Genomic DNA, 54,070 nt, shown 5'->3' with positions numbered 1-54,070 from the left:
GCGACATAGGCGTTGGCCTCGTCCCGTGTCTGCGCCAGCGTGGCGTGCTTCTGCAGAAGGCTCAGAGCCTGCTCCAGATCGCCGTCGCGCTGGTCGCCTTTGCCGATGGTCCGCGCCCAGAAGGCCCGCTCCTCGCCGTCGCCCGCGGCAATCGCGCGGATCACCGGCAGGGTCATCTTCCGCTCGCGGAAATCGTCACCAATGTTCTTGCCGATCGCCCCGGCCTCGCCGTCGACGCCGCCCCAGTCGAGCAGGTCGTCGGCCATCTGGAAGGCCACACCGAGACCGTCACCATAGGTCGCCAGCGCCTCGATCACCGTATCATCACGCTCGGCGATCACGCCGCCGACCTTGCAGGCGGCCTCGAAAAGCGCGGCGGTCTTGCCGCGGATCACTTGCAGGTAGGTCTCTTCCGGCGTGTCGATGTCAGAGGCGACGGTCAGTTGCAGCACCTCACCCTCGGCGATGGTTGCCGCCGCGTTGGAGAGGATGTCGAGCACCCGAAGGCTGCCGGGCTCCACCATCAACTGAAACGCGCGGGCGAAGAGGTAATCGCCCACCAGCACGCTGGACTGGTTGTCCCACAAAAGGTTCGCCGTCGGCCGCCCGCGCCGCTGCTCGGATTCGTCGACCACGTCGTCGTGCAGCAGCGTGGCGGTGTGGATGAACTCCACCGTCGCGGCCAGCTTCACGTGATCCGTGCCGCCGTAGCCGCAGAGCCGCGCGCAGGCCAGCGTCAGCATCGGGCGGATACGCTTGCCGCCAGCCTCGACGAGATGCGCCGTCACCTCGGGGATGCGGGGCGCATGCTTTGAGGCCATGCGATCGCGGATCAGCGCGTTGACGGCGGCAAGGTCCTCCGACAGCGCCGCGCTCAGGCGGTCGTAGGGCTTCTGCGTTGGCGTGTCCAGGCTCATCGGAAGCTCCCCATCTCGACACTCAGCCCGCGCGGGCTTACCTGTCTTGCATGCTTGAAATTCTCCGCAGCAACGACCCGACGATCATCGCCTTCGCCACCGCGCTTCTCAGAGGCGAGGATATAGAGGTGTTCGAGATCGACGTCCATATGAGCGGGATGGAGGGCAGCATCGGCATATTGCCGCGCCGCCTGATGGTGCGCCGCGATGATGCCGCCGCCGCCGAGGTGGTGCTGCGCGACAACGATCTGCCGGTGTCGCCTTGGAACTGACGCAAGACGGCTTTCTGGGCGGCCGCGTGCAGGCATGGCAACCGCGCGTGGGGTACCGGGCCGCGACTGACCCCGTCTTCCTCGCGGCGGCCTGCCCAGCCAAGCCGGGGGACACGGTGCTCGAGTTGGGTTGCGGCGTCGGCGTTGCGGCCCTCTGCCTTATGGCGCGGGTTGAGAACCTCTCCGTGACGGGGGTGGAGCGGCAGGCGAATTATGCCGACCTCGCGCGGCGCAATGGGCTGGACGTGGTGACGGCCGACTTGACCGCGCTTCCGTCCGACCTTCGCCAGAAAAGCTATGATCAGATCATCGCCAATCCCCCCTATTACGGGCCGGGTACGGGCTCTGACGACGCCGGACGCGATGCAGCCCTGCGTGAAGAGACACCCCTGACCAACTGGATTGCCGTCGCGCGCGCACGTCTGAAGCCCGGCGGCTGGCTCACGATGATCCATCTGGCCGAGCGGCTGCCAGACATCCTCCGCGGATTGGACGGTTTCGGAGACGTCGCCGTTTTGCCTCTGGTGGCGAGAGAAGGCCGCGCTGCGGGGCGGGTACTGGTGCGCGCCCGAAAAGGTGCCCGCGCGCCGTTCCGGCTTTTGGCACCTCTCGTGATCCACGCCGGCGCCTCGCATGAGGCCGACGGCGATGACTATTCTGCAACAGCCCGTGCAATCCTGCGCGACGGAGCGGCAGTGCCCTTCGGCTAACCAGCTAAATACCGAGCATTTTAGCCGTTAACACAGTTGTTCGTGACAGACGCATGACAATGTGCTGGACTGATCCCTGTAGATCCAACTCAACAGAGGAGACTCATATGTCGTTAGGCGCCCATCTTCAGGAGCTCAAGAAGAAGCACGCCCATCTCTCTGCCACGGTTGAAGAACAGCAACGAAGTCCTGCCGTGGATGAACTTACGCTACGCAACATGAAAAAGGAAAAGCTGCGGCTGAAGGAAGAGATCACCCGTCTCGACAGCTAAAGCGACGCGTCCGGCGCGGCATGGATCGCCTGAACGGCGATCCTGCGACTGCGCCTGACTTTTGCCGTCGGGGCTTGATCAGATCTGGACCTCGGCGGCATCCACGAACTTCATCTCATCGCCATATTCCTTGAGGGTCACGATTTCGGCCTCGATCCATTCGCGGAACGCGCGCACCTGAGGGCGCGCCTCCGGCCCTTCAGGACAGACGAAGCTGTATTCTGCTTCGGTCGTGAGCCCAAGTTTGTAGGGCATCACCAGACGCCCCTCACGCAGGTCCTTCTCGGCCAGCGAGATGCGCCCCAGAACCACACCCGCCCCGGCCAGAGCTGCGTCGATCGCATGGTCGGCCTGACTGAACCGCGCCCCGGCCGCGAAGCGCGGCGGCAGGTCTGCCGCGCGGAACCACGCGGGCCAATCGACTGCCGGCTTGAGGAAGTGAATGTCGTCCTGATGAAGCAGGGGCGCGCGCGAGAGGTCTGCCGGCTCAGGATACTGCGCCGCAAGCTCGGGCGTCATCATTGGCGCGACCCATTCACGGATGATCGGCTTCGTGTAGAGACCCGGCTCCTCCTTCGCGAGGCCGAACCGGATGGCGACATCCACGTCGTCCCGCGAAAAATCGACCAAACGCAGCGTGGCGCTGAAGCGCAATTCGATCTCGGGGTGAAGCGTGGCGAACTTGAAGAGCCGGGGCGCCAGCCATTTGGCGGTGAAGGCAGGACCCGCAGTCACGATGAGGCTCTTCTGCTCCACCGTGCGCTTCGCTGCGCGCCACGCGCTTGTCAGGGCAGCAAAGCCATCCGCCGCGCCGGGGCAGAGCGCGCGGCCCGCGTCCGTCAGCTCAACCGCGCGGTTCAGGCGCCGGAAAAGAGGGGCCTCCAAATGCTGCTCAAGCGACTTGATCTGGAACGAAAGCGCGGCGGGCGTGACGTTCAGTTCCGCTGCCGCCTTGGCAAACGACAGGTGCCGCGCGGCGGCGTCAAAGGCCCGAAGAGCCGTGAGCGGAGGAAGTCTGTCTGACATGGATAGTTAAACTATTCTTGTGTGAGGGGGTTAAAAGTCCCGTTTGTCGGACGTCCTATGTCGCCCCATGTTGAATGGCAAGTCGCTTCGCCTCGAAAGGAGAACTGCCATGCATTTCGATAATACCACGATCCCCGCCACGCGGGCCGCCATCGCCCGTGCCCACCAGGAACGCGGCAAGGTCCTGAGTGAAATCTGGAATTTTCTGACGGGCCGCCTGTAAGGCGCGGGACGCAGGGTTGCAGTTTTTGCAATGGTAGCTGGTTTGGCCACGCCTATATAGAGCGGTGAAACGATCAATCACTCATTCGCAAGGTGTCCAAATGTTCCACGATCTCGCAGAACCCGAAATGCAGAAAATCATCAACCAGGCCCGCGCCGATCGCAGCCGTGAAATGGCCCGCCTGATCGCCGCCGCGTTCCGCCGCCTTGCACACCGCAAGTCGAGCGTTGCAGTAGCCGGTTAACAGGCATTCGCAATTAGCATTGGGGTTTTTCAGTTAGCTTGCTTATTTAATGAGCAGACTGAAAACCCCCTCCTGCATGAAGGTCACTTAAGATGTTCTTTTCTGAATTCCGTGCGCTCGTGCGCCAAACCGTTTTCCAGATCCAGGTTCAAGACGCTCAGAACCGGGCACGCGTAAGCGGCTACCTCAGCGCGCTGCGCTAATCAGCTATCGCGGGCCTCAGCGGCCCGCGTTGCCTGCGGCCAAGGCCGCATCGGCATCGGCGTTGTGTTAACGGCGCTCGGATTGCCCCACTCCTGACAGTTCAACGTCTGCCACCGTCGCATGCTGCTTGGGCACGCGGCGGTTGAAGTCGTTGGCGTCGCGCGTATGGCCCATGTGGGATTGAGTTGTATTTGCCAAGATGAAGGAGCGGTTGCAGGTCGAACCGCATGAAAAAGGCCCCCGGCGCATGTGGCGGGGGCCTTCTTTGTGGGTGCTGAAATGTTCAGACGAAGAACTGGGCGCCGTTCGCGGAGATCGTGGAGCCGTTGATGAAGCCGCTGTCATCGGAGGCAAGGAAGCAGACACAGCGCGCGATTTCTTCCGGCTCACCGAGGCGACCGGCAGGAATGCCCGAGATGATGCTGTCGCGGACTTTCTCGGGGATCGCCATGACCATCTCGGTCGCGATGTAGCCGGGGCAGATCGCGTTGGCGGTAATGCCGGCACGGGCGCCTTCCTGTGCGAGGGATTTGACGATTCCGAGGTCGCCCGCCTTGGTGGCGGCATAGTTGACCTGGGCGAACTGACCCTTCTGCCCGTTGATCGAAGAGATCACGATGACGCGGCCGAACTTGCGTTCGCGCATGCCGGGCCAGACCGGGTGGATGGTGTTGAAGACGCCGGTTAGGTTGGTGTCGACGACCTCGGACCATTGTTCGGGGGTCATCTTGTGGAAGGGAGCGTCGCGGGTGATGCCGGCATTGGCGACGACGATCTCGATGGGGCCGAGCTCGGCTTCGACCTTCTCGATGCCGGCCTTGGAACTGTCGTAGTCGGCCACGTTCCACTTGTAGGTCTTGATCCCCGTGGATTCGGTAAATTTCGCGGCGGCCTCGTCATTGCCGGCGTAGGTGGCGGCGACCGTGTAGCCCTCTGCGGCGAGCGCCTTCGAAATGGCTTCCCCGATGCCGCGGCTTCCGCCGGTGACCAATGCGACTCGTCCCATGTTGTCTCTCCCTTATGGTTGTAAAACTTTGTTACAAATAAAAAAGCCGCACGCAACTTTCTTGCGCGCGGCTGAAGGTGTTTGGTGAAATCAGTCGCGCTCGACGCAGAGGGCAACACCCATGCCGCCGCCGATGCAGAGCGTCGCAAGACCCTTCTTGGCGTCGCGGCGCTGCATCTCGAACAGCAGCGTGTTGAGCACGCGGCAGCCGGAGGCGCCAATCGGGTGGCCGATGGCGATGGCGCCGCCGTTCACGTTCACGATCTCCGGATCCCATCCCATGTCCTTGTTCACGGCGCAGGCCTGGGCGGCGAAGGCCTCGTTTGCTTCCACGAGGTCGAGGTCGTCCACGGACCAGCCGGCTTTCTCCAGCGCCTTGCGCGACGCATAGATCGGGCCGACGCCCATGATCGACGGGTCGAGGCCTGCGGTAGCGTAGGACGCGATGCGTGCAAGGGGCTGGATGCCACGCTTCTGGGCGTCATCGGCGGACATCAGCAGGGTGGCAGCAGCACCGTCGTTCAGGCCGGACGCATTGGCAGCCGTCACGGAGCCGTCCTTGGTGAAGGCGGGGCGCAGTTTCTGCATCGCTTCCATCGTGGCACCGTGGCGGATGTATTCGTCCTGATCGACGACGGTGTCGCCCTTGCGGCCCTTGATCGTGTAGCTGACGATTTCGTCCTCGAACTTGCCGGCCTTTTGGGCGGCTTCCGCTTTGTTCTGCGAGGCGACCGCGAATTCATCCTGCTGGTCGCGGGAGATTTGCCATTTCTCGGCGACGTTTTCGGCGGTCTGGCCCATGTGGTAGCCGTTGAAAGCATCCCAGAGGCCGTCGCGGATCATCGTGTCGATGTACTTCATGTCGCCCATCTTCTGCCCCTGACGCAGGTTGGCCGCATGGGGGGACATGGACATGTTTTCCTGACCGCCGGCGATCACGACGGAGGCATCGCCCAACATGATGTGCTGTGCGCCGAGCGCCACGGCGCGCAGGCCGGAACCACAAACCTGGTTGATGCCCCAAGCGGCGGATTCCTGCGGCAGGCCTGCATTGATGTGGGCCTGACGGGCGGGGTTCTGGCCCTGTGCAGCGGTCAGGACCTGGCCGAGGATGGTCTCGGAAACCTCTGCCTTGTCGATGCCGGCACGCTCCACAACGGCTTCGATCACGGCGCGGCCGAGGTCATGGGCCGGGGTGTTGGCGAAGGAGCCGAGGAAGCTGCCAACCGGCGTACGAGCGGCGGAAGCGATGACGACATTGGTCATGGGAAGTCCTTTCCTGAGCGCAGCGGTCCCCCCGAATGGTGGGCGCGATGCAGCGTGAGTGTCGGCCGCGTGATAGAGCGTTGCGGCGGCTCAGATCAACGGACACGGTGTCTCAGGCGGTGTAAAGGGGCTTTGAACAGAGCCGCGAAAATGACAAGCCTCGCCTCAGGCGCTGCGCATCACGCGGGCGGTGTCGATCTCCGGCAGGGTCATGGTGGGGGCGCCGTAGTAGTAGCCCTGCAGGCAGTCGGCACCGGCGGCCGCGAGCCATCGCGCCTCTTCCATCGTTTCGACGGATTCCGACACGACGAGCATGTCGAAATGCCGGGCGAGACCGATCATGGCTTCGGAGAGCACCTGATTGTCGGCATCCTCGGCGATGTTGCGGGTGAACTGGCCGTCTATCTTGAGAATGTCGAAGTAGAAGGACTTGAAGTGACGGAAGGCGGTGTACCCTGCTCCGAAGTCGTCGAGCGCAAAGGTAATGCCCTTGTCCTGCAGGTCTTCCATGAAGATCGCGACGATCTCGGGCATGATCATGACGGAGCTTTCCGTGATCTCGAGGATCAGGCGTTCGACGACAGTGGGATTGTCCCGCAGGAAGGTGCGGAGGGTCTGCATCCAGCGTGGATAGCCGACGGACCTTGCGGACATGTTGATCGACAGGCGAAGTCCGGGGTTTCGTTGGAGCGTGGCAAGACCGAGCCGCAAGGCGGCGCAATCAATCTGCCGCCCGATGTCCGAGTCCTCGACCGCCCCCATGAAATCGCGCGCCGGAATGACCCGGCCCGTTTCGTCCAGGATGCGGATGAGCCCTTCGTAGAAGGCAATTCCCTGGCCGTCGGCGCGGACGATAGGCTGATAGGCCAGCCGTGCGTCGCCGCGTGCAAGGGCCTGTTGCACCATGGCGAGCGTGCCGCGGTCACGTTGCGAGATGGCAGCATCGAGAGGACTTCCCATCCCCGGCTCGATCACCTCACCGCCGTTCTCGCCCATGGGTCTGCTCCTGTCGCGCCTGCGTTAGGGGGTTGATGCCCTGAGTCTCTTTAAAGAAGGATGAAATTCGGGATTTGCATCAAATGCTGAGGGAGTTCTGCGATGTCAGGCCAAGGCGACGAGAAGGCCAATGGACGCTGCGATTGGTGTGGCACGGACCCGCTCTACGTGGCCTATCACGACACTGAATGGGGCGTGCCGGAGTACGACAGCCGTGCCCTCTGGGAGAAACTGGTGCTGGACGGGTTTCAGGCCGGCCTCGCGTGGATCACGATCCTGCGCAAACGCGACGCCTTTCGCGAAGCCTTCGAAGGGTTTGACCCCGAAGTGATCGCGAAATGGGGAGAGGCGGACGTGCAGCGCCTCTTAGGCAACGCCGGGATCGTGCGTCATCGCGGCAAGATCGAAGCCGCAATCACCAATGCGCAGGCCTGGATCGCGATGGAGGAAAAGGGCGGTTTCGACCGTTTCATCTGGGACTACGTCGACGGAACGCCCCTGCGAAACCGCTTCGACACCATGGCAGAGGTGCCGCCGTCGACGCCGATGAGCCTGCAGATGTCGAAGGATCTGAAGAAGGCCGGGTTCAAGTTCTGTGGCCCGACGATTGTCTACGCATGGCTTGAGGCGACGGGCGTGGTGAACGATCACCTGACCTGTTGCTTCCGCCATGACGAGGTCGCCGCATTGGCACGGTAGCTTACCCGTCGGATGCGATGATCGCTTGCAACATGGCGATGGCCTCGTCCGACGCCCAATCCGCATCACCCCGCAGGCGCGCGACCTCTTGTCCGTTCTCGTCCAGTACCACCGTGATGGGCAGGCCGAAGATACCCATCTCGCGGGCGATCTGCTGGTTGATGTCGCGATGCTGCGGCAGGGTGGTCACCCCGACCTCGTCAAAGAACCGGGCGATGGCCTGCGGCGGGTTGCGGCCGGTGGCGAGGGTCACGACCTGGAAATCGTCGCCGCCCAGGGTTTCCTGCAGGGTTTGGAGCGATGGCATCTCCTCGCGGCACGGCGCACACCACGTCGCCCAGAAGTTGAGCAGCACATGCTGGCCCGCGTAATCCGACAGCTGCGCTTCGCTGCCGTCCTGTTGGACAAATGGCAGCTCCGAGGCGGCCGCAGGCGCGTCATGGATTACCAGCCCGCGCATGTCGCCGACCTGCAGCGGCGACAGATCCTCGGCCATAGCGGCATTTGCGCAAAGGCCTGCGGCGATGTATGCGGCGGTAACTAGGATTTTGCGGACCATTTCGGTTCCTCTGAAGACAGGGCAGACAGATATGAGCGACACGGGTTCCTCCAACGACGCGACCAAAGCCAACACCATGTGGGGTGGCCGATTTGCGGCGGGTCCGGATGCGATCATGGAGGCGATCAACGCCTCGATCTCGTATGACCAGCGCATGGCGCGTCAGGATATCGAAGGGTCCCGTGCCCATGCCGCCATGCTGGCAGCGACGGGCATTGTCGAGAGTAGCGATGTCGAGGTGATCCGGGAAGGGCTGCTCACGGTCTTGTCAGAGATCGAGGGAGGCAGCTTCGCCTATTCCGCCGCGCTCGAAGACATTCACATGAATGTGGAATCCCGCCTGACTGAGATTGTCGGCCCCGCCGCCGGGCGTCTGCACACGGCGCGGTCGCGCAATGATCAGGTCGCCACGGACTTCAAGCTTTGGGTTCGCGACCAGATGGACGCCGCGATCACCGGGATCGAAGCGTTGCAAAAGGCGCTTCTGGGGCAAGCGGAGCAGGGGGCCGAATGGGTCATGCCGGGCTTCACCCACCTGCAGACGGCGCAGCCGGTGACCTGGGGGCATCACATGATGGCCTATGTCGAGATGTTGGGCCGCGATGCCTCGCGTTTCCGCGATGCACGCGCGCGGATGAACGAGTCGCCTCTGGGCTCCGCCGCGCTCGCCGGCACCTCGTTCCCCATCGACCGCGAGATGACCGCGAAGGCGCTTGGCTTCGACCGCCCCACGGCCAACTCGCTCGATGCCGTGGCAGATCGCGATTTTGCGCTGGAGTTCCTTTCGGCCGCCTCGATCTGCGCCATGCATCTGTCGCGCTTCGCGGAGGAGCTGGTGATCTGGTCGTCCGCCCAGTTCCGCTTCGTGGCGCTGTCGGACCGCTTCTCCACCGGCTCCTCGATCATGCCGCAGAAGAAGAACCCTGACGCGGCAGAGCTGATCCGCGCCAAGATCGGGCGGATCTTCGGGGCCAATGTCGCGCTGATGACGGTGATGAAGGGGCTGCCGCTGGCCTATTCCAAGGATATGCAGGAGGACAAGGAGCAGACCTTCGACGCCGCCGACAACCTGATGCTGGCGCTGGCCGCCATGGAAGGGATGGTGCGCGACATGCAAGCCAATGTGCCCTCGCTCGAAGCCGCTGCCTCCTCCGGGTTCTCCACCGCGACAGACCTTGCCGACTGGCTGGTCCGCGCGCTGGATATGCCCTTCCGTGAGGCGCATCACGTCACCGGTAGCCTCGTCAAGCTGGCCGAGGACAAGGGCTGCGACCTGCCGGATCTGACGCTGGAGGACATGCAATCCGTCCACGATGAAATCACAGCCGCCGTCTTCGACGTGCTCGGCGTGCACAACTCCGTGGCCTCCCGCGTGTCCTACGGCGGCACCGCGCCCGAGCGGGTGCGCGAGCAAGTGGCGCGCTGGCGTGACCGTTTGGGGTAGCATGGATCGGATGGCAGCTGCCCGCCGATGGTTGCCTCGGCTCTGGACAGAGGCGGGGATGCGGCGGACACTGACGCAACCGTAGGAGAGTACCGATGCGATATCTTGCCATTCTGTCCGTCCTTGCCGTCGCTGCTTGCGGCGTCGATGGCGAACCCGAGCGCCCTGACCGCGCCAATGTCGAGCCCGGGCTCCATATCTCGGGATCGGCGGAAGTCGGCGTCGGCGGCTGAGGCTTAGCCTTTATCTCGGCAATCCGAGTTGATCCGCCGTTCATTCACCCCTAACGTCTTGCTATTCCCGGCTTGTCGCTTTCCGCGATTGGCCGGGTTTCGTTTGCCACTATTCGATTAAGGCACTGAACCGATGGAAAAGATCCCGATGACACCGAAAGGCCTTGAGGCCATGAACGGTGAATTGAAACAGCTCAAGAGCATTGAGCGTCCTGCAATCATCAAGGCAATCGCCGAGGCGCGGGAGCATGGGGACCTGTCGGAGAACGCGGAATATCATTCCGCGAAAGAAAAGCAGTCATTCATCGAGGGCCGTATCAAGGAGCTTGAAGGCTCCATCTCTCTGGCGCAGGTCATTGATCCCAAGACGCTTTCCGGCCCGATCAAGTTCGGCGCCACGGTCGATCTGGTTGATGAAGAGACCGAGGAAGAGAAGACCTACATGATCGTGGGTGAGGCCGAGGCCGACATCGAAAACGGGCTTCTCAACATCAAATCGCCGCTCGCCCGCGCCTTGATCGGCAAAGAGGAGGGCGATAGCGTCGAAGTGCGCACGCCCGGTGGGGCGAAAAGCTTCGAGATCGTCAAGATCTCCTATGTCTGACATCCGGGCAATCGCGCCCGTGATGACCGCCCTATTACCGGAGTAAAAGAGACGATGTCGTCTTCTTCTTCCGACCCGACAGATGAACAGACCATCGAGCCGAGGCCCTCGCCCACGCCCACGGCGCTGGACCTCGGGCTCTACGCCCGCGCCGACGCCGGACCCCGGATCACCGGGATCGAGATCGCGGCAATCATCGTCTCGCTTCTGTGGATCGTGGCCGTGGTGGTTCTGGGGCTCAGCGGCGGCGGCGAGGAAGAGGCCGAGGCCGCCCCTACCGGCCTGTCGCAGCTCCTCTCGATCCTGGCAGTGATCGTGCCGCTGGCGCTGATCTGGGTTGCCGCGATGGCCGCCCGGACGGCGCGGGCGTTGCGGCAGGAGGCCGCGCGGCTGCAAGCCTCCATCGATGCGATGCGGGCGGCCTATGTGGAACAGCAGCAACGCCAATCGATGGAGATGAAGCCGGATCTTGTACAGAAGCTCGATGACCTCGTTGCCGCGCAGCAGGCCGCAGACACCAAGCTTGCCACCTTCACGTCGCTCCGGTCCGTGGCACCTGCCGAAGTGCGCGCCGCGGTGTCGCCATCCGCAAGCGAGGCAGAGGCGGCACAACCGCAACCGGCCCTCGGTCTGGTTCAGGAAATCGAAGCCGAGCCGATCTCGGTCGCCGATTTCATCAAGGCACTCAATTTCCCAGAGAACGAGCACGACAAGGAAGGTTTCCGTACGCTGCGCCGTGCCTTGGAAGACCGCGCGACAGAGCGGCTGATCCGCGCCTCGCAAGATGTGCTCACGTTGCTCTCGCAAGACGGCATCTACATGGATGATCTGCGCCCCGACCGCTCGAAATCCGAGGTCTGGCGGCGCTTTGCGAAGGGGGAGCGCGGACGGCCCATCGCCGCGCTTGGGGGCATCCACGACCGCTCGTCGCTGGTTCTGGCGGCCGGACGGATGCGGAAAGACCCGGTGTTTCGCGACGCGGTTCACCATTTCCTGCGCCACTTCGACCGCACCTTCATGGAGTTCGAGAAGAACGCCAGCGACGAGGAAATCTCGCATCTTGCCGACACCCGCACCGCGCGCGCCTTCATGCTTCTAGGCCGCGTGACAGGCACCTTCGACTGACGCCCGCGCGGCCGAAGGCTTTTGCAAAAGCCTTCTGCAAATCCTTGCAAGGATTTGACCTGTCAGGCGCGCGGGGGGCGCCCCTTGTAGACAGGCAGGCTCCACCCGAACAGGAGCGAGCCTGCGCGCAGACCGAAGGTGACAAAGATGCAGATCACCGTTGGCCATGCCGCTTCCGGCGAGAGGAACCGCGCTCCCAGAAGGGATGCGGCCGCACCGGCGAAGGCGGCGGTGACGTAGAGCTCCCCCTGTTTCAGGACCAGCGGCACCTCATTGGCGACCACGTCGCGCATCAGGCCGCCGAAGGTCCCGGTGGCGACGCCCATGACAAGGACCACACCCGTGCTCACCCCGGCTTCCCGTGCGACGGCGACCCCTGCCGCGACCGCGATGGCAAAGGCGCCCGCGTCGAGCCAGATCAGCCACTTCAGGCGCGATTCCATCAAATGCGCAGTGAAGAAAACCACCACGGCCGCGGCCATCGCAACGGCGAGCGGTGTTGCGTCGGCGATCCAGAACACCGGGTCCCGGTCCAGCAACAAATCGCGCAGGGTGCCGCCCCCCACCGCCGTGAGGCAGGCGAAAAAGATGAACCCCACGATATCAAGCTGAGCCCGCGACGCGGCCAGCGCCCCTGTCAGCGCGAAGACCAGCACCGAGGCGTAGTCCAGTGTCAGCGTGATACCCATTCAGCCACGCTTCGATTTCTTGAACGGCGCCATGCCCGCGCGTGCCAATTCGTCGGCGCGCTCGTTGCCCTCGTGACCGGCATGGCCCTTGATCCATTCCCAGGTCACGTTGTGCCGCGCCTGCGCCTCGTCCAGCCGCTGCCAGAGGTCTACGTTCTTCACCGGCTTCTTGGTCGAGGTCTTCCAGCCGTTCCGCTTCCAACCATGCATCCAGCCGGTGATGCCGTTCTTCACGTAGGCGCTGTCGGTCACGATGGTCAGGGTCGAGGGACGCTCCAAGGCCTCCAGAGCCGAGATCGCGGCCAGAAGTTCCATGCGGTTGTTGGTGGTGTCGGCCTCGCCGCCCTTCAACTCGCGCTCCTTGATGATCGTCTCGCCATCCTTGGCGCGCATCAGGGCGCCCCACCCTCCGGGGCCGGGATTTCCGGAGCAGGCTCCGTCGGTGTAGGCAATCAGGTCAGGCATCGTCGGGAGCTTTCGCGTGGAGCAGGGTGAAAGGATCATGGGTGCCGGCTAGGCCGGGCTCCGCGCCGTCTACACGGTGGGTGAGGGTGAGGCCAAGCCCGGTCAGCATCGCGATAAGCTCCTCTGCCGTGAAATAGCTGTAATGCCGACCGAGGCCGTCGCGTGCTTCACCCTCTCCGGTCTTCATGCCGAGAAACAGCACGCCCCCGGGTCGCAAGGCATGGGCGAGCGCGCGCAGATGGCGCGGCACCTCTGCACGCGGCGCGTGGAGCAGGCTGAAGCTGGCCCAAATGCCGTCGTAGGCGTCATGCGCCGTGATGTCGTCAAACGTCCCGAGTTGGGCGGAGACGCCCCGGGACACAGCCGCATCCACGAAAGCCGGGGTCGCGTCGATGCCGTCCACCCTGTGGCCAAGCTCCATCATCGCGCGGGCATGCAGGCCCGGGCCACAACCAAGATCGAGAATATCGGCCGCGGCAGGCAAGGCGGCGGTGAAAACCTCCAGCGCTTCTGCCTGCGTCGGGGTGATCCCCATGCCGGCGTAGGACTCCGCGCGGGTTTCATAGACGGAGATGGTTTTATCGTCGCTCATCGGGCAGGGGCCTCTACGTGCTGAGGGGGGACGGACGCCTCACGCACGCTCCAACGCGAGCCGCCCTGCCAAGAGGGCGAATATCGCCGCGAAGGAGCGGTTCATCCACGCCATGATCCGTGCGGAGCCGAGGATGTATCGGCGCGCCGTCGCGGCGAAGAGGCCATAGAGCACGAAGACAGCGAAGGTCATGGCCATGAATATGGCGCCAAGGATCAGCGTTTCCTGCGTCACGGTGGCCGGGTTGCCGGACAGGAACGGGGTCAGCAGGGACAGGAAGAAGATCGACAGCTTCGGGTTGAGGATATTGATCAACGCGCCGCGTCTGGCGATGGCCGGCCCCGGCTCGACGCGGGTCGAGGGCTCGACGTTCAGTGCGCCGCCCGAGCGCAACGCCGACCATGCGAGGTACAGAAGATAGCCCACGCCGAGGAATTTCACCACGTTGAAGAGGAGCGCCGAGGCATGGAGGACGGCGGCCAGGCCGAGCGTCGCAGCCAGCAGATGCGGGACGATGCCAAGCGTGCAGCCCAAGGCCGCCCAGAGCGCCGCGCGACGACCGCGCCCCAATCCGAGCGCGAGGGTATAGAGCACGCCGGTTCCCGGTGCGATCACCACGACAAGCGCGGTCAGAAGAAACTGGGTGGAAATCATTCGGCGGGCTTTCGGCTATCGGATCAGGACAGCGTGTCGAAGCGCGGCGAAGCTGTCAATCTGGCTCGGAGCGTGCCGGCTGTGCCAGGTCGGGACCGGTCCGAAAGAAACTGACGTCGTTGGTGAAGATACTGTCCGGGACGAGGCGGATCAGGCGCCCGTTCGGATCGTCGATGCGGGCGACATTCTGGACAAACCACGGGTTCTGCGCCTCCTCTGGCCCGAGATACCGGCGCAGGAGCCTCCGGAAGAGCGCGGTGTCCATCGGCTCCACCGTTGCTGTGCCGCGCAGGCCGAGATGGCGCAGCAGGCCCGCTTCGTTGTCGTAATCCACGATCTCGACCGCGACCTGGGGATTGGCCTCCACCCGCGCTGCACTGCTGGCGCCCGCGTCCGACAGCATCCACAGAGCCTCCGCCTCCCACGCGAACCAGACCGGCGCGTTGCGCGGCGCGCCCTTGTCCGAGACGGTGGAGAGAATGGCGATGAGAGGGCGAGACAGGACGATCTGCGGATCAAACGGGTGGGGCAAGGTCGGCTCGTTTCCGTCGCGAGAAAGGGTTCATGGCGCAGGGCAGGAGTTTGGTCGAAAGACGTTTCGTATTGGGAAAGGTCAGGACTCGCGCCGCGAACCGGGTGCGAGTTCTTTTACAAAAATAATTAGACCGGTGCGAATCCCTCGGATAGCGTGACGTTAGGCAACCTGCGGGAATGTACGCAGAAAGGGCCCGGATGTTGCCTGTAAAAAATTGCTTTTGAGCAATAAAACATGGGGACAAATTATGAAGTTAGTGATCGGACTTGATGGTCAGAGTTCAGGCGAAAAGGCCTTGGACTTTGCCAAGAACGTCGCGGCGAGCAGTGAGAATTGTGAGCTGATCGTCGTTTATGTGATCGAATGGTCACCGTTTTCTTTCCAGACCGCAGAGGAAAATGCGCAGCGCCACAAGCGTCGCGAAGAAGAGATTTCCATCGCGAGAGAACGGGTCGTGGACCCCGCTGTCGCCTCGCTTCAGGCGGCGGGCTTGAACGCCCGCGCGGTTGTGCGCCACGGAGATGTGGCCGACACGATCGACAAGGTCGCTCACTCCGAGGGCGCCACCCAGATCGTCGTCGCCCGCTCCAGCGCGGGTGGGATCTCGCGGCTGTTCGGCAGCTCTACCGCCAACCTTGTCATGAACGCGCGCGTTCCTGTCACTGTCGTCGCATAAGGAGCAGTACCAATGAAAAAAATGTATTCCATCATATTGGCCGTTGCGACCTACATGGCCCTCATCACGCCCACCTGGGCTCAAGACGCGGCGGTCTCGCTGGACGAGCGGGTGAACCAGGCTTTCGCCAACTCGACGGGCTGGTTCGTCAACTTCATCTTCATGTCGATCCCGGGCACCAACTTTCCGTGGATCGTGCTGTGGCTGGTGATCGGCGCGACCGTTTTCACCATCTACTTCGCCTTCGTTCAATTCCGCTTCTTCGGCCATGCGATCAGCCTGGTGAAAGGCGACTACTCGGACCCCAATGATGCGGGCGAAGTCAGCCACTTTCAGGCGCTGGCAACGGCGCTTTCGGGCACTGTCGGCCTCGGAAATATCGCGGGCGTCGCGGTCGCCGTGGGCATCGGCGGGCCGGGGGCGACGTTCTGGATGATCCTTGCGGGTCTTCTGGGCATGGCCTCGAAATTCACCGAATGTACGCTCGGCGTGAAGTACCGCAACGAGTATCCGGACGGCACCGTTTCAGGTGGCCCGATGTACTACATCTCCAAGGGTTTCGGAGAGCTGGGGCTGCCCGGTGGCAAGATCCTCGCGGTCTTGTTCTCGGTCTTCTGTATCCTCGGCGCGCTTGGGGGCGGCAACATGTTTCAGGCCAACCAGGCCCATGTGCAGATCACCCAGATTACCGGTGAGTTCCCGGGCTGGATCACCGGCCTGCTGTTCGCAGCCGTGGTCTTCGCGGTCATCGTGGGTGGCATCAAGTCCATCGCGCGCGTGACCGAGAAGATCGTACCCTTCATGGGCCTGCTTTACGTGGGCGCCGCGATCATCGTCCTTGCGGTGAACTACGACATGATCGGCTGGGCCTTTGGCCAGATCTTCGCCGGAGCCTTCACCGGGTTGGGCGTTGCGGGCGGTTTCGTCGGCGCGTTGATCCAGGGCTTCAAGCGGGCCGCCTTCTCGAACGAGGCGGGCGTGGGTTCTGCGGCCATCGCCCACTCGGCCGTGCGGACCAACGAGCCGATTACCGAAGGATTCGTATCCCTGCTCGAGCCGCTGATCGACACGGTCGTGATCTGCACGATGACGGCTTTGGTCATCATCATTTCGCAGCAGTTGGTCATCGATCAGGCGACCGGCAATTACATGCTGAACGAGACCGGCACGGCGATCGAGACCGTGGGCGGGACCGGCGGTGTGGCCCTCACGTCGGCAGCCTTCGGATCGGCCATCGGTTGGTTCCCCTACGTTCTGGCCATCGCCGTGGTCCTCTTTGCCTTCTCCACCATGATCTCGTGGTCCTACTACGGCCTGAAGGCCTGGACCTACCTGTTCGGTGAGGGCAAGACGACCGAACTGGTCTTCAAGCTCATCTTCTGCGCGTTCATCGTGATCGGTGCAGCCGCGAGCCTTGGTCCGGTCATCGACTTCTCTGACGCGGCGATCTTCGCGATGGCGGTGGTCAACATCTTCTGCCTCTACTTCCTGATGAAGATCGTGCGGGCAGAACTGCAGTCCTACGCCGCACGCCTGAAGTCGGGCGAGATCAAGAAATACACCCACTAAGGCGGGATTGAATAAGGGGAGGGGCCGCGGCGGAAGCTGCGGCCCTTTCGCGTTGTCCGAGGGTCAGGCAGGCTCGCGCAGCACGCGCGGCACCTTGAATTCGACGTTTTCGACCGCCGTTTCGACCAATTCGCGGGTGACGTCGAAGCGATCCTCGAAAGCCTGAATGACCTCTTCGATCAATACCTCGGGGGCAGAGGCCCCGGCGGTGATGCCGAGTGTCTTGATGTCACCCAAGGCGCGCCAGTCGATGTCCGAGGCGCGTTGCACCAATTGGCTGTACGCGCAACCGGCGCGCGAGCCGACCTCGACCAATCTCCGCGAGTTCGAAGAGTTCGGCGCCCCGACAACCAGCATCGCTTCGGCTTTCGGTGCCATCGCCTTTACCGCCTCCTGACGGTTGGTTGTGGCGTAGCAGATGTCTTCCTTGTGCGGGCCGACGATGGCCGGGAAGCGGGCTTGCAGCGCCGCCACGATGTCGGTCGTGTCATCGACCGAGAGGGTGGTTTGCGTTACGAAAGCTAGCTTCGACGGGTCACGCACCTCGACCTTTGCCACGTCCTCGACGGTTTCGACCAACAAAACCTCACCCTCGGGCAGTTGGCCCATGGTGCCAATCGTCTCGGGGTGGCCCGCATGACCGATCATGATCATCTGCAGGCCGTTCTCGGCGTGGCGCTGCGCTTCGATATGAACCTTGGAGACCAGCGGGCAGGTGGCATCGACGAAAATCATCTCGCGCGCCTGCGCGGCCTGCGGCACCGATTTCGGCACCCCATGGGCCGAGAAAATGACCGGGCGGTCGTCGGGGCAATCGGAGAGCTCTTCGACGAAGATCGCGCCCTTGGCCTTCAAGTCGTCGACCACGTATTTGTTGTGTACGATCTCGTGGCGCACGTAGACCGGCGCGCCCCACTTCGACAGCGCCATCTCGACGATCTTGATTGCCCGGTCCACACCCGCGCAGAAACCACGGGGGGCGGCGAGGTAGATCGTAAGGGGGGGCTTGGTCATGGTGCGGGTCTCCTGTCGGGCTCTAGGTAAGGTGTGGCTCTGGCCTCGTAAAGAGATGGAACCTCCGGCCTCGCCGTGCTTGGTTGCGTCGACAGCCAAAAGGAGAACCGAAACATGCTGATGCCACGCCAACCCGTTCCTTCCCTCTCGCTCCCGCTTGTCGGTGGGGGAGCCTTTGATCTGGCTGAGGAATCTTCGCCGCGCGGCACGGCCATCTGCTTCTATAGGGGCCTGCATTGCCCGATCTGCGCGAAGTATCTCGAAGAGTTTGAAAAGCTGGCAGATGATTTCGCCGAGCGCGGCGTCGGGACCATCGCGATCTCCAGCGACGGCGAGGAGCGCGCCGCCGAGATGAAATCCAAGATCAATGCCGAGAAACTGCGCTTCGGATATGACCTGCCCTTGGCCAAGGCCCGTGAATGGGGGCTCTATATCTCGACCTCCAAGGGAAAGACCTCCATCGGCATCGAGGAACCCGCCTTGTTCTCGGAGCCGGGTCTGTTCCTGATCAACCCGGACAACACGCTGTATTACATGTCGGTGCAGACGATGCCCTTCGTTCGTCCGCATTTCCGCGAGCTTCTGGGGGCGGTCGATTTCGCCATCGAGAAGAACTACCCCGCGCGCGGTGAATATACCGGCGAAGTCTGAGCCCGATGGCGGAGGCCCGACTGACCCGCTCTGACCTCGCGGCCATCTGCGCCGCGGGGGAACCTATGACGCTTGACGGCAAGGATCTGTCAGGGGCCGACCTCTCCGACCTCGATCTGTCGGGCTGGCGGTTCGAAAGGTGCACGCTGTCACGCACCTCCTTCAACGGTGCCGTGCTGGAGAGCGCCGTCTTCGCCGGCTGCCGTGCGGCGGGGGCGACGTTTCTGAGCGCGGATCTGCAGGAGGCGGAGCTAACCGGCGGCGACTTCAGCAACGCGGACTTTCGGGGCGCAACGCTGACGTCCGCGCGACTTGCCGGCTGCAAGATGACGGGCGCAAACCTGTCGGACGTCCGGGCCATCGGGTGGGAATTGGAGGAAGTGCTGCTGAACCTCTCCGTCATCGCCAATGTCTCGTTTCGGAAGATGACCCTGACCCGCATCGACCTGAGCGAGGCGGACCTGACACGCTGTGACTTCCGCGAAACGGGCTTCACGGAGTGCTCCTTGCGCGGGGCAGGCTTGACCGAGTGCGGGTTCGAGAAGGCAGATCTTCGGGGCGCCGACCTTGGCGGTGTCCCATTGACCGACGCGCGCAGGATGAGGGGCGCGGTGATCTCCAAGGCACAGGCGGCGGACCTGCTGGGGCAACTGGGCTTGCAGGTTATCTGAGCCAGAGCGGCTGACGCGGCGCGGCGGCTGGCCGTGAAGCTTCAACCGCCGCGCTGCGTCTCTTGTCCGATGTTCAGTCGACCGTCTCGGCCGCATCCTCATCGTTGTCCTGCGAATAGGAATCGGCACGCGGTTCACGCGGAGGGCGGCCAATGGCGTCCTTCAGGTCCATCAGTTCGATGAAGTTGTCGCACTGGCGACGCAGGTCGTCGGCGATCATCGGCGGCTGGCTGCGGATCGTGGAGACCACAGACACGCGGCACCCCTTGCGCTGAAGCGCCTCGACCAGCGGGCGGAAATCGCCGTCGCCCGAGAAGATCACGATGTGATCGACGTGCTCGGCCGCCTCCATCGCATCGACGGCAAGCTCGATGTCCATATTGCCCTTCACCTTGCGACGGCCCTGGCTGTCGGTGAATTCCTTGGCGGGCTTCGTGATCATGTTGAAGCCGTTATAGTGCAGCCAATCCACCAGCGGGCGGATCGGCGAGTAGTCATCATTCTCCAGCAAGGCTGTGTAGTAGTTCGCGCGCAGCAGTTTCCCGCGCTGCATGAACTCTGACCGCAGCAGCTTGTAGTCGATGTCAAAGCCTAGCGACTTCGCGGCCGCATAGAGGTTCGAGCCATCGATAAACAGCGCAAGGCGTTCGTCCCGGTAAAACATATTGTGTCCAATGACCGTGAGTGAGTGTATGGAACCGATTGCTTCAAAAGTCCGGGGGATGGCCGGGGCAATCAACTAGTAGCTCGCCTATATGTAATGGCAAAATGACAGGATCAAGAATGTTATCTGAAAGTGACGCTAGGACAGGTCTTGTCGCGCTGGGGGCAAACTTGCCGATCGGCGGAGTGTCGCCCGAGGTCAGCGTGCCGAAAGCCATGGCGCGGCTCGTCGCTCGCGTGGGCGGAAAAGCGTCATGCAGCGGCCTTTATCACACGCCGGCTTTTCCCGCCGGATCGGGGCCGCAATTCGTCAACGCGGCGGTGCGGATCACGTGGCGCGAGAGTGCCGAAGCCCTGCTTGCGCTGCTGCACGAGATCGAGGCCGAGTTCGGTCGAACCCGCGCCCACAGGTGGGAAGCCCGCGTCATGGACCTTGATTTGATTGGATTGGACGACGCGATCCTGCCCGATGCCGCAACCCGCGCCGAATGGGCAACGCTGCCGCCCGAGAAGGCTGCGGAGGTTGTGCCCGACCAGTTGATCCTGCCGCACCCGCGACTGGCGGAGCGGGGCTTCGTTCTGGTCCCGCTGGCCGATGTGGCGCCCGATTGGGTTGACCCTGCCACCGGCCTCTCGGTATCGGAAATGCTCGCGGCGCGCCCCGCCGAGGAACTGGCGCAGATCACCCCGGTACCCGCTTCGGCCGCCTAGAGGCGCTGACGTGGGCGAATCTGGTTGCGAATAAGCCTCTGCGTGCTTATGTAGCGCCTTTAACCCCTAATGGTTTCTAGTCTCTGGAGTGCCCCATGGCCCGCGTCACGGTTGAAGATTGCGTCGATAAGGTCCCGAACCGGTTTGAGTTGGTGATGCTTGCGTCCCACCGTGCCCGTGAGATCGCCGCCGGCGATCCGCTGACCATCGACCGCGACAACGACAAGAACCCCGTTGTTTCCCTGCGCGAAATCGCGGACGAGACCCAAAGCGCCGATGACCTGCGCGAGCGTCTGATCGAGTCGCACCAGACCCAGATCGAAGTCGATGAGCCGGAAGAAGACGCCATGGCGCTTCTGCAGGGCGTCGAGCAGGATCGTCCGGCAACCGATGACATGAGCGAAGAGCAGATGCTCCGCGCCCTCATGGAAGCGCAAGGCCAGAAGTGAAGGCCGAAAGCGGGCTTTCCCCGGCCTCGGCCGGTGGCCCCTCGGGCGCAGACGATGCCATCGATGTCGATGACCTGCTGAGCCTGATTCGCGCGTACAACCCGAAAACCAAGGAGGCGTTGATCCGCGACGCCTTCGCCTATGGCGCGCAGATGCACGAGGGGCAGACGCGCCATTCCGGTGAGCCCTACTTCACCCACCCCGTTGCCGTCGCGGCGCTCCTGACCGAGCAACAGCTCGACGACGCAACCATCGTCACCGCTCTTCTGCACGACACGATCGAGGACACCCGCTCCACCTATGGCGAGGTGGCCGAGCGTTTCGGCCCCGAGATCGCCGAGCTGATCGACGGTGTGACCAAGCTGACGAACCTGCAGCTCAGCAACCGCGAGAGCAAGCAGGCCGAGAATTTCCGCAAGCTGTTCATGGCCATGTCCAAGGACCTGCGGGTGATCCTCGTGAAGCTGGCCGACCGCCTGCATAACATGCGCACGATCCGCCACATGCGCCCCGACAAGCAGCGCCAGAAGGCACAGGAGACGATGGATATCTACGCGCCGCTCGCCGGCCGGATGGGTATGCATTGGATGCGCGAAGAGCTGGAAGACCTCTCGTTCCGGGTGATGAACCCCGAGGCGCGCTCTTCCATCCTGCGCCGCTTCATCACGCTGCAACGCGAATCGGGCGACGTGATCCCGAAGATCACCGACGACATCGAGGCCGTGCTGGAAAAACACGGCGTCCGCGCGCAGGTCTATGGGCGGGCGAAGAAGCCCTACTCGATCTGGCGTAAGATGCAGGACAAGAAGCTCGCCTTCTCGCGCCTGTCGGACATCTACGGCTTCCGCGTGATCACCACGACCGAGGACGAATGCTACCGCATCCTCGGCGCGATCCACCAACGCTGGAAGTCGGTGCCCGGGCGCTTCAAGGATTACATCAGCCAGCCGAAGTCGAACGGCTACCGCTCGATCCACACCACGGTCTCAGGCCGCGACGGCAAACGGGTGGAGGTGCAGATCCGCACCCGCCAAATGCATGAAGTGGCCGAGGCCGGCGTCGCCGCCCATTGGGCCTACCGCGACGGCGTGCGCGCCAAGAACCCCTTCGCAGTCGATCCGGCCAAGTGGCTCGAGGCGCTGAACGAACGCTTCGAGAATGCCGAGGATCACGACGAGTTCCTCGAGCATGTGAAGCTCGAGATGTATTCCGACCAGGTGTTCTGCTTCACGCCCAAGGGCGACGTGGTGAAGCTGCCCCGCGGGGCCACGCCGATCGACTTCGCCTATTCGATTCACACCCGGATCGGTCATTCCTGCGTCGGGGCCAAGGTCGACGGGCTGCGCGTCCCGCTCTGGACCCGGCTGAAGAACGGTCAGTCGATCGACATCATCACCGCCGAGGGTCAGACCCCGCAGGCGACCTGGATCGACATCGCCACCACCGGCCGCGCCAAGGCGGCGATCCGCAAGTCCCTGCGCGAGGTGGATCGCGACCGCTACATCAAGCTCGGGCGCGAATTGGCGCGCGTGGCTTTCGAGCATGTTGGCAAGAAGGCGACCGACAAGGCGTTGGCGACGGCCGCCAAGGCGCTGATGCTGGAAGACGAGAACGAGGTTCTGGCCCGGATCGGTTCGGCCGAGTTGAGCGCGCGCCAGGTGGTGACGGAGCTCTACCCCGAGCTTGCCGCGACGGAAGACGAGGCCGCCGTCGAGGGCGCCCGCGCCGTCATCGGCTTGCCCCCCGGCGCACGAACCCTGCGCGCGCAATGCTGCCAGCCGGTCCCCGGGGAGCGGATCGTCGGCATCGCCTATCATGGCAAGGGCCCCATCGTGCATGCCATCGATTGCCCCGCGCTGGAGGCTCTGGAAGACCAGTCCGACCGTTGGATCGACCTGCATTGGACCGAGGGTCGCCACGCGCCCGTGCACAACGTCACGGTCGAGGTAACACTCTCCAACGGGATCGGCGTTCTGGGCCGGATCTGCACCCTGATCGGCGAGCAGAATGCCAATATTTCCGACCTCCACTTCATCGACCGGAAGCCGGATTTTTTCCGTCTTCTCATTGATATGGACGTGCGTGACGCCGAGCATCTGCACGCCGTGATGATGGCGGTCGAGGCCGATTCCGACGTGGCCGCCCTAGATCGGTTTCGTGATCTGGACCGTAGACCCTAAGAGGTCCATATCTAGGGCAGACGTGGCCTATGGACGGGCTGCGCGAGGAGGCGCTCCGCGTGTTCAGACGCCGCGACTACAGACCGTGGTATCAATTCATCCTCGAGGCTCTCTGGCCGCGGGGAGGGTGGCTGCGTGCGGCGCAATATGTGAAGCATCGGATGCGGCGTCTTCCGGGAACGCCTGAACAGATTGCCCGCGGTGTCTTCGCCGGGGCGGTGACGGTCTTCACCCCTTATTTTGGTCTGCATTTCGCTATCGCGGCCTTGCTGGCGCGCGTCATGCGCGGCTCGATCTTCGCCGCGCTGCTGGCGACATTCATCGGCAACCCCCTCACCTACGTGCCGATCGCGGCCCTGTCGCTGAACCTTGGTCATTTCCTGCTTGGGACGCGGCCTACGATCGGGGTCAATGACAGCCTGTTCAGCCGCTTCGCCGGCGCCTCGCGCGACCTTTGGCACAATTTCATTGCGCTTTTCACCGATGAACGCTCCCACTGGGATGAGTTGCAGTTCTTCTGGGATACGGTGATCTGGCCCTGGACCGTCGGCGGTATCATCCCCGGCCTGATCTGTGGCATCATTTGTTATTACCTGACGGTGCCGGTCATCCGGGCCTATCAAAAAAACCGCGCGGCGCGGCTGCGCAAGAAGATGGACAAGCTCCGCCGGCAAGCGGAAGCGGCAGAGTGAGGCGCTATGGATAAGCTGCGATTGGGCGTTAACATCGATCACGTGGCGACCCTGCGGAATGCACGGGGCGGCGCGACGCCCGACCCGGTGCGCGCCGCGCTGCTGGCCGAGAAGGCAGGCGCCGACGGCATCACCGCGCATCTGCGCGAGGACCGGCGCCACATCCGCGATGCGGATATCGCGGCGATCATGGAGGCGATCTCGATCCCGCTGAATTTCGAGATGGCGGCCACCGACGAGATGCAACGGATCGTCCTCTCGCACCGCCCCCACGCCGCCTGCATCGTGCCGGAGCGCCGGGAGGAGCGGACCACCGAGGGCGGGTTGGAAGTTGCAGGCGACGACAATCGCCTGGCAGAGTACATCGCGCCGTTGCGCGACGCCGGCATCCGGGTCTCGCTCTTCATCGCCGCCGACTGCGCCCAGATCGAAGCCGCCGCACGGATCGGCGCGCCCGTGATCGAGTTGCACACCGGCGCCTATTGCGACTTCGCCGCGGAGGGCGACACTTCCGCCCGCGACGCAGAGCTTCAACGGCTGATCGACGGGGCGAAACTCGGCGTCGACTTGGGGCTCGAGGTGCACATGGGCCATGGTTTGAACTATGAAACCGTCGCACCAATCGCGGCCCTGCCGGAGGTGGCAGAGTTGAACATCGGCCATTTCCTGATCGGAGAGGCGGTCTTCGTCGGCCTCGAAGCCGCCATGGCAGAAATGCGCGCGCGCATGGACACCGCGCGCGGATGAACCGGAGGATGCCGATGCGAATTACATCACTTGCCACTGCCGCCCTGCTGGCATTCGGGGCCCCCGCCCAGGCCTTCATGGTCGCGCCCTGCGGGCCGGAATTCACCCCTTTGACGATCACCGAGCCCTGGGAGGAGATGTCCCGCACCTTCGCCAACGGCGCGATCCGCGTGTTCGAGATCTTCATCGATCCCAACGTGGCCTCCGGCGCGGCCCTCGGCATCCTGCATCCGATCCCCGCCTCGGAGGGTGGCCCCTACAGGACATGCACCGCTATCTACGCAGGCCACGACCACCGCTATTTCGGACAAGCCTATGTGAGCGAGGCCACGGCTGTGTATGATGCTTCCCTTGGCCTGATCGTGACGATCCCGGTCTCTTTCACCGACGGCAGCCGGCGGATGCTCCGCTTTGCCGTCAATCAGGCCACCGGCGTTGTGAGCCTCCTGTGATCCTCGGCATCGGCACTGACATTGCGAACATCGAACGGATCGAGCGCACGCTGGAACGATTTGGCGATCGTTTCCGAAACCGGGTGTTCACCGACCTCGAGCAGGCCCGCGCCGAGCGGATGCCCGAGCCCGCGGCGGTTTACGCCAAGCGATGGGCGGCGAAAGAGGCCTGCTCCAAGGCGCTCGGGACCGGGCTGCGCATGGGGATCGCGTGGAAGGACATGGCCGTGCGGAACCTCCCCTCCGGGCAACCCGTGGTCGAAGTGACGGGCTGGGCGCGCGAACGGCTCGACCAGATGACACCCGAGGGCTACGGGGCGACGATCCATGTGACGTTGACGGACGATCATCCCTGGGCCCAGGCCATGGTGGTGATTGAGGCGCTCCATCCTGAAGAGGAAGAGCTGCGGCCGCATCTGGGACGCAGGGAGCGTCGCAAGTTGAGTTGACCTGGTATTTCGGGGGGCCAGCCCCCCGACCCCCCCGCCGTATTTCCGAAAAGATGAAGGAGGGGCGGAGACACCGTGCCGGTGCTGTCGCTTGACTTGTTCGGGGTGACGCGGGCAAATGCGCCCCGAGGTAACAGAGTAGCAAGGAAAGGCGGCCCCATGGCAGAATCTGAGGGCGGCGTCATGGAGACGGTCAAGACCGTCGTTTGGGCGTTGGTGATCGCGGGCATTTTCCGCACGCTGTTTTTTCAGCCGTTCTGGATTCCCTCCGGCTCGATGAAGGATACGCTGCTGATCGGAGATTTCCTCTTCGTGAACAAGATGGCCTACGGCTATTCGCGCCATTCCTGCCCGTTCTCCATGTGCCCGTTCGAGGGGCGGATTTTCGGCTCGGATCCGGAACGCGGCGATGTGGTCGTGTTTCGCCATCCGACGAATGGCACGGACTTCATCAAGCGTGTGATCGGCCTGCCCGGTGATCGGGTGCAGGTCATTGACGGCGTCTTGCACCTGAATGGAGAGCCCGTGCGCCTGACGCCGGAAGCACCGTTCGAGGAGATTGCCGAGGCCCAGGGCCCACAGGGGCACATGCCGCGCTGCGCCAACGCGCCGGTGGGGGCCGGTGGCATCTGTGCGAAGGAACGCGCGACGGAAGAACTGCCGAATGGCGTGACCCATTCGATCCTCAACATCCAGGACGGCTCGCGCGGTGACAACACGCCCGAGTTCGTCGTGCCCGATGGACATTTCTTCGTCATGGGCGACAACCGCGACAACTCGATCGACTCGCGCTTCCCGCAGTCGATCGGGGGCGTGGGTTTCGTCCCGTCCGAGAACCTTCTGGGCCGCGCCGACCGGGTGATCTTCTCTTCTGCCGGTCAGCGGATGATCTACTTCTGGACATGGCGCTCGGACCGCTTCTTCCGGGCCATCGAGTAATCGCAATGAAACCCTCGCGGGAGCTTTTGGCCTTCATGGACCGGCTGGGTTACGTCTTTGACGACCCCTCCCTGCTCGCGCGCGCGCTGACGCATTCATCGCTTTCGTCGCCCACCCGTGGCGACAACCAGCGCCTTGAGTTCCTGGGCGACCGGGTTCTGGGGCTCGTCATGGCCGAAGCGGTTCTCGCCGCCGACGAAAACGCCAAAGAGGGCACGCTCGCCCCGCGCTTCAACGCACTCGTCCGCAAGGAAACCTGCGCTGACGTTGCCCGACAGATCGACCTCGGCGCCGCCATGCGCCTTGGCAAATCAGAGATGTCCGCCGGCGGCCGCCGCCGCATGGCACTTCTGGGCGACGCGATGGAGGCGGTCATAGCGGCCGTCTATCTCGACGGAGGGTTCGTCGCCGCGCGTGATCTCATCAACCGGCTCTGGGCGCAGCGCGTCGATAGCGTCGAGGAAGATGCCCGCGACGCCAAGACCGCGCTGCAGGAATGGGCTCAAGCCCGCCGCATGCCGCCCCCCGCCTATACCGAAGTGGCGCGCTCCGGCCCCGACCACGCGCCCGTGTTCCGGGTGCGGGTCGAGCTCTCCTCCGGACAGCATGCCGAAGCCGAAGCCAAGGCGAAGCGACAGGCCGAACAGATGGCGGCCAAGGCCCTTCTCGCCCAAGTCGAGCGCCCTGCCTGACGCTCTGGGCACGACGCTCCTGCTTCATCTTGGCCAATACAACTCAATCCCACCCTCTCCCCACGCGCCAACCGTGCCGTTGAAGCGCCCCTTTGCGTCGCGCGCCGTTTCCGGCTATGGCCGTGTCAGCCCATCCTGAGGATCGCCCCATGACGACACGCGCCGGTTTCATCGCCCTGATCGGAGAGCCCAACGCGGGTAAATCCACCTTGCTCAACAGGATGGTGGGCGCGAAGGTCTCGATCGTCACGCACAAGGTGCAGACGACGCGCGCGCGCATTCGGGGGGTCGCGATCGAGGGTGACAGCCAGTTGGTTTTCGTGGATACGCCGGGCCTCTTCCGCCCGCGTCGCAGGCTCGACCGCGCCATGGTCGCCGCGGCTTGGTCCGGCGCGGCAGATGCAGACGTTGTGGTTCTGCTGATCGAGGCGCACCGTGGCTTGACCGAGGGCGTGCAGGCCATTCTCGACGGTCTCAAGGAGCGCACCGACGACCGGAAGGTGGCGCTGGCGATCAACAAGATCGACAGGGTCGAGGCGCCGGTGCTCCTGAAGCTGACCGAGGACCTCAACGCTGCCTATCCCTTCGACGAGACCTACATGATCTCGGCTGAAAAGGGCCACGGCGTCGAGCAGCTGCGCGCGTGGTTGGCGCAGGAGGTGCCCGAAGGCCCTTGGCTTTACCCCGAGGATCAGATCGCCGATCTGCCCCTGCGCATGATCGCCGCCGAGATGACGCGCGAGAAGCTGACTCTGCGCCTGCATCAGGAATTGCCCTACCAGCTGACGGTAGAGACCGAGGCTTGGGAGAACCGCAAGGACGGGTCTGCGAAGATCGATCAGGTCATCTATGTCGCCCGGGACGGCCACAAGGGCATCCTGCTCGGCAAGAAGGGCGAAACGATCAAGGCCGTCTCCAAGGCCGCTCGCGAGGAGATCGCGGAGTTCGTCGGCCACCCCGTGCACCTCTTCCTGCAGGTGAAGGTGCGTCCCGGTTGGCTTGAGGAATCCGAGCGTTATTCCGAGATGGGCCTCAACTTCAAAGACGGGAACACGTGAGCGGCCCGCGGCTGACAGCCGATTTCTGGGTCGCCGCCTATCTGGCGCGGCTACGCGGGGCGGATATCCCGGTATTCATCGTGGCGCGCGGTGACGCGACGGCTGGCGCGGTGCTGGTCAAGCAATCCCCGCTCGACGGCACTGCGACGCTCTACCAGCGCAGCTTCGACCCGATGACCGGTGCCCGCGAATGGATGGTGTTGACGGAAGGCGCAGAGGCCGAGGTCGACGCCGCAATCACGCGCCAGCGCAGCTTCGATCCGGATCTTTGGGTGATCGAAGTGGAAGATCGCGCCGGGCGTCATTTGCTCGATGAGCCGGGCCTCGATTGATCAGCGGTCCGCGAAGCGGGCAAACAGGACGAAGATGATCCCGCCGATCACAAGAACGACCATCAGCCCTGCGAGATTGATCGCGACCTCTGTCGGGGTCTTTTCCGCCAGATCCATGAACGGATAGGGATAGATGCCGTCCGCATCGCCGCGTGCCAGTGCGTAGGCAATGTAGACGCAGGGCCAGACGATGAAGGTCGGGAGATCGCGGAAGCTCAACTGACGCTTCGGCGCAAAGACGATCCACCAGAGCAGGCAGGCAAGCGGCACGACGGTGTGCAGCCCCTGATTGGCCCAGATGCCTACGCCCTCGAAGACGGTGATCCCCGCCAGAAGCGTGTGATAGACCGCGCCCACCAGAAGGATCGCGAGGGTCAGCGCGGCGACCCAGGCTGAACTGATGCCGTTTCGTCGAACGGCCGCCATGGTGAAGGTCACCGCGATCAGGCAATTCGTGAGGATCGTGAAGAAGCGGGCGAGGCCCCAGATCGTCTCGAGCTCGTCGCCGTATCGGCCGCTCTCGAGGTTGTAGAAAAACATGACCACTACGGAAACCGCCGCGACGAGGGCGATGGCCATGGCCGTCCATCTTGCCTGGAAGGGGAGTGCCGGAAACATATTCGAATCATTGGCACGGCTTCTTTCGATTTTCTACCGGGGCTGCCCGATTTCTGCGCGTCTTCGGGCGTTTTTCTCGTGCGCTGTGTGCTGCGAGCCGCGATACTGCCCCCATGGACTGGCGCGCAGATGGGATCCTTTTGGCCGTGCGACGGCACGGCGAGGCATCGGCGATCCTCGAGCTGTTTACCGAGGAACACGGCCGTCACGCGGGCGTTGTACGCGGTGGCGCGTCGCGGAAGATGGCACCTCTGCTGCAGGTCGGCGCACAGTTGGACGCCACCTGGCGCGCGCGCTTGTCGGACCATCTGGGCAGCTACACCGTCGAGTTGAAGCACGGCCGCGCGGCGGATGTGATGGAGGACCGAGTGGCCTTGGCCGGTCTCTCCTCGGTCTGTGCCCTGCTGGCGTTCACCCTGCCCGAGCGGGCCGCCTATCCCGGCCTCTATGCGCGCACCATCGCCGTTCTCGACGGGCTCGGTGCGGACCGGTGGGCAGAGGCTTATCTGGGATGGGAAATGGCGCTTCTGACCGAGATGGGCTTCGGCCTCGACCTCAGCCAATGCGCCGTCAGCGGGGTCACCCAGGACCTGGCCTATATCTCGCCGCGCACCGGTCGCGCGGTGTCGCGGGCGGCAGCGGGGGAATGGGCCGAGAGGTTGCTGCCACTGTCGCCCGCGATGGAAGGCATGTCCCGAGGGTTACCGGACGTGATCGAGGGGCTGGAAGTCACCGGCCATTTCCTCGCAGCACATCTCGCGCCGAGCCTCGGAGACAGAAAGCTGCCTGCGGCGCGCAAACGATTGCTGGACGCATTGGCACGCAAGGCCACGGAAGACAGCCCTAGCTGAGCGGATAGGACGCCAGCACCTCGTGGCGCGCGCCGGTTGGGCCGAGGTGCGACTCGTAAAGATTCACTGACAAGGCGGTGAAACCCGGCACCTCGATCCTTTGCGAGATTGCCGCCGCAAGCCGGTCTCTTGCCGGGCCTTTCGGCTGCCGGTTGGCCCGCGTCAGCGTGACGTGGGGCCGGAACCGGCGGCGCGGTAGATCGGCCCCGGCTTGACGGGCGAATTGGGCAACCTTTGCCTGCAGCGCCACGAGGCTCTCTGACGAAGCGACGGAGGCGAATGTCAGCCCCCGCTCCATCTCGGCGAAGGTATCCAACCCATCGAAGCTGACTTCAGCCGCAGGCAGGCGCGCCGCGTCGAGCAGATCGTGGAGCGTTTCCAGCACGTCCCCAGACGTCTCGCCCAGATAGGCGAGGGTCAGGTGCAGGTTGTCCTCGGGCACGGGCCTGCCGGTCGGCAAGGTCGATTGCACGCTCAAAAGAGCCTCGATCGCCGGCTCGGCCAGCGGCAGCGCAAGGAACGCGCGCATTCAGGACAGGAGGCGCCGCGCGATGACCTGTGCCTGGATCTCGGCGGCGCCTTCGAAGATGTTGAGAATCCGCGCGTCGCAGAGGATGCGGCTGATCGTGTATTCCAACGCGAAACCATTGCCGCCATGGATCTGCAACGCGTTGTCCGCCGCCGCCCAAGCCACGCGGGCTCCGAGCAGCTTGGCCATGCCGGCCTCCAGATCACAGCGCCGATCATTGTCCTTCTCGCGGGCGGAAAAATAGCTGAGCTGGCGCGCAATCATGATCTCCACGGCCATCATGGCCAGCTTGCCCGACACGCGCGGAAACTCGATGAGGCTGCGGCCGAACTGTTTGCGGTCGGTGGCGTATTTCATTCCTTCGTCCAATGCGGACTGAGCGACACCAATGGCGCGGGCGGCGGTCTGGATGCGGGCGCTCTCGAAGGTCTGCATCAACTGCTTGAACCCTTCGCCCTCCTTGCCGCCCAGAAGGTTGTCTCCGGCGACTTTGAAATCGTCGAAGTTGACCGTGTATTCCTTCATGCCGCGGTAGCCCAGAACCTCAATCTCGCCGCCGCTGATGCCCGCATCCTGCCACGGGGCCTCGTCGGTGCCGGGGGTCTTTTCCGCGAGGAACATGGACAGGCCCTTGTAGTCATCGGTGTCGGGGACCGAGCGGGCGAGGACCGTCATCACATGGGTGCGCGCGGCGTGGGTGATCCACGTCTTGTTGCCGTTCAGCACCCAATCGTCGCCGTCCCGCGTGGCTTTCGTGCGCAGGGAGCCGAGGTCGGACCCGGTGTTGGGTTCGGTGAAGACGGCAGTGGGCAGGATCTCTCCCGAGGCAAGGCCGGGCAGCCACTTCTCCTTCTGGGCGTCAGTGCCCCCCGCGAGGATCAACTCGGCCGCAATCTCCGAGCGGGTGCCGAGGGAGCCGACACCGATATAGCCGCGCGACAGCTCCTCCGAGACGACGCACATGGACGCCTTCGACAGGCCGAGGCCGCCGTGATTCTCCGGGATGGTCAGGCCGAAAACACCCATTTCCGAGAGCTCTTCGATGATCTCCATCGGGATCAACTCGTCATTCAAGTGCCACTCGTGGGCGTTGGGGATCACCCGGTCGACAGCGTAACGGCGGAACTGCTCGCGGATCATGTCGAGTTCGTCGTCCAGCCCGCAATGGCCCACGGTGATCTCGGCCGAGCGTTCCTGCATCAGAGCCACCAGCCGCGTGCGCGCGGCTTGGGTATTGCCGGATGCTGTCAGCGTGTTCACCGCGTCAGTGCGCAGCGCGTCCTGGTCCTCTTGCGACAAGCCGATATCCGAGAGCCGCAGGATCTCTCCCTGGCTCATCGGGATGCCGCCCTGCATCTGCGCAAGGTATTCCCCGAAAGCGATCTGCAGAATCAGCTGCTCCACCTCGCCGAATTTGCCCTCCACATCCAGCCGCGCGGCCCAACCGTGCATCTGGCGCAGGGCCTCGACATATGTGGCGAGCCAAGCGAGGCCGTGGGCGGCCGTCTGTTCCTGTTCGACGAGCTTGGCGGAAACCCGTCCCTCGACCGAGAGCCGGTCGCGCAGATACGCCTTCGCGGTTTCAAGGAGAGCTTCAGCGGGAGCAACGGCGCGCTCGGTAAGGTGGAGAAGGTCGGAAAGGATGACGGATGTCTCGTTTTGCTGATGGGCGTCGCGGGGCATGATAGCGGTCTCCTGAACTCGAGTCCCGAGAGAGGTAAGGTGTTTGCAACTGCAGCGCAACAAAAATGCTGCAGCGCACAAATTTCCGCACGAAAATGTCGCAGACGATTCCGGGTGCGGCGCCGGAGTTCCCGGCTTAGAACGGACCCATGTTTGAAGATTTCGCAAACCTGATGCCGCTTTGGGCCTTTCTGGCAGCCATCGGGGTCACGTTGTTTGCGGGCGTCGTCAAGGGGGCGATCGGGTTCGGTGTCCCGCTAATCATCACCTCGGGGTTGTCGCTGTTCCTCGACCCTCTCATCGCCGTTGCAGGCGTTGTTTTCCCTGCATTGGTGTCGAATTTCCTGCAAGTCGCGCGTCACCCACTCGCGGAAATCATCGACGCCGTCAAAGAGCATCGGCGCTACATCCTGACTGTCTGCGTCCTGATCCTGATCGTGACGCAGTTTGTTGTCCTGCTGCCGGAGAGGGTATTTTACCTCATCCTTGGCGTACCCGTCGTCGCGCTCTCGGTCGTGCAATTGGCGGGCGTCAGGTTCACGATCCCGGAAGCGCGTCGCCGCGTTGCAGAATGGGTGATCGGCGCGATGACCGGGGTTCTCGGCGGTTTCACCGGATCATGGGGGCCGCTGACGGTGCTGTATCTGCTCGCGTTGGAGACGCCGAAGATGCGGCAGCTCCTGGTGCAAGGCGTCGTCTACAGCCTTGGCGCGACCGCGCTGCTGGCCGGGCATTTGCAGTCTGGCGTCCTGAACGCTGCCACCACGCCCTTTTCGATGCTGTTGCTTGTGCCCGTGTTCGTGGGGATGCTGGCGGGCTTCAAGGTCGGAGAGAAGCTGGACCCGGAGCTCTTTCGCAAGCTCACGCTGACATTGCTTGTGATTGCGGGGGCCAATCTTGTGCGTCGTGGATTGATTGGTTGAACTCGGCGCGCGTGACCTCGGCCAAGGCGTCGGCGGCCCATTCGATTTCCTGCCAATGTGTCGGCACGTCTCTGATTTTCAGCGCCGGGTAAGACACGCCGAAATGGCGGAACAGCCAATCCTGCTCGATTCGTGAGTGCGCCTGCACCCGGCGAGCGGCGTCCGGTGGCAGCACGAAAGGGCGCCCCTTCATGGCGTAGAGCTCTGCTTCGTGGTGCTTGAACAGAGGCCGCTCGGGGCCCTCGCCCACGTCGGCCGCGTTGATGGCATCCAGGAGATACACGGCATCGTGGCAGAGCGGTGGCGGGCCGGGAAGGTCCCGGACCGTGCCGGGCACGGGAGAGAGGCCTGCGACACGCAGCAGGTTTGCCGTCAGCCAGCCTGTCTGCAGATCCTCCGCACGGCGCAGGTGCACGCGCTTGCGGCCCAAAGCGCGGAGTGCAGCCTCGCAGTGTTCACGCGCGAGGGGAGGATAGGGGCGATCAAGCATCTGGGAAATTCGGGCGGAGTTCTGCCTCACGCCCTGGGTGATCCGATTGGCGGTATGGGTCAGCGGCGCGCGGAGGAAGCAGAGCGTTTCCAGTTGATAGCCCAGGCCGGAAACCTGCTGGTCGAGCCGCATGAGATCCTCGGCGCCGAGAGATTGGAAATACCCGCTCGACAGGATGATCACCGATGCGCCGGTGGCGACCCCGGCCCGGATCGCAGACAATTGTTTCTCGGCCAATTGTTGCGCGGCTTCTGGCGAGAGCCCTCGCCGCCGATACCAGCCGTGGCGCGGGCCCTTGGGGTGGGTCACGCCGATCAGGTCGTTATGGGCGTCACCTTCGCCGGGATAGACCGCGCCGATGCGGGCGAGGGCCGGCCTGTGCGCGGCCAGCGTGCGCTGGATCGTCCGGGTGTCGGTCCGACCGAGGCCCACATGCAACAATACCCGTTTCACCATCACATGCCTCTTCCATTCACCGACTCGGATTTGCGGTGAGTGTGGCCAATGAGTGTTACGAAATGGTTTTCACCCTTGAAGGGGTCACGACATGAACGCGCCAAAGCAGGCGCTGACGACCTGCGGCATGGCCTCTGGCGCGACGACCTCGAAGGCAATGTGATAGAGCTCTTCCCCGTCCAGCGTCGTGGCCGAGAAGGTCCACTCCCCCAGAACCAATTCGAATTCGTGGTCAAAGCTGAACCCCATCAGGTTGCGCCCGTCATCGACGTCCGTGACCCATTGCTCCACCGTGATGTTCTCGCGCGAATAGGGCGGGTGGGTGACGGTAACCGTGACCGGCTCGTAAAGCGCGCCAAGGGGGGCCGAGACGAGAACGCCGAAGCCAATGCCGATCTCGGCCGGAACGATGCGCTGGTTGAAGGCAAAATTCGGGATCGCGGGCACGATGTTGATCTCGCCCGAAGCCGTGGCCGGGGCGGGGTCCCGACGCTCTGGTTCCTGCGCGCAGTAGATCCCGTAGTCGAAGGCCGCGAGGCGCGGGCTGACGCGGGCCGCGCGGTCGCTCTGGCCGGCGACGGGTAGTGTCAGGCAAAGGCACAGTAGCGAGGCAATGACAGGAAGGCGCATGGGTCTCTCCGGCTGAAAGCCCGGTCAGATTACCTCGGTAGCGCCGCAATTCCCAAGCCCGGATATCCGGCCCAAACGGAAACGGCCACCGATGAAGGTGGCCGCCCGTTCCTTGCAAATTGGCGCTGCGCTCAGATTGCGGCGGCTTTTACGTCGTCGTCGATATGGTCCACGTATTGCGCGAAGTTGTCGGCGAACATGTCGACGAGGCGCTGTGCCTGACGATCGTAGCTTTCGGGATTGTCCCATGTCCGGCGCGGGTCCAGCAGAAGATCGGCCACGTCCCGGCAATGGATTGGTACGTCGAAGCCGAAGTTGGGGTCCTTGCGGAATTCGCCCTCGTTCAGCGATCCGTCCAGCGCAGCTGTCAGAAGCGAACGGGTGGCATGGATCGGCATCCGCGAGCCGGTGCCGAAGGCGCCGCCGGTCCAGCCGGTGTTGACCAGCCAGCAGGTCGCGCCATGCTCGGCGATCTTCTGGCGCAGCAGGTCGCCGTAGACCTCGGGCCGGCGCGGCATGAAGGGGGCGCCGAAGCAGGTCGAGAAGGTCGGCGTTGGCTCGGTCACGCCGCGTTCGGTGCCCGCCACCTTGGCGGTGAAGCCGGAGAGGAAGTGATACATCGCCTGCGCCGGTGTCAGCCGCGCGATTGGAGGCAGGACGCCGAAGGCGTCGCAGGTCAGCATGACGATATTCTTGGGCGCGCCCCCCTTGCCGGTGGAAGAGGCGTTCGAGATCATCTCGATCGGGTAGGCGCAGCGCATGTTCGCGGTGAGGCTGTCATCGTCGAAGTCCAGCTCCAACGTATCCTCGTCGTAGACCATGTTCTCGATCACGGTAGAGAACTTCTGCGTCGTGGCGTAGATCTCGGGCTCCGCCTCTTCACGCAGGTTGATGGTCTTGGCGTAGCAGCCCCCCTCGAAGTTGAAGATGCCATTGTCGGACCAGCCATGCTCGTCATCGCCGATCAGGGTGCGGCTCGGATCGGCAGAGAGCGTTGTCTTGCCGGTGCCCGACAGGCCGAAGAACACCGCGCTGTCGTCGGGGTCGCCGATGGCATGGTTGGCCGAGCAATGCATCGCCATGACGCCTTTGCCGGGGAGGATGTAATTGAGCAGGGTGAACACCGATTTCTTGTTCTCGCCCGCGTATTCCGTGTTGCCGATCAGGATCAGCTTCTTCTCGAAATTCAACGCGATCACTGTCTCCGAGGCGCAACCGTGGCGCGCCGGGTCCGCCTTGAAGCTGGGGCAGTTGATGATGGTGAATTCCGGAACGAAGGAGGACAGTTCTTCGGCGTCCGGGCGACGCAGCAGATGGCGGATGAAGAGGTTGTGCCATGCCAGTTCCGACACCACGCGAACGTCGAGGCGATGCTCCTCATCGGCGCCGCCAAACAGGTCCTGGACGTAGTAATCGCCGCCCTTCATATGCTCCAGCATGTCGGCGTACAGCCGGTCGAACGCGTCGGGCGCCATGGGGGCGTTATTGTCCCACCAGATGTGGTCCTCGACCTCGGGTGTGCGCACGACGAATTTGTCGTTGGGAGAGCGACCGGTGAACTGACCGGTCGAGACGAGGAACGTGCCGCCCTTGCCGATGCGACCCTCGCCGCGCTCCACGGCGGCCTGCATCAGGGCGGGTTCCAACAAGTTGTAATAGACCGAGCCGAGCCCCGAGATACCTTGTTGATCAAGTGTATGTGCGGGATTCACGCGTCCATGGGTCATGGCTCATTAGCTCCTGTCGGGCGGTCGGGCGCCCTGATCTGATGTGACAGCACAGCCTGAGTGCTATGCCGTGACCCCGCTATAACATGACGTTTTCAAGACTGAACAGGACGCGTGCGCACAGTTAGCGCAACCAAAACGAAATATTCTTGCGCGCGCTGCCACGGAGGCTATCAATCTGAATTATGGCACATCTGCCCTATTTTAGCCACAATGCTTCACCGACCATTAACGCAATTTGGCCACAGTCCTGCGCAACCGGTGGTCTAATGGCGTGATTTTCATTGATTCTCTGGTTTTAAAACTGGACACTGCTCGAAAATATAAAAGTACCGAGCAGTAATCTAAGGACAGACCCGATGGCGCGTATCGCACTTGTCGATGACGACAGGAATATCCTGACGTCTGTTTCCATGACCCTTGAGGCAGAGGGTTTTGACGTGGAAACTTACAACGATGGACAGTCCGCACTGGACGCCTTCAACCGCAAATTGCCCGATCTGGGTGTCTTCGACATCAAGATGCCCCGGATGGACGGGATGGATCTTCTGCAGCGCTTGCGCACCAAGTCGCAGATGCCGGTGATCTTCCTGACCTCCAAAGATGATGAAATCGATGAGCTGATGGGCCTGCGGATGGGCGCGGACGATTACGTGCGCAAGCCGTTCTCGCAGCGTCTGTTGGTGGAACGTATCCGCTCGATCCTGCGCCGCCAGGACGCGATCGCCTCCGATGCCGCTGGCGCCCCCGAGGAAACCACCGTGCTGGATCGCGGCGATCTGCAGATGGACCCGCTGCGCCACGCGGTGACCTGGAAAGGGCGCGACGTGACCCTGACGGTGACCGAGTTCCTGCTGCTGCAGGCACTGGCGCAACGCCCCGGCTTCGTGAAGTCGCGCGATCAGCTGATGGATGTCGCCTATGACGAGCAGGTCTACGTCGACGACCGCACCATCGACAGCCACATCAAGCGACTGCGCAAGAAGATGCGCTCGGTCGACGACGAGTTCTCCGCGATCGAGACGCTCTACGGTATCGGCTACCGCTACAACGAAGAATAGGGGCCGGCCGTGCCTGCAGACGTCTCCATGACCAACCGCCGCGCCGCCGAGCGGGCTGATATCGTGTTGGGCGAAGATTGGGACCGCCCCCAATCGGGTGTCGAATCGGAATTGCGCGCGGCCCGGTCGCGTCGCTCTCTCATTGCGCTCAATTCCTCGCCACTGGCGCGCAAGATCATTCTGTTCAACCTCATGGCCATCATGGCCCTTGGCATCCTGTTCTTCTGGCTCAACCCGGTCAGAGACAGCCTCGTCGTGCAGCGCGAACGGGCGCTGGCGAGTGAAGCGCAACTGATGTCCGACATATTCGAGGCGAACCTGCCGGCCTCGGCGCCGGCAAATCTGGTGACGCGCGACGGCATCGATCCCGAGAATGTCCTGTCGCGCATTGGCGTGCCCGACGGGATGGAGGTGTTTGTCTACGCCGCCGACGGTGTGCCGGTGACCTCGACGCAGGATATCGCCCGTGGAGGCGCGCGCCCGGTGCGCGGGTTGGGCCCGCAGCAACAGGAAACCCTGTTGATCACGGATGCGCTCGTGTCGATCTACTCCGCCTTCTCGAACGTGCTCGGCAATAACGTCGCGATCGAACCGACGGAGAATGAGCCCGAAGCCCACGCGACCCTCGTGGCGGCGGCAATGGAAGGCGCGACCGTCCTGCGCAGCGGTGCCAATACGTCGGGTCAGTTCTACGCGGCCGCAACGCCAATCGAAGGTGCGGGCGGTATTGTCGGTGCGATCGTGGTGACGACGGCGGCCGGTGAGATTGATCAGCTCGTCCGGGTTGAGCTGGAGCAATTGTTGCAGATGTTCGTTGTGGCGCTTCTGGTGTCCATCGTCCTGTCGCTGGTGCTGGCCTCGACCATCGCCAACCCCTTGGCCGACCTCTCTGCCGCCGCCGAACTTGGCCGCGACAAGAACGCGCGCAAGATGTCTCCAAACCGTGTGCGCATTCCGGATCTCACCGGGCGCCCGGACGAGATCGGCCGCCTCTCCGGCGCGCTCCGCGGCATGGTCGCCGCGCTTTACGACCGGATCGACAGCAACGAGCAATTCGCGGCTGACGTGAGCCACGAGATCAAGAACCCCCTCGCGTCACTGCGCTCGGCCGTGGGGACCCTGGAATTCGCCAAGACCGATGAGCAGCGCAAGCGTCTGATCGATGTGATCGAACATGACGTGCACCGTCTCGACCGGTTGGTGAGCGACATCTCCAACGCCTCGCGGCTCGACAGTGAGCTGGTGAAAGAGGAAGAGGAAGAGTTCAACCTCGTCACCACCCTCGACAACCTCTCGCAATATCACGCCGAAGAGGCTGCCAAGCAGGGGATCGAGTTCATCACCGACCTGCCTGACGACCCGATCATGATCGCCGGGTTGGAGGGCCGCCTGGCGCAGGTCTTTGTGAACCTGCTCAGCAACGCGATCTCGTTCTGTGAAGAAGGCGACGCCGTACGGCTCTGGACCCGCCGCCGAGAAAACCGCGTGCTGGTCGTGGTGGAAGACACCGGACCCGGCATCCCGGAAGAGGCTCTGACGAAGGTATTCAACCGGTTCTATTCCGAGCGTCCTGCCAACCAGTTCGGCAACAATTCCGGCCTCGGTCTCGCGATTTCCAAGCAGATCGTAGAGGCGCACGGTGGCGTCATCTGGGCCGAGAACATCCGCCCGACGGAGGCTGACGTTGCCTCCGAGCCCCTTGGCGCGCGGTTCGTCGTCGGCCTGCCGATCTGAGCCATGGCGCAAGGGTCGGAAGATCTGGCGGCGCGCGCAAGTTCACAAGACGGCGAGCGGTTGTACTTCCACGCGTCGGCGGTGTCGGTTGAAGGCAAGGGCGCTCTGATCCTTGGGCCTTCAGGCAGCGGCAAGTCTTCTCTCGCGCTTGCCCTCATGTCTCTCGGCGCCAGATTGATTGCCGACGATGGCGTGTGGGTCGAGGCCGCACGGCTCCAACGGCCCGAGGCGGCTCCTACCTTGATCGAGGCACGGGGCATCGGCTTGCTGCACGCCGGTCCCCTCTGCCAAAGCGCGCCTTTGGCGCTGGTCGTGGACCTTTCGCGCCCTGAACCTGCGCGGTTGCCAGAACGGCGATGGGGCACCATACATGGCCGAAAGGTCGAGTTGATCCTCGCTGCCGGACGGACCACCTTGGCGCCTGCGCTCTGCCAGCTGCTACGATACGGGCGGGCGGACGTTTAACCCGGTCATCACAGGAACCCTTGCCCCCATGTCCACGCCGTCGTCACAGCCTGCTCACGTGGTCTTCGTCACCGGCCCGTCGGGCGCGGGACGCAGCACTGCGATCCATGCGCTGGAGGACCTCGGGTTCGAGGCGATCGACAATCTGCCACTGAGCCTGCTGCCGCGCCTGTTGGAGGGCGCGCCGCCGGATCGGCCGATGGCGCTCTGCATCGACCCACGAACCCGTAATTTCGACGCCCGCGACCTGATTGCCGCTCACCAGAAGCTGGAAGCGGACCCGGCCTATGCGGTCGATCTCGTGTTCATCAACTGCGCCGCTGACACCCTTGAACGACGCTACTCCGAAACCCGCCGCAGGCACCCTCTCGCGCCCGACGCCGACCCTGCGGAGGGCATCCTGCTGGAAAAGGAGATGCTGGCCCCGCTGAAGAAACACGCGGACGTGTTGATCGACACCACCCACCTGACACCGCATCGAACCCGTGACGAGGTGGGGCGCTTCTTCGGCTCGGAAGGGGGCGCGGAGCTTGCGGTTCAGGTGATGTCGTTCTCCTACAAGAGAGCACTTCCGACCGGCGCTGATCTGGTCTTCGACTGCCGCTTCCTGCGCAATCCCCACTGGGATCTGGACTTGCGCCCGAAGGACGGCCGCGCGCCTGTCGTGCAAGGTTATATCGCCGAGGATGCGCGGTTCGAGCCTTTCAAGGCGCAGGTTTTCGCGATGCTCGACCTCCTGTTGCCCGCCTTCAAGGAAGAGGGCAAAAGCCATCTGACCGTCGCGTTCGGATGTACCGGGGGCCGTCATCGCTCGGTCGCCCTGACCGAGCTTGCCGCGACGCGGCTTGCAGAACAGGGCTGGCAGGTGTCAAAAAGGCACAGGGACGTGGACCGAAGCGCGACCAGTAACACCGACCGACATCGCGGACCCATCAAGTGGTCCGCCGTATCCGGCGGAGACGGAGAGGCAATGCAAACGTGATCGGCATCGTGATTGTCGCCCATGGCGGCTTGGCGAAAGAGCTGAAGCGCGCCACGGAACACGTGGTGGGTGCGCAGCCGACGATGGTGGCAATCTCGATCGGGCCGGAGGACGACCGCTCGTCCCGCACGCGTGAAATCTGCGATGCGGCGGACGAGGTGGACGTCGGCGACGGCGTCGTCGTGGTCACCGACATGTACGGCGGCTCGCCGTCGAACCTGTCGCTGCGCGCCTGTCGTCCGGCCAATCGCAGGATCCTCACGGGCGTGAATTTGCCGATGTTGGTCAAACTGGCGAAGTCACGCCAGTTGACCGTGGAAGAAGCCGTGTCCCGCGCGGCTGAGGCCGGACGGCGCTATATCAATAGTTTCGACGGGGCTCCGGAATGACCGATGGGAGACGGGCATGAGTGATGCAAATACGATCCGACAGCTGAAGATCGTCAACGTAAAGGGTCTGCACGCCCGCGCTTCGGCCCGCTTCGTCGAGGTGGTTGAAGGTTTTGACGCTACGGCGACAGTCCGCAAGGATGGGCTGAGCGCCGCCGGGGACAGCATCATGGGCCTTTTGATGTTGGCAGCTTCCATGGGAACCTTTATTGAGGTTGAAACCAGTGGAGCTGAGGCAGACCGCCTTGCGGATGCGCTGGAAGCTCTGGTCGCCGACCGGTTCGGCGAAGACACCTGAAGGGCCGGAGGCACGGTCGTGACGGATGGAGGAAGACGAGGGCATATGACGGACCTGAGTACCCGAAATGTTTCGGCGCCCGCGCCGACTCGCGGCACAGGTCCCGATGGTACCTATGACCGACGCTCACTGACCTACGCCAACTCGTTCCCGAACCCCTTGGTGCGCTACACGATCAAGGCAATCGAGTGGATGACAGGCAAGATCACGGTGATCCGCCGCATTCGTCAGTTCGAGAGCCTGGGCGAATTCAAGGGACAGGCGTTCTGGCCCGCCACGATGCGGGTCATGGGGATTGATCTGCAAACCCCACAGCACCAGTTGGACCGCATTCCCGCCGAGGGCCCGGTCGTATTCGTGGCCAATCATCCCCACGGATTGGTCGATGGCATGATCCTGGCCGATCTGATCGGACGCCGTCGGGACGATTACCGTATCCTGACCCGTGCGTTGCTAACCGGCATTGACGAAGCCGCTTCGGGCTACATGATCTCGGTGCCGTTCCCCCACGAGCCGGATGCGCAGCAGAAAATGCTCGACATGCGCGCCGCTGCGATGGCGCATCTGAAGGCGGGCGGCTTGATCTCCCTGTTTCCGTCGGGCGCTGTTGCCGCCTCGGACCGGATGTGGGGCCAGCCGATCGAGGGTGAATGGAACGTTTTCACCGCCAAGATGATCCGTAACTCCGGCGCCACCATCGTGCCGTGTTTCTTCACCGGCCAGAACAGCCGCGCCTACCAGATTGCGAACCGGATCAGTCCGGTCATCCGTCAGGGCCTGCTGATCCACGAGGTGGTGAAGAGCTTCGACAAGCCGCAGGCGCCCATCATCGGCAAGCCGATCACACCGGACGAGTGGCAGGAACGCATCGGCAAGCCGCGCGAATTCATGGCGTGGTTACGTGCGCGGACCCTGTCGCTCGGTGAGAATCCCGACCAATAGGCCTTGGTTGGCCGGGCCTTGCGCCGTGTCGGCCGTCAGCGCGTGTGGTGCGGGCGGGATTGAGTTGTATTTACCAAGATGAAGGAGCGGTTCAGCGCGTCGGCACCGGATCGCCTTCACCGCGATAGTCGTAGAAGCCCCGTTGCGTCTTGCGTCCGAGCCAGCCTGCTTCGACGTACTTGGTGAGCAGGGGGCAGGGGCGGTATTTGGTGTCCGCCAGCCCGTCGTGCAGCACGTTCATGATGGCAAGACAGGTATCGAGGCCGATGAAATCGGCAAGTTCGAGCGGGCCCATCGGGTGGTTGGTGCCGAGCTTCATCGCCATGTCGATGGAGGTAACGTTTCCGACGCCCTCGTAGAGCGTGTAGACCGCCTCGTTGATCATCGGCATCAGGATGCGGTTGACGATGAAGGCGGGGAAGTCCTCGGCGGTAGCGGCGGTCTTTCCGAGGCGGTCGACGACCGACTTGCAGGCCTTGAAGGTCGGCTCGTCGGTGGCGATGCCGCGGATCAATTCCACCAGCTGCATGACGGGGACCGGGTTCATGAAGTGGAAACCCATGAACTTCTCGGGCCGGTCGGTGCGCGAGGCGAGGCGGGTGATCGAGATCGACGAGGTGTTCGACGTCAGGATCGTATTGGGCTTCAGGTGCGGCAACAGGTCTTCGAAGATCGCCTGCTTCACGGTCTCCCGCTCGGTCGCGGCTTCGATTATCAGGTCCGAGGGGCCGATGTCGGAGAGCTTCAGCGTCGTGCTGATCCGGCCCATCGCCGTATCCTTGTCGGCCTGGCTGATCTTCTCGCGGCTCACCTGGCGCACCAGATTGCGGTCGATCAGGGCGACGGCGTTATCCAGCGCCTCCTGGCTGACGTCTGACATGATGACGTCGTAACCGGCCAAGGCGCAGACATGGGCGATGCCATTGCCCATCTGACCCGCGCCAACGATCCCAATGCTTTTGATTTCCATAAGCTGTCCCCTCGGCGCGTTTGATCGGGCACACAATAGGCCTTGGCCGTGGGGGGATACAAGCCGAAGGCGCGCGGCCGCAGCGGTGAGTGAAATTTACGCAAGTTTTAGTGAAATCATAGGGTTAGCTGTTGGGTAACTTTTCGCGGCGATGGTGAGGGCGGGTGAGTCTCTTCGTGACTGGAGCGAGAAAATGAGTTTTGAACTACGTGGGCGTATGCCCTTGGACTATCAGCCGTCGGCGCTGCCGGGATCTGCCCTGCGCTTTCGGGGGCCGATCAAGGCGGATCAAGGGCCGGCGGTTGTCTGTCTTGGATCGTCCGAGACGTTCGGACGGTTCATCGATGCCCCCTTCGCCACGCAATTGGACGAGGCGCTGGATCTGCCCGTGCTCAACCTCGGGGTGATCAACGCCGGGCTGGATGTCATGACGACCGATCCGGCCATCGCCAGCGCCGTGGCGGAGGCGGAGGCCGTGGTGATGCAGATCACCAGTGCGCATAATATCACGAACCGGTTCTATTCGGTGCATCCGCGCCGCAACGATAGGTTTCTGAGCGCGAGCGCCATGTTGCGGACGATCTATCCGCAGGTGGATTTCACCGAGTTTCACTTCACGCGGCATCTGCTGAACCATCTGCGCAAGGTCTCGGAGGATCGGTTCCAGATCGTTCGGACAGAGCTTGAGACCGCATGGGTCGCGCGGATGCGGCGGTACCTGAGCAGCCTTGCGGTGCCGGTACATCTTCTGTGGCTGTCGCATCGGTTGCCGACCACGCCGGTAGAGTTGACCAGCGCCCACAATCCTCTGTTCGTCACGGGTGACATGTTGGCAGCCGTTGCTCAGGATGCAGCCTCGGTCACGATTGCGGCGCCGGAGGAGGGCGTGGATGCGGAGGGCGTGGCCGGCAAGTTCTACGGCCCGAGAGAGGAGGCAGCGGCCCGCCTGCTGCCGGGACCGGAGTTGCATGCGCGGGCGGCCGAGTTGCTGCTGCGCGAGCTTGCGCCGTGACTGCTCAGAAGAAAGCCCCGCGCGGATTGCTCCGGCGGGGCTTTCAAAAGCACGCTGAGGTGTGATCAGAGCTTGCTGGTCAGCTCAGGCACTGCGTCGAAAAGGTCAGCCACGAGGCCGTAGTCCGCGACCTGGAAGATCGGTGCTTCCTCGTCCTTGTTGATCGCCACGATGACCTTGGAGTCCTTCATCCCGGCGAGGTGCTGGATCGCACCCGAGATGCCGACGGCGACGTAGAGATCCGGTGCCACGACCTTGCCGGTCTGGCCGACCTGCCAGTCGTTCGGCGCGTAGCCGGAGTCCACAGCGGCGCGCGAGGCGCCGACGGCGGCGCCGAGCTTGTCGGCCAACTGCTCGATCAGGGCGAACTGCTCTTCCGAGCCGACGCCGCGACCGCCGGAGACGACGATCCCCGCGGAAGTCAGTTCGGGGCGATCGCTGGCTGCAACCTTGTCCTCGACCCAAGACGACAGGCCGGGGTTCTCGACGGCGTCGATCATCTCGACCGAGGCAGAGCCACCGGTCGGAGCCGCGTCGAAGGTCGAGGTCCGGAAGGTCACGACCTTGGTGGCGTCCGAGGATTTCACCGTCTGGATCGCGTTGCCGGCGTAGATCGGACGCTCGAAGGTGTCGGCGTCGACGACGCCCGAAGCGTCCGAGATCACCATGACATCCAGCAGCGCCGCGACGCGGGGCATGACGTTCTTCGCATCCGTCGTGGCGGGCGCCACGATGTGCGAATAGTCGCCCGCGAGCGAGACGATCAGCGCGGCGGTAGGCTCTGCCAGGCGGTGGCCCAGGCTGTCATCCTCGGCGCAGAGCACCTTGGACACGCCCTCGATCGTCGCCGCTTCATCGGCAGCCGCCTTGGCGGAGGCCCCGGCGCAGAGCACGGTCACGTCGCCCAATTTCGCGGCCGCGGTGACGGCTTTCGCGGTGGCGTCCATCGCCAATTCGCCCGAGTTCACCTCGGCAAGAAGAAGTACAGCCATTTAAAGGACCCCCGCTTCGTCTTTGAGTTTCGTGATCAGCTCGTCCACCGAAGCAACCTTGACGCCGGCGGCGCGGGCCTCGGGCTCGGACGTGGTGACGACTTGCAGGCGCGGGGTGACGTCGACGCCGTAATCCTCGGCAGTCTTCTCATCCAGCGGCTTCTTTTTCGCCTTCATGATGTTCGGCAGCGAGGCGTAGCGCGGCTCGTTCAGGCGCAGGTCGACGGTGATGATGGCGGGCATCTTCACCTCGATGGTCTGCAGGCCGCCGTCCACTTCGCGGGTGACTTTGGCGGTGTCGCCCTCGATCTCCAGCTCGGAGGCAAAGGTGCCTTGGGACCAGCCCAGAAGCGCCGAGAGCATCTGGCCCGTGGCGTTCATGTCGTTGTCGATCGCCTGCTTGCCCGCCAGCACGATGCCGGGCTGCTCTTCGTCGATCACGGCCTTGAGGATCTTGGCAACGGCCAGAGGCTCGATGTCGGTGTGAACGTCGTCGGCGGCAACCACGAGGATGGCGCGGTCGGCGCCCATGGCGAGCGCCGTACGCAGGGTTTCCTGGCTCTGCTTCACACCGATGGAAACGGCGACGACCTCGTCGGCCTTGCCGGCCTCTTTCAGGCGGATCGCCTCTTCGACGGCAATCTCGTCAAAGGGGTTCATCGACATCTTCACGTTGGCAAGATCAACCCCGGAGCCATCCGCTTTGACGCGGACCTTCACGTTGTAGTCGATCACGCGTTTTACGGGCACTAAGACCTTCATGGCGTTCTCCTAAACCTCTTTGTCCAATCCAAAGATTCAGACCGGACCCAAGCAACAATCTTGCGTGAAGGAATAGCGCCAACTCGAACGGGAAAACAGGCCAAAATCGACATCGTTCGACACCAAGACGCCGCGTTAGGCGATATAGGAGCCGTGAAGGATTTCCGCGACGATGGCGGCGTAGCAGATCGATGTGCCTGCAAGGACGAAAACGTGCCAGATCGTGTTGTGGAACGGCAGCTTGCTCCACATCAGGAAGATGATTCCGAAGGAATAGAGCAATCCGGCTACCGTCAGCAGGGTCACGGCGGCGGGGGAGATGCCGGACAACAGCGGCCCACCCGCCACGGCGCCGGCCCATCCGAGGCTGAGATAGAGGATGATCGCCAGCCAGATGTAGGATCGGCTGGAAAAGAGGATCACCGACGCGCCGGTGAGCGCCACGGCCCAGATGCCCGCGAAGAACCCCAGAGAGCCGGAAGCAAGCGCGATGAATGGCGTGTAGGTGCCGGCGATCTTGAAGTAGATCGCGGATTGATCGAAGCGCCGGAAGCGCGGCGTCAGGTCTTCGCGCAGCACGAAGTTGTAGAGCGCCGAGCAGACCCACATCGCCAGCAGCGTGACCGTATAGATCGCGAGCGCGCCGATCAGGGTCGGGTCGCCGATCCAGACGGCTGCGAGGGTGATGAGGACCGGCCCCGCGATCAGGGCGCCGCTGATGCCGATCCCATGAACCACCGCATCCGAGAGATACTCGGCCCGGCTGTATGCTCGATTGGATCGAAGATGGGGCATGAAATCAGTCTACCCTGAAAAAGGTTAACATTACCGGAATCTTTAGCAAACAAACTGTTACCAGGGCGGGACCGACACGGCTCATGGCGCGGTGCCGCGTAGACGACGACACCCTGCGCCGGATTTCATCCGCATCTTGGTCAACGGTTGGCGCCCGGGACCCACAGGACATCGTCCGCGCCGTTGTTGTTTGCGATCCGCCCGGCCACGAAGAACCAATCCGACAGGCGGTTGAGGTATTTCACACCGACGGGGTTGACCGCCTCGTCACCGCTCAACTCCACCGACAGACGCTCGGCTCGGCGGCAGACGGTACGGCAGATATGCAGATGGGCGGCCAGAGCAGAGCCTCCGGGGAGGATGAATGAGCGCAACGGCTCGAGCTTGGGGTTCATCTCGTCGATCTCGGCCTCCAGCCGGTCCACCTGCGCTTGCGCAATGCGCAGTGGCGGGTATTCGCGCTCGGCGTCCTGATCCATGTTCGGCGTGCAGAGATCGGCACCCAGGTCGAACAGATCGTTCTGGATCATCGCAATCCGCTCGGCCATTTCGCCTTCCGCGTGAAGCCGTGCGACGCCAAGGGTCGCGTTCAGCTCGTCCACCGTGCCGTAGGCCGACACCCGCGCAGAGTATTTCGTGACCCGGCTGCCGTCACCCAGTGCCGTCTCACCCGCATCGCCGGTCCGCGTATAGATCTTGTTCAGGACGACCATCGTTCACCCTCCCGATTGTTGGCGGAAGAAGACGAAAGCCAGCAGAAGCAGGACCGCGATGAACTGTGCCGCAATGCGCAACTGCATGTACTTGTTGGATCTCTTCGAGCCTTCAAGCCCTCCCTTGCGGAAGGAATTCACGCCCAAGAGCAGGATGACCAGAACGGCGACGCAAGCCACCAGTCCGGCGATGAGTAGAGGATCGTTTAACATGTCGGCTCCGGATCGGGGGTAGAGTGAGAGAGGTAGCGTGGATCGAGAGAAAGGCTACAGCCGTGCCGCGATTGCGTCGACCACCCTTTGAGGGAACAGGCGGCGCAAAGCCTCGGCGATGTGGACAGCCGGGGTGATGTGGTAGCGCGGGCGCGGATTCGGCGCTTCGATGGCATGGATCAGGCGACGCACGACGGCGTCGGGTTCGCGCTGGAACGGCGCCGGGCCACGATCCTCGTAGAGGTGTTTCAGCAACCCGCGCCGGTAACGGTCGGGATCGACGGAATTCTCCCAATCGATCCAACGCTCGAACGGCCCGATGGAGTTGAGCCTGAACTTCGAGGTGACCGGTCCGGTATTGAGCGTCGAAATGTGGATGCCCGAGCCGCGCATCTCCAGTCTCAGCGTGTCGGTGAGCCCCTCCAGCGCGTGTTTCGACGCATTGTAGGCGCCGCGCCATTGCATCACGTGGCGTCCGAAACCGGAGGAATGTTGCACGATCCGGCCATGCCCTTGCGCCCGCATGGTGGGGATGACGGCACGGGTCAGGTGATGCAGGCCGAAGACATTGGTCTCGAACGTCTCGCGCAAGGCATCCGTGGGCAGGTCTTCGACGAGGCCGGGCAGGCCGAAACCTGCGTTGTTAAACAGGGCATCCAATGTGCCGCCTGTGCGCTCTAGAACGTCGGCGAGCCCTGCTTCGATGCTCTGCGTGTCGGCCATGTCGAGGATGCCGCTTTCAAGCCCTTCTTCCTCCAGCCGGAGCCGGTCTTCCGGTTTGCGGACCGTCGCAAAGACGCGCCATCCCCGGGTGTGAAGCGCGCGTGCGGCGGCAAGGCCGATGCCGGACGAGCTTCCGGTAATCAGGATGGAACGTGTCACGAAAAAACCCCTCGTCCATGGACATGAGATGCCTAGGACAAGGGGGATGCAAGGCGCAAGCGGATCAGTGGAAGTCCACGATCCGCAGGCGTTGGGTAATCAGTTGACGACCGGCTCGAGGAACTCAGCGGCCATGTAGCCTTCGACGCCCGAGCCAACGATGCGCAGGTGCGCCCAGTTGTCAGGTGCATCGGCGAGGAATTCGACCTCGGCACCGCGGCGCAGCGACGTCAGTACGGCCGTGTTGGTCGAGGGGCCTTCGCGGAAGTTCACCGCATTGGCCGCCACGCGCCAGATTTCGGAGGGCGCTTCCTCGGCAATCGGCTGATCGGCATCGGCGGTGGTGATGTCTTGCGGTTCTGCCAGAGCAGCCACCGCGATGCTCGGGATCACGTTATCATTGCCGAGCAAATCGACCGGGTTAATCACGGCATCGACCATGTAGTACTCGCCGGCGTTGGTCGCGAGCATCAGGTTCCCCACTTCATCGGCGATCAAGGCGTTACCGCTCGTGACATACTGGCGGCGGCTGATCGGTACGTTTGGGGAAGAGATGGTGCCGGCCTCGGCACTGGCGATGAAAGACTGGATCCAACCGCCAGAGTTGTCCTCACGCGGAGAGAGCGGCGTAATCGGGTCGGAAGCACGCGACGAGCTGCTCGTCACCTCGACCTGCGCACCGTGATTTTCGCCCGGTACAACGATCATGGCCACGTAGAGTGCAGCGGCGAGAGTTGCAGACATTTTGATCATGGGGCTCAGGGGGTAGGGAGATGATTTCAGTCGCATAATGTTTCCGCCGATTCGATGATAGGGGTTTCACAGACTAAACGCGGCGAACTCGTAAACGGTTCCTTGCCTATTCTCATCAAGTCACGATAGGTCGGTAATTCTGATGAGCAGTGATGACGACATTCAAGACGACCGCCCCGTGTCGGAACCGCTGAGCCGGGCGATCGGCTCGCGCTATCTGCAGTATGCCCTGTCCACCATCATGCACCGCGCCTTGCCGGATGCCCGCGACGGGCTGAAGCCGGTGCACCGCCGCATCCTCTACGCGATGCGCGAGCTGCGGCTGGCCTCGAACGGCGGCTACCGGAAATCGGCCAAGATCAGCGGCGACGTGATGGGCAATTATCACCCCCACGGGGACGCGGCGATCTATGACGCCATGGCGCGCCTCGCGCAGGATTTCGTGATTCGCTACCCGCTGGTCGACGGCCAGGGCAACTTCGGCAACATCGACGGCGATAACCCCGCCGCCGCGCGCTACACCGAGGCGCGGATGACACCCATGGCCGAGGCGTTGCTCGAGGGTCTCTCCGAGGATGCCGTCAACTTCCGCGACAACTACGACGGCACCCTGCAGGAACCCGAGGTGCTGCCCGCCCAGGTGCCGAACCTGCTGGCCAACGGCTCCTCCGGCATCGCCGTGGGCATGGCGACCAACATTCCGCCGCACAACCTCGACGAGTTGATCGCGGCCTGCCTGCACCTGATCAAGACCCCGGACGCCCGCGACGAGACGCTGCTGAACTACGTCCAGGGCCCCGACTTCCCCACCGGCGGCGTCATCGTCGAGCCGCGCGAGAGCATGGCCGAGACCTATCGCACCGGCAAAGGTGGCTTCCGGGTGCGCGCGAAATACGAGATCGAGGATCTGGGCCGCGGCCAGTGGCAGATCGTCGTCACCGAGATCCCCTACCAAGTGCAGAAGTCCAAGCTGATCGAGAAGCTGGCCGAGCTGATCCAGCTCAAGAAGGTGCCGATCCTCGCTGATGTGCGCGACGAATCCGCCGATGACATCCGCATCGTGCTGGAGCCCCGCGCCAAGACCGTCGACCCTGACGTGCTGATGGCCGCCCTGTTCCGCCAGTCGGACCTCGAGAATCGCTTCTCGCTGAACATGAACGTGCTGATCGACGGGCGCACGCCCAAGGTCTGCTCGCTGAAGGAGGTCCTGCGCGCCTTCCTCGACCACCGCCGCGACGTGCTGCTGCGCCGCTCGCGCCACCGCATGGCGCAGATCGACCACCGGCTGGAGGTGCTTGAAGGCTTCCTGATCGCCTTCCTCAACCTCGACCGCGTGATCGACATCATCCGCTATGATGACAGCCCCAAGGCCGCGTTGATGCGCGAGGACTGGGGTCAGGACTTCGTCCGCGCGATGTCCGAGGCGGATTACGTCTCTCCCGGCCCCGGCGACGGCGAGCTCACGGAGGTGCAGGTCGAGGCGATCCTCAACATGCGCCTGCGCTCCCTGCGGCGTCTGGAGGAGATGGAGCTTCAAGCCGAGCGGGACCGCTTGATGGAAGAGCGCGCCGCGCTTGATGACCTGCTTGCCGAAGAGGGCCTGCAGTGGGACCGCATCGCGGAAGAACTGCGCGAGGTGCGCAAGACCTTCGGGGCCAAGGCCGACGGCGGCGCGCGGCGCACGCAGTTCGCCGAAGCGGGTAGCGTCGAAGAAGTCTCGCTCGAGGCCATGATCGAGCGTGAGCCTGTCACCATCGTCTGTTCGCAGATGGGCTGGATACGCGCGATGAAGGGCCACGTGGACCTGACGCAGGAAATGAAGTTCCGCGACGGCGACGGCCCGCGTTTTGCGATCCATGCCGAGACGACCGACAAGCTGCTGATCCTGGGCTCCACCGGCCGTGTCTACACGCTCGGCGCCAACGGCCTGCCGGGCGGACGCGGCCTGGGTGAGCCGCTGCGCCTGATGGTGGACCTGCCGAACGAGGTGCAGATCGTCGATCTTTTCGTCCACAAGCCCGGCGCCAAGCGCCTCATGGCTTCCAGCGCGGGCGACGGCTTCCTCGTGGCGGAGGAAGATATCCTCGCGCAGACCAAGTCCGGCAAGCAGGTTCTGAACGTGAAGGAAGGCGTCACCGCCAAGGTCTGCCGGCTAGTTGGTGAGGGCGAAGATCACGTGGCCGTCGTCGGAGAGAATCGCAAGCTGCTGATCTTCCCGCTGGAAGAACTGCCCGAAATGGGGCGCGGCAAAGGTGTCCGGTTGCAGAAATTCAAGGATGGCGGCCTCTCGGACGCCCGCACCTTCCGGCTTGAGGATGGCCTCACCTGGCTTGATCCGGCCGGTCGGACGCGGACGGAAACCGAGCTTGGCGAGTGGACCGCCAAGCGCGCCAGCGCCGGACGCATGGCACCCCGTGGCTTCCCCCGCGACAACCGCTTCACGTAAGCGTAACTAACTGTTCGCATTGCAAAAAAATGTGATCGGGTTGCGGGGCAAAGCGCGTTCTCAACGCCCGTAAACTGCCCTCGATTGCATGGGCAACCCGCGATTTCCGCCTATTTATCCCCCTCGCTCATCGGCGGACCCCCGCCGATAGCGCACCTCATGTGAACCTTTAAGTAACACTTCTCTGGTTCCGGGCATCCAACGGCTTTACCGCATCCCACCACGCCCGTACTTTCTGGCGAAATTCTTATACTCAGGAGACCGTCCGATGTTTCGCCCGGCCCGCTTTATGTCCCGTTTCGCGCCTTTCGCGCTGATTGCCACCCTCGTTGCCTGCGCCGCCGGCGATCCGTTGGAAGAGGAATTGCCGCCCATGGGCGACTTCCGTCTCGCCCACAACATCGTGGTCGCCGACAACATGCAGCAGGTGCCGCCCTCGCGGAACGCCACGCCCGAGGAATGGGTCGAGATCCTCGAATCCGAGATCGACCGCCGCTTCGGCGCTTACGAGGGCGATCGCCTCTACCACATCGGTGTCGCGGTCGACGGCTACGCGCTGGCCCCTCCCGGCATCCCGATCGTGCTGAGCCCGCGCTCGATTCTCGTGCTGTCGGTGAACATCTGGGACGACGCCCTGGGTCGCAAGCTGCACGAGGAATCCGAGCAGATCGTCGTCTTCGAGGGCACGAGTCCCGAGACTATGCTGGTGGGCTCCGGCATCGCCCGCTCGCGCACCGAGCAGATGCAGATCCTCGCCCGCAACGCGGCACGGCGTATCCAGTTGTTCATGCTGGAAAACCCGGAATGGTTCAACATTTCCGCCGAAGAGGCCGCCGCCGCCGTGAGCGGTGTCGAAGCCCTGGCCGAGGCCGCCGAGGCCGAAGCCGCGATCGAGGCCGCCGCCGCGGAATGCGTGCCGACCGAAGATGCCCCCTGTCCCGAGCTTTGATAGGTAAAGTCGCGGGTTGATTTTTGCGGCTAACCCGCATACCTCGCCCGCGATGATGAAACTGGTCTCGCGTCCCGTCTGGGGCGCTTGCCCCCAAGTGCGAGGTGCCATCCCATGGCAAAGGAAAAGTTTGAACGTTCTAAGCCGCATGTGAACATCGGCACGATTGGTCACGTTGACCACGGCAAGACGACGCTGACGGCTGCGATCACGAAGCAGTTTGGCGATTTTCAGGATTACGCGTCGATCGACTCGGCTCCTGAGGAGCGGGCGCGCGGGATCACGATCTCCACGGCGCACGTGGAATACGAGACGGAGACCCGTCACTACGCCCACGTCGACTGCCCCGGCCACGCCGACTACGTGAAGAACATGATCACCGGTGCGGCGCAGATGGACGGCGCGATCCTGGTTGTGAACGCGGCCGACGGCCCGATGCCCCAGACCCGCGAGCACATCCTGCTCGGTCGTCAGGTCGGCATCCCCTACATGGTCGTCTACATGAACAAGGTCGACCAGGTCGACGACGAGGAGCTGCTGGAGCTCGTCGAGATGGAGATCCGCGAGCTGCTGTCCTCCTACGAGTACCCCGGCGACGACATCCCGGTCATCCCCGGTTCGGCCCTGGCCGCTCTGGAAGGCCGTGACGACGCGATCGGCAAAGACTCCATCGACAAGCTGATGGCGGCTGTGGACGAGTACATCCCGACGCCCGCACGTGCCGTGGACCAGCCCTTCCTGATGCCGGTCGAGGACGTGTTCTCGATCTCCGGTCGGGGTACGGTTGTGACCGGTCGTGTCGAGCGTGGCGTGATCAACGTGGGCGACGAGATCGAGATCGTCGGCATCCGCGACACCACGAAGACGACCTGCACGGGCGTTGAAATGTTCCGCAAGCTGCTGGACCGCGGTGAAGCCGGCGACAACATCGGCGCGCTGCTGCGCGGCGTTGACCGTGACGGTGTCGAGCGTGGCCAGGTTCTGTGCAAGCCGAACTCTGTTACGCCGCACACCAAGTTCGAGGCCGAGGCCTACATCCTCACCAAGGACGAGGGTGGCCGTCACACGCCGTTCTTCGCCAACTACCGCCCGCAGTTCTACTTCCGCACGACGGACGTGACCGGC

Annotated in this window: 63 protein-coding genes and 1 pseudogene (1 of these 64 cut by a window edge); 37 read left to right on the top strand and 27 right to left on the bottom strand. The window is 63.5% G+C overall.

The window, feature by feature from the left end; genetic code table 11:
• A protein-coding gene (locus KYE46_RS00320) for a polyprenyl synthetase family protein (protein WP_219002617.1) crosses the window boundary here: on the bottom strand, positions 1-917 show its 5' portion. It extends 94 nt beyond the left edge of the window; only the first 917 of its 1,011 coding nucleotides appear in the window; the start codon lies at positions 915-917; its stop codon lies off the left edge, out of view.
• A 50-nt stretch (positions 918-967) separates the two neighbouring features.
• On the opposite strand from KYE46_RS00320, the gene KYE46_RS00315 reads away from it, so the two are divergent.
• From KYE46_RS00315 to KYE46_RS00305, 3 genes are all read left to right on the top strand, one after another.
• Complete coding sequence (locus tag KYE46_RS00315; RefSeq protein ID WP_219002615.1) at positions 968-1,189, top strand: putative signal transducing protein; 222 nt, start codon at positions 968-970, stop codon at positions 1,187-1,189.
• Positions 1,180-1,899: a tRNA1(Val) (adenine(37)-N6)-methyltransferase gene (locus KYE46_RS00310; protein WP_219002613.1), complete on the top strand. Its 720-nt coding sequence runs from the start codon at positions 1,180-1,182 to the stop codon at positions 1,897-1,899. The genes KYE46_RS00315 and KYE46_RS00310 overlap by 10 nt, the downstream gene beginning before the upstream one ends.
• Before the next feature lie 107 nt (positions 1,900-2,006).
• Positions 2,007-2,171, top strand: a complete 165-nt coding sequence (locus KYE46_RS00305) for a YdcH family protein (RefSeq protein ID WP_219002610.1) — start codon at positions 2,007-2,009, stop codon at positions 2,169-2,171.
• 78 nt (positions 2,172-2,249) lie between these two features.
• Here KYE46_RS00305 and KYE46_RS00300 read toward each other — a convergent pair whose 3' ends face one another.
• Positions 2,250-3,197 (bottom strand): transcriptional regulator GcvA, encoded by a 948-nt coding sequence (locus tag KYE46_RS00300; protein WP_219002608.1) that lies wholly within the window; start codon positions 3,195-3,197, stop codon positions 2,250-2,252.
• Positions 3,198-3,520: 323 nt separating this feature from the next.
• Here KYE46_RS00300 and KYE46_RS00295 point away from each other — a divergent pair, with 323 nt between their 5' ends.
• Positions 3,521-3,664, top strand: a complete 144-nt coding sequence (locus KYE46_RS00295; protein ID WP_219002606.1) for a hypothetical protein — start codon at positions 3,521-3,523, stop codon at positions 3,662-3,664.
• Positions 3,665-4,151: 487 nt separating this feature from the next.
• Here KYE46_RS00295 and phbB read toward each other — a convergent pair whose 3' ends face one another.
• The 3 genes from phbB to KYE46_RS00280 all read right to left on the bottom strand — a co-directional run bounded on the left by phbB (position 4,152) and on the right by KYE46_RS00280 (position 7,136).
• Positions 4,152-4,874, bottom strand: a complete 723-nt coding sequence (phbB, locus tag KYE46_RS00290) for an acetoacetyl-CoA reductase (protein WP_219002604.1) — start codon at positions 4,872-4,874, stop codon at positions 4,152-4,154.
• A gap of 90 nt (positions 4,875-4,964) precedes the next feature.
• A complete protein-coding gene (locus KYE46_RS00285; protein WP_219002601.1) occupies positions 4,965-6,140 on the bottom strand; it encodes an acetyl-CoA C-acetyltransferase in 1,176 nt (391 codons plus the stop codon).
• Positions 6,141-6,305: 165 nt separating this feature from the next.
• Positions 6,306-7,136 carry an EAL domain-containing protein gene (locus tag KYE46_RS00280; protein WP_219002599.1) on the bottom strand — a complete coding sequence of 277 codons (831 nt, stop codon included), beginning with the start codon at positions 7,134-7,136 and terminating at the stop codon, positions 6,306-6,308.
• Between the two features lie 102 nt (positions 7,137-7,238).
• Here KYE46_RS00280 and KYE46_RS00275 point away from each other — a divergent pair, with 102 nt between their 5' ends.
• Entirely contained in the window at positions 7,239-7,835 is a 597-nt protein-coding gene (locus KYE46_RS00275; protein ID WP_219002596.1) for a DNA-3-methyladenine glycosylase I, read from the top strand.
• Between the two features lies 1 nt (position 7,836).
• Here the strand turns inward: KYE46_RS00275 and KYE46_RS00270 are convergent, their stop codons facing one another.
• On the bottom strand, positions 7,837-8,331 hold the full coding sequence (locus tag KYE46_RS00270; RefSeq protein ID WP_247716876.1) for a TlpA family protein disulfide reductase: 495 nt from the start codon (positions 8,329-8,331) through the stop codon (positions 7,837-7,839).
• Positions 8,332-8,425: 94 nt separating this feature from the next.
• Here KYE46_RS00270 and argH point away from each other — a divergent pair, with 94 nt between their 5' ends.
• The 4 genes from argH to KYE46_RS00250 all read left to right on the top strand — a co-directional run bounded on the left by argH (position 8,426) and on the right by KYE46_RS00250 (position 11,800).
• A complete protein-coding gene (gene argH, locus KYE46_RS00265; RefSeq protein WP_219002592.1) occupies positions 8,426-9,838 on the top strand; it encodes an argininosuccinate lyase in 1,413 nt (470 codons plus the stop codon).
• A gap of 95 nt (positions 9,839-9,933) precedes the next feature.
• Positions 9,934-10,071 (top strand): argininosuccinate lyase, encoded by a 138-nt coding sequence (locus KYE46_RS00260; RefSeq protein WP_219002590.1) that lies wholly within the window; start codon positions 9,934-9,936, stop codon positions 10,069-10,071.
• A 133-nt stretch (positions 10,072-10,204) separates the two neighbouring features.
• On the top strand, positions 10,205-10,675 hold the full coding sequence (gene greA, locus KYE46_RS00255; protein WP_219002588.1) for a transcription elongation factor GreA: 471 nt from the start codon (positions 10,205-10,207) through the stop codon (positions 10,673-10,675).
• Between the two features lie 54 nt (positions 10,676-10,729).
• Complete coding sequence (locus KYE46_RS00250; protein ID WP_247716875.1) at positions 10,730-11,800, top strand: hypothetical protein; 1,071 nt, start codon at positions 10,730-10,732, stop codon at positions 11,798-11,800.
• Between the two features lie 62 nt (positions 11,801-11,862).
• Here the strand turns inward: KYE46_RS00250 and KYE46_RS00245 are convergent, their stop codons facing one another.
• From KYE46_RS00245 to KYE46_RS00225, 5 genes are read right to left on the bottom strand one after another with little or no spacing between them, the layout of a single operon-like run.
• The gene (locus tag KYE46_RS00245) at positions 11,863-12,489 is read right to left on the bottom strand and encodes a trimeric intracellular cation channel family protein (protein WP_219002586.1); all 627 of its coding nucleotides are present in this window, start codon (positions 12,487-12,489) and stop codon (positions 11,863-11,865) included.
• Complete coding sequence (rnhA, locus tag KYE46_RS00240; protein WP_219002584.1) at positions 12,490-12,954, bottom strand: ribonuclease HI; 465 nt, start codon at positions 12,952-12,954, stop codon at positions 12,490-12,492. It lies immediately after the preceding gene.
• On the bottom strand, positions 12,947-13,546 hold the full coding sequence (locus KYE46_RS00235; RefSeq protein WP_219002583.1) for a class I SAM-dependent DNA methyltransferase: 600 nt from the start codon (positions 13,544-13,546) through the stop codon (positions 12,947-12,949). Before KYE46_RS00235 ends, rnhA begins: the two co-directional genes overlap by 8 nt.
• Before the next feature lie 39 nt (positions 13,547-13,585).
• Positions 13,586-14,200 (bottom strand): LysE family translocator, encoded by a 615-nt coding sequence (locus KYE46_RS00230; RefSeq protein WP_219002582.1) that lies wholly within the window; start codon positions 14,198-14,200, stop codon positions 13,586-13,588.
• A gap of 55 nt (positions 14,201-14,255) precedes the next feature.
• Positions 14,256-14,732, bottom strand: a complete 477-nt coding sequence (locus tag KYE46_RS00225; RefSeq protein WP_219002581.1) for a pyridoxamine 5'-phosphate oxidase family protein — start codon at positions 14,730-14,732, stop codon at positions 14,256-14,258.
• Between the two features lie 250 nt (positions 14,733-14,982).
• Here KYE46_RS00225 and KYE46_RS00220 point away from each other — a divergent pair, with 250 nt between their 5' ends.
• Positions 14,983-15,411, top strand: coding sequence for a universal stress protein (locus tag KYE46_RS00220; RefSeq protein WP_219002580.1), 429 nt, complete (start codon positions 14,983-14,985; stop codon positions 15,409-15,411).
• 12 nt (positions 15,412-15,423) lie between these two features.
• Positions 15,424-16,980: an alanine/glycine:cation symporter family protein gene (locus tag KYE46_RS00215; protein WP_219002579.1), complete on the top strand. Its 1,557-nt coding sequence runs from the start codon at positions 15,424-15,426 to the stop codon at positions 16,978-16,980.
• Positions 16,981-17,043: 63 nt separating this feature from the next.
• Here KYE46_RS00215 and ispH read toward each other — a convergent pair whose 3' ends face one another.
• Complete coding sequence (gene ispH / locus KYE46_RS00210) at positions 17,044-17,994, bottom strand: 4-hydroxy-3-methylbut-2-enyl diphosphate reductase (RefSeq protein ID WP_219002577.1); 951 nt, start codon at positions 17,992-17,994, stop codon at positions 17,044-17,046.
• Positions 17,995-18,108: 114 nt separating this feature from the next.
• On the opposite strand from ispH, the gene KYE46_RS00205 reads away from it, so the two are divergent.
• Together KYE46_RS00205 and KYE46_RS00200 are read left to right on the top strand one after the other, a co-directional pair.
• A complete protein-coding gene (locus tag KYE46_RS00205) occupies positions 18,109-18,645 on the top strand; it encodes a peroxiredoxin-like family protein (protein WP_219002574.1) in 537 nt (178 codons plus the stop codon).
• Positions 18,646-18,710: 65 nt separating this feature from the next.
• Positions 18,711-19,316: a pentapeptide repeat-containing protein gene (locus tag KYE46_RS00200; RefSeq protein WP_247716874.1), complete on the top strand. Its 606-nt coding sequence runs from the start codon at positions 18,711-18,713 to the stop codon at positions 19,314-19,316.
• 73 nt (positions 19,317-19,389) lie between these two features.
• On the opposite strand, the gene KYE46_RS00195 is transcribed toward KYE46_RS00200, so the two are convergent.
• Complete coding sequence (locus KYE46_RS00195; protein ID WP_219002570.1) at positions 19,390-19,980, bottom strand: LabA-like NYN domain-containing protein; 591 nt, start codon at positions 19,978-19,980, stop codon at positions 19,390-19,392.
• Positions 19,981-20,084: 104 nt separating this feature from the next.
• On the opposite strand from KYE46_RS00195, the gene folK reads away from it, so the two are divergent.
• The 11 genes from folK (at position 20,085) to KYE46_RS00140 (ending at position 28,680) form a co-directional block, all read left to right on the top strand.
• On the top strand, positions 20,085-20,690 hold the full coding sequence (folK, locus tag KYE46_RS00190) for a 2-amino-4-hydroxy-6-hydroxymethyldihydropteridine diphosphokinase (RefSeq protein ID WP_346345214.1): 606 nt from the start codon (positions 20,085-20,087) through the stop codon (positions 20,688-20,690).
• 95 nt (positions 20,691-20,785) lie between these two features.
• Positions 20,786-21,139 carry a DNA-directed RNA polymerase subunit omega gene (rpoZ, locus tag KYE46_RS00185; protein WP_219002568.1) on the top strand — a complete coding sequence of 118 codons (354 nt, stop codon included), beginning with the start codon at positions 20,786-20,788 and terminating at the stop codon, positions 21,137-21,139.
• Positions 21,140-21,198: 59 nt separating this feature from the next.
• A complete protein-coding gene (locus KYE46_RS00180; protein WP_219004956.1) occupies positions 21,199-23,319 on the top strand; it encodes a RelA/SpoT family protein in 2,121 nt (706 codons plus the stop codon).
• 59 nt (positions 23,320-23,378) lie between these two features.
• The gene (locus KYE46_RS00175; protein ID WP_219002565.1) at positions 23,379-24,011 is read left to right on the top strand and encodes a DUF2062 domain-containing protein; all 633 of its coding nucleotides are present in this window, start codon (positions 23,379-23,381) and stop codon (positions 24,009-24,011) included.
• A gap of 6 nt (positions 24,012-24,017) precedes the next feature.
• A complete protein-coding gene (locus tag KYE46_RS00170) occupies positions 24,018-24,758 on the top strand; it encodes a pyridoxine 5'-phosphate synthase (protein WP_219002563.1) in 741 nt (246 codons plus the stop codon).
• A gap of 14 nt (positions 24,759-24,772) precedes the next feature.
• Positions 24,773-25,210 carry a hypothetical protein gene (locus KYE46_RS00165; RefSeq protein ID WP_219002561.1) on the top strand — a complete coding sequence of 146 codons (438 nt, stop codon included), beginning with the start codon at positions 24,773-24,775 and terminating at the stop codon, positions 25,208-25,210.
• On the top strand, positions 25,207-25,659 hold the full coding sequence (acpS, locus tag KYE46_RS00160; protein WP_219002559.1) for a holo-ACP synthase: 453 nt from the start codon (positions 25,207-25,209) through the stop codon (positions 25,657-25,659). The genes KYE46_RS00165 and acpS overlap by 4 nt, the downstream gene beginning before the upstream one ends.
• A 159-nt stretch (positions 25,660-25,818) precedes the next feature.
• Positions 25,819-26,598: a signal peptidase I gene (gene lepB, locus KYE46_RS00155; protein WP_219002556.1), complete on the top strand. Its 780-nt coding sequence runs from the start codon at positions 25,819-25,821 to the stop codon at positions 26,596-26,598.
• Between the two features lie 5 nt (positions 26,599-26,603).
• Positions 26,604-27,290: a ribonuclease III gene (gene rnc, locus KYE46_RS00150; RefSeq protein ID WP_219002554.1), complete on the top strand. Its 687-nt coding sequence runs from the start codon at positions 26,604-26,606 to the stop codon at positions 27,288-27,290.
• 149 nt (positions 27,291-27,439) lie between these two features.
• Positions 27,440-28,348, top strand: coding sequence for a GTPase Era (gene era / locus KYE46_RS00145; RefSeq protein ID WP_219002552.1), 909 nt, complete (start codon positions 27,440-27,442; stop codon positions 28,346-28,348).
• Positions 28,345-28,680 (top strand): DUF1491 family protein, encoded by a 336-nt coding sequence (locus KYE46_RS00140; protein WP_219002550.1) that lies wholly within the window; start codon positions 28,345-28,347, stop codon positions 28,678-28,680. The genes era and KYE46_RS00140 overlap by 4 nt, the downstream gene beginning before the upstream one ends.
• Here KYE46_RS00140 and KYE46_RS00135 read toward each other — a convergent pair whose 3' ends face one another.
• The gene (locus KYE46_RS00135) at positions 28,681-29,259 is read right to left on the bottom strand and encodes a Pr6Pr family membrane protein (protein ID WP_219002548.1); all 579 of its coding nucleotides are present in this window, start codon (positions 29,257-29,259) and stop codon (positions 28,681-28,683) included.
• A gap of 152 nt (positions 29,260-29,411) precedes the next feature.
• Here KYE46_RS00135 and recO point away from each other — a divergent pair, with 152 nt between their 5' ends.
• On the top strand, positions 29,412-30,149 hold the full coding sequence (gene recO, locus KYE46_RS00130; protein ID WP_219002546.1) for a DNA repair protein RecO: 738 nt from the start codon (positions 29,412-29,414) through the stop codon (positions 30,147-30,149).
• On the opposite strand, the gene thpR is transcribed toward recO, so the two are convergent.
• Together thpR and KYE46_RS00120 are read right to left on the bottom strand one after the other, a co-directional pair.
• Positions 30,142-30,678: an RNA 2',3'-cyclic phosphodiesterase gene (gene thpR, locus KYE46_RS00125; protein ID WP_219002544.1), complete on the bottom strand. Its 537-nt coding sequence runs from the start codon at positions 30,676-30,678 to the stop codon at positions 30,142-30,144. The genes recO and thpR overlap by 8 nt on opposite strands.
• Complete coding sequence (locus KYE46_RS00120; RefSeq protein ID WP_219002542.1) at positions 30,679-32,361, bottom strand: acyl-CoA dehydrogenase family protein; 1,683 nt, start codon at positions 32,359-32,361, stop codon at positions 30,679-30,681.
• A gap of 149 nt (positions 32,362-32,510) precedes the next feature.
• On the opposite strand from KYE46_RS00120, the gene KYE46_RS00115 reads away from it, so the two are divergent.
• Positions 32,511-33,284, top strand: coding sequence for a sulfite exporter TauE/SafE family protein (locus KYE46_RS00115; RefSeq protein ID WP_219002539.1), 774 nt, complete (start codon positions 32,511-32,513; stop codon positions 33,282-33,284).
• Here KYE46_RS00115 and KYE46_RS00110 read toward each other — a convergent pair.
• The 3 genes from KYE46_RS00110 to KYE46_RS00100 all read right to left on the bottom strand — a co-directional run bounded on the left by KYE46_RS00110 (position 33,223) and on the right by KYE46_RS00100 (position 36,587).
• Complete coding sequence (locus KYE46_RS00110; protein ID WP_219002537.1) at positions 33,223-34,230, bottom strand: hypothetical protein; 1,008 nt, start codon at positions 34,228-34,230, stop codon at positions 33,223-33,225. The genes KYE46_RS00115 and KYE46_RS00110 overlap by 62 nt on opposite strands.
• 84 nt (positions 34,231-34,314) lie before the next feature.
• The gene (locus KYE46_RS00105; protein ID WP_219002534.1) at positions 34,315-34,860 is read right to left on the bottom strand and encodes a DUF3859 domain-containing protein; all 546 of its coding nucleotides are present in this window, start codon (positions 34,858-34,860) and stop codon (positions 34,315-34,317) included.
• Positions 34,861-34,991: 131 nt separating this feature from the next.
• On the bottom strand, positions 34,992-36,587 hold the full coding sequence (locus KYE46_RS00100) for a phosphoenolpyruvate carboxykinase (protein WP_219002532.1): 1,596 nt from the start codon (positions 36,585-36,587) through the stop codon (positions 34,992-34,994).
• 359 nt (positions 36,588-36,946) lie between these two features.
• Here KYE46_RS00100 and KYE46_RS00095 point away from each other — a divergent pair, with 359 nt between their 5' ends.
• Genes KYE46_RS00095 through KYE46_RS00065 form a run of 7 tightly spaced genes read left to right on the top strand, consistent with a single transcriptional unit; the run spans position 36,947 to position 42,458 of the window.
• On the top strand, positions 36,947-37,648 hold the full coding sequence (locus KYE46_RS00095) for a response regulator transcription factor (protein WP_219002530.1): 702 nt from the start codon (positions 36,947-36,949) through the stop codon (positions 37,646-37,648).
• A 27-nt stretch (positions 37,649-37,675) separates the two neighbouring features.
• On the top strand, positions 37,676-39,382 hold the full coding sequence (locus tag KYE46_RS00090) for a sensor histidine kinase (protein ID WP_219002529.1): 1,707 nt from the start codon (positions 37,676-37,678) through the stop codon (positions 39,380-39,382).
• A 3-nt stretch (positions 39,383-39,385) separates the two neighbouring features.
• Complete coding sequence (locus KYE46_RS00085) at positions 39,386-39,847, top strand: HPr kinase/phosphorylase (protein ID WP_219002528.1); 462 nt, start codon at positions 39,386-39,388, stop codon at positions 39,845-39,847.
• A 28-nt stretch (positions 39,848-39,875) separates the two neighbouring features.
• Positions 39,876-40,829 (top strand): RNase adapter RapZ, encoded by a 954-nt coding sequence (rapZ, locus tag KYE46_RS00080; RefSeq protein WP_219002527.1) that lies wholly within the window; start codon positions 39,876-39,878, stop codon positions 40,827-40,829.
• Positions 40,826-41,218, top strand: coding sequence for a PTS sugar transporter subunit IIA (locus KYE46_RS00075; protein ID WP_219002526.1), 393 nt, complete (start codon positions 40,826-40,828; stop codon positions 41,216-41,218). Before rapZ ends, KYE46_RS00075 begins: the two co-directional genes overlap by 4 nt.
• A 16-nt stretch (positions 41,219-41,234) precedes the next feature.
• Positions 41,235-41,516, top strand: coding sequence for an HPr family phosphocarrier protein (locus KYE46_RS00070; RefSeq protein WP_219002525.1), 282 nt, complete (start codon positions 41,235-41,237; stop codon positions 41,514-41,516).
• A gap of 45 nt (positions 41,517-41,561) precedes the next feature.
• Positions 41,562-42,458, top strand: coding sequence for a lysophospholipid acyltransferase family protein (locus tag KYE46_RS00065; protein ID WP_219002524.1), 897 nt, complete (start codon positions 41,562-41,564; stop codon positions 42,456-42,458).
• A 91-nt stretch (positions 42,459-42,549) separates the two neighbouring features.
• Here the strand turns inward: KYE46_RS00065 and KYE46_RS00060 are convergent, their stop codons facing one another.
• Positions 42,550-43,428, bottom strand: a complete 879-nt coding sequence (locus tag KYE46_RS00060; protein WP_219002522.1) for a 3-hydroxybutyryl-CoA dehydrogenase — start codon at positions 43,426-43,428, stop codon at positions 42,550-42,552.
• 193 nt (positions 43,429-43,621) lie between these two features.
• On the opposite strand from KYE46_RS00060, the gene KYE46_RS00055 reads away from it, so the two are divergent.
• The gene (locus KYE46_RS00055) at positions 43,622-44,440 is read left to right on the top strand and encodes a DUF6473 family protein (RefSeq protein ID WP_219002520.1); all 819 of its coding nucleotides are present in this window, start codon (positions 43,622-43,624) and stop codon (positions 44,438-44,440) included.
• Between the two features lie 65 nt (positions 44,441-44,505).
• Here the strand turns inward: KYE46_RS00055 and KYE46_RS00050 are convergent, their stop codons facing one another.
• The 7 genes from KYE46_RS00050 to KYE46_RS00020 all read right to left on the bottom strand — a co-directional run bounded on the left by KYE46_RS00050 (position 44,506) and on the right by KYE46_RS00020 (position 49,541).
• Positions 44,506-45,432: an electron transfer flavoprotein subunit alpha/FixB family protein gene (locus KYE46_RS00050; protein ID WP_219002518.1), complete on the bottom strand. Its 927-nt coding sequence runs from the start codon at positions 45,430-45,432 to the stop codon at positions 44,506-44,508.
• Positions 45,433-46,194 carry an electron transfer flavoprotein subunit beta/FixA family protein gene (locus KYE46_RS00045; RefSeq protein ID WP_219002517.1) on the bottom strand — a complete coding sequence of 254 codons (762 nt, stop codon included), beginning with the start codon at positions 46,192-46,194 and terminating at the stop codon, positions 45,433-45,435.
• A gap of 135 nt (positions 46,195-46,329) precedes the next feature.
• On the bottom strand, positions 46,330-46,989 hold the full coding sequence (gene trhA, locus KYE46_RS00040) for a PAQR family membrane homeostasis protein TrhA (RefSeq protein WP_219002516.1): 660 nt from the start codon (positions 46,987-46,989) through the stop codon (positions 46,330-46,332).
• 140 nt (positions 46,990-47,129) lie between these two features.
• Complete coding sequence (locus KYE46_RS00035) at positions 47,130-47,702, bottom strand: cob(I)yrinic acid a,c-diamide adenosyltransferase (RefSeq protein WP_219002515.1); 573 nt, start codon at positions 47,700-47,702, stop codon at positions 47,130-47,132.
• Positions 47,703-47,705: 3 nt separating this feature from the next.
• Positions 47,706-47,915 (bottom strand): twin transmembrane helix small protein, encoded by a 210-nt coding sequence (locus tag KYE46_RS00030; RefSeq protein WP_219002514.1) that lies wholly within the window; start codon positions 47,913-47,915, stop codon positions 47,706-47,708.
• A gap of 54 nt (positions 47,916-47,969) precedes the next feature.
• Positions 47,970-48,797 (bottom strand): SDR family NAD(P)-dependent oxidoreductase, encoded by an 828-nt coding sequence (locus KYE46_RS00025; RefSeq protein ID WP_219002513.1) that lies wholly within the window; start codon positions 48,795-48,797, stop codon positions 47,970-47,972.
• Between the two features lie 99 nt (positions 48,798-48,896).
• Positions 48,897-49,541, bottom strand: coding sequence for an SH3 domain-containing protein (locus KYE46_RS00020; protein ID WP_219002511.1), 645 nt, complete (start codon positions 49,539-49,541; stop codon positions 48,897-48,899).
• Between the two features lie 151 nt (positions 49,542-49,692).
• On the opposite strand from KYE46_RS00020, the gene KYE46_RS00015 reads away from it, so the two are divergent.
• The 3 genes and pseudogenes from KYE46_RS00015 to tuf all read left to right on the top strand — a co-directional run.
• Positions 49,693-51,996 (top strand): DNA topoisomerase IV subunit A, encoded by a 2,304-nt coding sequence (locus KYE46_RS00015; protein ID WP_219002509.1) that lies wholly within the window; start codon positions 49,693-49,695, stop codon positions 51,994-51,996.
• Positions 51,997-52,264: 268 nt separating this feature from the next.
• Complete coding sequence (locus tag KYE46_RS00010) at positions 52,265-52,945, top strand: hypothetical protein (RefSeq protein ID WP_247716872.1); 681 nt, start codon at positions 52,265-52,267, stop codon at positions 52,943-52,945.
• Between the two features lie 114 nt (positions 52,946-53,059).
• Positions 53,060-54,070, top strand: a pseudogene (gene tuf, locus KYE46_RS00005) (elongation factor Tu); the annotation flags it as partial.

This window comes from Gymnodinialimonas ceratoperidinii (genome assembly GCF_019297855.1).
In the GTDB taxonomy this organism is placed as follows: domain Bacteria; phylum Pseudomonadota; class Alphaproteobacteria; order Rhodobacterales; family Rhodobacteraceae; genus Gymnodinialimonas; species Gymnodinialimonas ceratoperidinii.
Note: the sequence above shows the minus strand (reverse complement) of the source record. Positions and strands in the feature narration are given on the sequence as shown.

Coding starts and splice junctions, on each gene's coding strand:
- KYE46_RS00295 (WP_219002606.1), top strand. CDS start 3,521: ATGTTCCACGATCTCGCAGAACCCGAAATGCAGAAAATCATCAACCAG.
- KYE46_RS00250 (WP_247716875.1), top strand. CDS start 10,730: ATGTCGTCTTCTTCTTCCGACCCGACAGATGAACAGACCATCGAGCCG.
- KYE46_RS00115 (WP_219002539.1), top strand. CDS start 32,511: ATGTTTGAAGATTTCGCAAACCTGATGCCGCTTTGGGCCTTTCTGGCA.
- greA (WP_219002588.1), top strand. CDS start 10,205: ATGGAAAAGATCCCGATGACACCGAAAGGCCTTGAGGCCATGAACGGT.
- KYE46_RS00035 (WP_219002515.1), bottom strand. CDS start 47,702: ATGGTCGTCCTGAACAAGATCTATACGCGGACCGGCGATGCGGGTGAG.
- phbB (WP_219002604.1), bottom strand. CDS start 4,874: ATGGGACGAGTCGCATTGGTCACCGGCGGAAGCCGCGGCATCGGGGAA.
- KYE46_RS00020 (WP_219002511.1), bottom strand. CDS start 49,541: ATGTCTGCAACTCTCGCCGCTGCACTCTACGTGGCCATGATCGTTGTA.
- KYE46_RS00050 (WP_219002518.1), bottom strand. CDS start 45,432: ATGGCTGTACTTCTTCTTGCCGAGGTGAACTCGGGCGAATTGGCGATG.
- KYE46_RS00280 (WP_219002599.1), bottom strand. CDS start 7,136: ATGGGCGAGAACGGCGGTGAGGTGATCGAGCCGGGGATGGGAAGTCCT.
- era (WP_219002552.1), top strand. CDS start 27,440: ATGACGACACGCGCCGGTTTCATCGCCCTGATCGGAGAGCCCAACGCG.
- trhA (WP_219002516.1), bottom strand. CDS start 46,989: ATGCCCCATCTTCGATCCAATCGAGCATACAGCCGGGCCGAGTATCTC.
- KYE46_RS00135 (WP_219002548.1), bottom strand. CDS start 29,259: ATGGCCATCGCCCTCGTCGCGGCGGTTTCCGTAGTGGTCATGTTTTTC.
- folK (WP_346345214.1), top strand. CDS start 20,085: ATGACAGGATCAAGAATGTTATCTGAAAGTGACGCTAGGACAGGTCTT.
- KYE46_RS00305 (WP_219002610.1), top strand. CDS start 2,007: ATGTCGTTAGGCGCCCATCTTCAGGAGCTCAAGAAGAAGCACGCCCAT.
- KYE46_RS00165 (WP_219002561.1), top strand. CDS start 24,773: ATGCGAATTACATCACTTGCCACTGCCGCCCTGCTGGCATTCGGGGCC.
- KYE46_RS00060 (WP_219002522.1), bottom strand. CDS start 43,428: ATGGAAATCAAAAGCATTGGGATCGTTGGCGCGGGTCAGATGGGCAAT.
- rapZ (WP_219002527.1), top strand. CDS start 39,876: ATGTCCACGCCGTCGTCACAGCCTGCTCACGTGGTCTTCGTCACCGGC.
- KYE46_RS00200 (WP_247716874.1), top strand. CDS start 18,711: ATGACGCTTGACGGCAAGGATCTGTCAGGGGCCGACCTCTCCGACCTC.
- rpoZ (WP_219002568.1), top strand. CDS start 20,786: ATGGCCCGCGTCACGGTTGAAGATTGCGTCGATAAGGTCCCGAACCGG.
- KYE46_RS00245 (WP_219002586.1), bottom strand. CDS start 12,489: ATGGGTATCACGCTGACACTGGACTACGCCTCGGTGCTGGTCTTCGCG.
- KYE46_RS00195 (WP_219002570.1), bottom strand. CDS start 19,980: ATGTTTTACCGGGACGAACGCCTTGCGCTGTTTATCGATGGCTCGAAC.
- KYE46_RS00315 (WP_219002615.1), top strand. CDS start 968: ATGCTTGAAATTCTCCGCAGCAACGACCCGACGATCATCGCCTTCGCC.
- recO (WP_219002546.1), top strand. CDS start 29,412: ATGGACTGGCGCGCAGATGGGATCCTTTTGGCCGTGCGACGGCACGGC.
- argH (WP_219002592.1), top strand. CDS start 8,426: ATGAGCGACACGGGTTCCTCCAACGACGCGACCAAAGCCAACACCATG.
- KYE46_RS00300 (WP_219002608.1), bottom strand. CDS start 3,197: ATGTCAGACAGACTTCCTCCGCTCACGGCTCTTCGGGCCTTTGACGCC.
- KYE46_RS00095 (WP_219002530.1), top strand. CDS start 36,947: ATGGCGCGTATCGCACTTGTCGATGACGACAGGAATATCCTGACGTCT.
- lepB (WP_219002556.1), top strand. CDS start 25,819: ATGGCAGAATCTGAGGGCGGCGTCATGGAGACGGTCAAGACCGTCGTT.
- KYE46_RS00085 (WP_219002528.1), top strand. CDS start 39,386: ATGGCGCAAGGGTCGGAAGATCTGGCGGCGCGCGCAAGTTCACAAGAC.
- KYE46_RS00205 (WP_219002574.1), top strand. CDS start 18,109: ATGCTGATGCCACGCCAACCCGTTCCTTCCCTCTCGCTCCCGCTTGTC.
- KYE46_RS00070 (WP_219002525.1), top strand. CDS start 41,235: ATGAGTGATGCAAATACGATCCGACAGCTGAAGATCGTCAACGTAAAG.
- KYE46_RS00110 (WP_219002537.1), bottom strand. CDS start 34,230: ATGGTGAAACGGGTATTGTTGCATGTGGGCCTCGGTCGGACCGACACC.
- KYE46_RS00275 (WP_219002596.1), top strand. CDS start 7,239: ATGTCAGGCCAAGGCGACGAGAAGGCCAATGGACGCTGCGATTGGTGT.
- KYE46_RS00285 (WP_219002601.1), bottom strand. CDS start 6,140: ATGACCAATGTCGTCATCGCTTCCGCCGCTCGTACGCCGGTTGGCAGC.
- KYE46_RS00030 (WP_219002514.1), bottom strand. CDS start 47,915: ATGTTAAACGATCCTCTACTCATCGCCGGACTGGTGGCTTGCGTCGCC.
- KYE46_RS00170 (WP_219002563.1), top strand. CDS start 24,018: ATGGATAAGCTGCGATTGGGCGTTAACATCGATCACGTGGCGACCCTG.
- KYE46_RS00045 (WP_219002517.1), bottom strand. CDS start 46,194: ATGAAGGTCTTAGTGCCCGTAAAACGCGTGATCGACTACAACGTGAAG.
- KYE46_RS00100 (WP_219002532.1), bottom strand. CDS start 36,587: ATGACCCATGGACGCGTGAATCCCGCACATACACTTGATCAACAAGGT.
- KYE46_RS00220 (WP_219002580.1), top strand. CDS start 14,983: ATGAAGTTAGTGATCGGACTTGATGGTCAGAGTTCAGGCGAAAAGGCC.
- KYE46_RS00230 (WP_219002582.1), bottom strand. CDS start 14,200: ATGATTTCCACCCAGTTTCTTCTGACCGCGCTTGTCGTGGTGATCGCA.
- KYE46_RS00270 (WP_247716876.1), bottom strand. CDS start 8,331: ATGGCCGAGGATCTGTCGCCGCTGCAGGTCGGCGACATGCGCGGGCTG.
- KYE46_RS00065 (WP_219002524.1), top strand. CDS start 41,562: ATGACGGACCTGAGTACCCGAAATGTTTCGGCGCCCGCGCCGACTCGC.
- KYE46_RS00090 (WP_219002529.1), top strand. CDS start 37,676: ATGACCAACCGCCGCGCCGCCGAGCGGGCTGATATCGTGTTGGGCGAA.
- rnc (WP_219002554.1), top strand. CDS start 26,604: ATGAAACCCTCGCGGGAGCTTTTGGCCTTCATGGACCGGCTGGGTTAC.
- KYE46_RS00105 (WP_219002534.1), bottom strand. CDS start 34,860: ATGCGCCTTCCTGTCATTGCCTCGCTACTGTGCCTTTGCCTGACACTA.
- KYE46_RS00015 (WP_219002509.1), top strand. CDS start 49,693: ATGAGCAGTGATGACGACATTCAAGACGACCGCCCCGTGTCGGAACCG.
- KYE46_RS00055 (WP_219002520.1), top strand. CDS start 43,622: ATGAGTTTTGAACTACGTGGGCGTATGCCCTTGGACTATCAGCCGTCG.
- KYE46_RS00010 (WP_247716872.1), top strand. CDS start 52,265: ATGTTTCGCCCGGCCCGCTTTATGTCCCGTTTCGCGCCTTTCGCGCTG.
- ispH (WP_219002577.1), bottom strand. CDS start 17,994: ATGACCAAGCCCCCCCTTACGATCTACCTCGCCGCCCCCCGTGGTTTC.
- KYE46_RS00235 (WP_219002583.1), bottom strand. CDS start 13,546: ATGAGCGACGATAAAACCATCTCCGTCTATGAAACCCGCGCGGAGTCC.
- KYE46_RS00120 (WP_219002542.1), bottom strand. CDS start 32,361: ATGCCCCGCGACGCCCATCAGCAAAACGAGACATCCGTCATCCTTTCC.
- KYE46_RS00260 (WP_219002590.1), top strand. CDS start 9,934: ATGCGATATCTTGCCATTCTGTCCGTCCTTGCCGTCGCTGCTTGCGGC.
- KYE46_RS00215 (WP_219002579.1), top strand. CDS start 15,424: ATGAAAAAAATGTATTCCATCATATTGGCCGTTGCGACCTACATGGCC.
- rnhA (WP_219002584.1), bottom strand. CDS start 12,954: ATGCCTGACCTGATTGCCTACACCGACGGAGCCTGCTCCGGAAATCCC.
- thpR (WP_219002544.1), bottom strand. CDS start 30,678: ATGCGCGCGTTCCTTGCGCTGCCGCTGGCCGAGCCGGCGATCGAGGCT.